The sequence below is a fragment of the Corynebacterium sp. SA-MJD20WY100 genome (assembly GCF_039822565.1).
In the GTDB taxonomy this organism is placed as follows: domain Bacteria; phylum Actinomycetota; class Actinomycetes; order Mycobacteriales; family Mycobacteriaceae; genus Corynebacterium; species Corynebacterium phoceense_A.
The window spans coordinates 1-55929 of record NZ_JBCJKS010000012.1 but is presented as its reverse complement, the minus strand read 5'-3'; the positions used below and the strand labels follow the sequence as shown (position 1 = coordinate 55929).

Annotated in this window: 56 protein-coding genes and 2 pseudogenes (1 of these 58 only partly in view); 15 read left to right on the top strand and 43 right to left on the bottom strand. The window is 62.9% G+C overall.

Features of this window, described 5'->3' with window-relative positions; translation table 11 throughout:
- On the bottom strand, window positions 1-985 hold the 5' portion of the coding sequence (alr, locus tag ABJ196_RS07955) for an alanine racemase (RefSeq protein ID WP_347306008.1). Its footprint begins 128 nt before the window's first position; 985 of the gene's 1113 nt are visible here — the first part of the coding sequence; its start codon is at window positions 983-985; the stop codon falls past the left edge of the window.
- 129 nt (window positions 986-1114) lie between these two features.
- Window positions 1115-2986 carry a glutamine--fructose-6-phosphate transaminase (isomerizing) gene (gene glmS / locus ABJ196_RS07950; RefSeq protein ID WP_347306006.1) on the bottom strand — a complete coding sequence of 624 codons (1872 nt, stop codon included), beginning with the start codon at window positions 2984-2986 and terminating at the stop codon, window positions 1115-1117.
- Between the two features lie 161 nt (window positions 2987-3147).
- Between glmS and ABJ196_RS07945 the strand changes: the two genes are divergently transcribed.
- Window positions 3148-3975, top strand: coding sequence for a dienelactone hydrolase family protein (locus ABJ196_RS07945; protein WP_347306004.1), 828 nt, complete (start codon window positions 3148-3150; stop codon window positions 3973-3975).
- Window positions 3976-4080: 105 nt separating this feature from the next.
- On the opposite strand, the gene ABJ196_RS07940 is transcribed toward ABJ196_RS07945, so the two are convergent.
- The 8 genes from ABJ196_RS07940 to ABJ196_RS07905 form a co-directional block, all read right to left on the bottom strand.
- Window positions 4081-4356 (bottom strand): hypothetical protein, encoded by a 276-nt coding sequence (locus ABJ196_RS07940; protein WP_347306002.1) that lies wholly within the window; start codon window positions 4354-4356, stop codon window positions 4081-4083.
- Window positions 4356-6029 (bottom strand): hypothetical protein, encoded by a 1674-nt coding sequence (locus ABJ196_RS07935; protein ID WP_347306000.1) that lies wholly within the window; start codon window positions 6027-6029, stop codon window positions 4356-4358. Before ABJ196_RS07935 ends, ABJ196_RS07940 begins: the two co-directional genes overlap by 1 nt.
- A complete protein-coding gene (locus ABJ196_RS07930) occupies window positions 6026-6334 on the bottom strand; it encodes a hypothetical protein (protein ID WP_347305998.1) in 309 nt (102 codons plus the stop codon). The genes ABJ196_RS07935 and ABJ196_RS07930 overlap by 4 nt, the downstream gene beginning before the upstream one ends.
- A gap of 203 nt (window positions 6335-6537) precedes the next feature.
- Window positions 6538-7881, bottom strand: coding sequence for a phosphoglucosamine mutase (glmM, locus tag ABJ196_RS07925; RefSeq protein WP_347305996.1), 1344 nt, complete (start codon window positions 7879-7881; stop codon window positions 6538-6540).
- 49 nt (window positions 7882-7930) lie between these two features.
- Window positions 7931-8440: a DUF4272 domain-containing protein gene (locus ABJ196_RS07920; protein WP_347305994.1), complete on the bottom strand. Its 510-nt coding sequence runs from the start codon at window positions 8438-8440 to the stop codon at window positions 7931-7933.
- Between the two features lie 131 nt (window positions 8441-8571).
- Complete coding sequence (gene rpsI, locus ABJ196_RS07915) at window positions 8572-9105, bottom strand: 30S ribosomal protein S9 (protein WP_347305992.1); 534 nt, start codon at window positions 9103-9105, stop codon at window positions 8572-8574.
- A complete protein-coding gene (gene rplM / locus ABJ196_RS07910) occupies window positions 9105-9548 on the bottom strand; it encodes a 50S ribosomal protein L13 (RefSeq protein WP_347305990.1) in 444 nt (147 codons plus the stop codon). The genes rpsI and rplM overlap by 1 nt, the downstream gene beginning before the upstream one ends.
- A 440-nt stretch (window positions 9549-9988) precedes the next feature.
- Window positions 9989-10201 (bottom strand): WXG100 family type VII secretion target, encoded by a 213-nt coding sequence (locus ABJ196_RS07905; RefSeq protein ID WP_347306054.1) that lies wholly within the window; start codon window positions 10199-10201, stop codon window positions 9989-9991.
- 49 nt (window positions 10202-10250) lie between these two features.
- Between ABJ196_RS07905 and ABJ196_RS07900 the strand changes: the two genes are divergently transcribed.
- Complete coding sequence (locus ABJ196_RS07900) at window positions 10251-11639, top strand: hypothetical protein (RefSeq protein ID WP_347305988.1); 1389 nt, start codon at window positions 10251-10253, stop codon at window positions 11637-11639.
- A 517-nt stretch (window positions 11640-12156) separates the two neighbouring features.
- On the opposite strand, the gene ABJ196_RS07895 is transcribed toward ABJ196_RS07900, so the two are convergent.
- The 5 genes from ABJ196_RS07895 to ABJ196_RS07875 form a co-directional block, all read right to left on the bottom strand.
- Window positions 12157-12612: a single-stranded DNA-binding protein gene (locus ABJ196_RS07895; RefSeq protein ID WP_347305986.1), complete on the bottom strand. Its 456-nt coding sequence runs from the start codon at window positions 12610-12612 to the stop codon at window positions 12157-12159.
- A 234-nt stretch (window positions 12613-12846) separates the two neighbouring features.
- On the bottom strand, window positions 12847-13839 hold the full coding sequence (locus ABJ196_RS07890; RefSeq protein ID WP_347305984.1) for a DUF4192 domain-containing protein: 993 nt from the start codon (window positions 13837-13839) through the stop codon (window positions 12847-12849).
- A 163-nt stretch (window positions 13840-14002) separates the two neighbouring features.
- Window positions 14003-17158: a type I restriction endonuclease gene (locus ABJ196_RS07885; RefSeq protein ID WP_347305982.1), complete on the bottom strand. Its 3156-nt coding sequence runs from the start codon at window positions 17156-17158 to the stop codon at window positions 14003-14005.
- Window positions 17151-18296 (bottom strand): restriction endonuclease subunit S, encoded by a 1146-nt coding sequence (locus tag ABJ196_RS07880; protein ID WP_347305980.1) that lies wholly within the window; start codon window positions 18294-18296, stop codon window positions 17151-17153. Before ABJ196_RS07880 ends, ABJ196_RS07885 begins: the two co-directional genes overlap by 8 nt.
- Entirely contained in the window at window positions 18296-20290 is a 1995-nt protein-coding gene (locus ABJ196_RS07875; RefSeq protein WP_347305978.1) for a class I SAM-dependent DNA methyltransferase, read from the bottom strand. Before ABJ196_RS07875 ends, ABJ196_RS07880 begins: the two co-directional genes overlap by 1 nt.
- Window positions 20291-20371: 81 nt before the next feature.
- Between ABJ196_RS07875 and ABJ196_RS07870 the strand changes: the two genes are divergently transcribed.
- Entirely contained in the window at window positions 20372-20764 is a 393-nt protein-coding gene (locus ABJ196_RS07870; protein WP_347305976.1) for a helix-turn-helix transcriptional regulator, read from the top strand.
- 5 nt (window positions 20765-20769) lie between these two features.
- On the opposite strand, the gene ABJ196_RS07865 is transcribed toward ABJ196_RS07870, so the two are convergent.
- The 3 genes from ABJ196_RS07865 to ABJ196_RS07855 form a co-directional block, all read right to left on the bottom strand.
- Complete coding sequence (locus ABJ196_RS07865; RefSeq protein WP_347305974.1) at window positions 20770-21351, bottom strand: recombinase family protein; 582 nt, start codon at window positions 21349-21351, stop codon at window positions 20770-20772.
- A 191-nt stretch (window positions 21352-21542) separates the two neighbouring features.
- Window positions 21543-23018 carry a recombinase family protein gene (locus ABJ196_RS07860; RefSeq protein ID WP_347305972.1) on the bottom strand — a complete coding sequence of 492 codons (1476 nt, stop codon included), beginning with the start codon at window positions 23016-23018 and terminating at the stop codon, window positions 21543-21545.
- 5 nt (window positions 23019-23023) lie between these two features.
- A complete protein-coding gene (locus ABJ196_RS07855) occupies window positions 23024-24403 on the bottom strand; it encodes a cell division protein FtsK (RefSeq protein WP_347305970.1) in 1380 nt (459 codons plus the stop codon).
- A 172-nt stretch (window positions 24404-24575) separates the two neighbouring features.
- On the opposite strand from ABJ196_RS07855, the gene eccD reads away from it, so the two are divergent.
- Genes eccD through ABJ196_RS07840 form a run of 3 tightly spaced genes read left to right on the top strand, consistent with a single transcriptional unit; the run spans window position 24576 to window position 27454 of the window.
- The gene (gene eccD, locus ABJ196_RS07850) at window positions 24576-25970 is read left to right on the top strand and encodes a type VII secretion integral membrane protein EccD (RefSeq protein ID WP_347305968.1); all 1395 of its coding nucleotides are present in this window, start codon (window positions 24576-24578) and stop codon (window positions 25968-25970) included.
- A gap of 2 nt (window positions 25971-25972) precedes the next feature.
- Window positions 25973-27139, top strand: a complete 1167-nt coding sequence (locus ABJ196_RS07845) for a S8 family serine peptidase (protein WP_347305966.1) — start codon at window positions 25973-25975, stop codon at window positions 27137-27139.
- A gap of 21 nt (window positions 27140-27160) precedes the next feature.
- The gene (locus ABJ196_RS07840) at window positions 27161-27454 is read left to right on the top strand and encodes a hypothetical protein (RefSeq protein ID WP_347305964.1); all 294 of its coding nucleotides are present in this window, start codon (window positions 27161-27163) and stop codon (window positions 27452-27454) included.
- Here the strand turns inward: ABJ196_RS07840 and eccB are convergent.
- Window positions 27451-28728 (bottom strand): type VII secretion protein EccB, encoded by a 1278-nt coding sequence (eccB, locus tag ABJ196_RS07835; RefSeq protein WP_347305962.1) that lies wholly within the window; start codon window positions 28726-28728, stop codon window positions 27451-27453. The two genes, ABJ196_RS07840 and eccB, sit on opposite strands and share 4 nt — an antisense overlap.
- Before the next feature lie 62 nt (window positions 28729-28790).
- The gene (gene truA / locus ABJ196_RS07830) at window positions 28791-29648 is read right to left on the bottom strand and encodes a tRNA pseudouridine(38-40) synthase TruA (protein WP_347305960.1); all 858 of its coding nucleotides are present in this window, start codon (window positions 29646-29648) and stop codon (window positions 28791-28793) included.
- Between the two features lie 125 nt (window positions 29649-29773).
- Between truA and ABJ196_RS07825 the strand changes: the two genes are divergently transcribed.
- Window positions 29774-30187: a hypothetical protein gene (locus ABJ196_RS07825; protein ID WP_347305958.1), complete on the top strand. Its 414-nt coding sequence runs from the start codon at window positions 29774-29776 to the stop codon at window positions 30185-30187.
- Window positions 30188-30298: 111 nt separating this feature from the next.
- On the opposite strand, the gene rplQ is transcribed toward ABJ196_RS07825, so the two are convergent.
- The 10 genes from rplQ to secY form a co-directional block, all read right to left on the bottom strand.
- Window positions 30299-30754: a 50S ribosomal protein L17 gene (rplQ, locus tag ABJ196_RS07820; RefSeq protein WP_257035889.1), complete on the bottom strand. Its 456-nt coding sequence runs from the start codon at window positions 30752-30754 to the stop codon at window positions 30299-30301.
- Window positions 30755-30803: 49 nt separating this feature from the next.
- Window positions 30804-31814: a DNA-directed RNA polymerase subunit alpha gene (locus tag ABJ196_RS07815; RefSeq protein ID WP_066486281.1), complete on the bottom strand. Its 1011-nt coding sequence runs from the start codon at window positions 31812-31814 to the stop codon at window positions 30804-30806.
- Window positions 31815-31883: 69 nt separating this feature from the next.
- The gene (gene rpsD / locus ABJ196_RS07810) at window positions 31884-32489 is read right to left on the bottom strand and encodes a 30S ribosomal protein S4 (RefSeq protein WP_066486284.1); all 606 of its coding nucleotides are present in this window, start codon (window positions 32487-32489) and stop codon (window positions 31884-31886) included.
- Between the two features lie 29 nt (window positions 32490-32518).
- Window positions 32519-32923, bottom strand: coding sequence for a 30S ribosomal protein S11 (gene rpsK, locus ABJ196_RS07805; RefSeq protein WP_066486287.1), 405 nt, complete (start codon window positions 32921-32923; stop codon window positions 32519-32521).
- A 3-nt stretch (window positions 32924-32926) separates the two neighbouring features.
- Window positions 32927-33295, bottom strand: coding sequence for a 30S ribosomal protein S13 (gene rpsM / locus ABJ196_RS07800; RefSeq protein WP_066486295.1), 369 nt, complete (start codon window positions 33293-33295; stop codon window positions 32927-32929).
- Between the two features lie 211 nt (window positions 33296-33506).
- Window positions 33507-33770, bottom strand: a complete 264-nt coding sequence (infA, locus tag ABJ196_RS07795) for a translation initiation factor IF-1 (RefSeq protein ID WP_181734625.1) — start codon at window positions 33768-33770, stop codon at window positions 33507-33509.
- Between the two features lie 153 nt (window positions 33771-33923).
- A complete protein-coding gene (locus ABJ196_RS07790; RefSeq protein WP_347305953.1) occupies window positions 33924-34715 on the bottom strand; it encodes a L,D-transpeptidase in 792 nt (263 codons plus the stop codon).
- 117 nt (window positions 34716-34832) lie between these two features.
- Window positions 34833-35621 (bottom strand): type I methionyl aminopeptidase, encoded by a 789-nt coding sequence (gene map, locus ABJ196_RS07785; protein ID WP_347305951.1) that lies wholly within the window; start codon window positions 35619-35621, stop codon window positions 34833-34835.
- A gap of 84 nt (window positions 35622-35705) precedes the next feature.
- A complete protein-coding gene (locus ABJ196_RS07780; protein WP_347305949.1) occupies window positions 35706-36251 on the bottom strand; it encodes an adenylate kinase in 546 nt (181 codons plus the stop codon).
- Window positions 36251-37576 carry a preprotein translocase subunit SecY gene (gene secY, locus ABJ196_RS07775; RefSeq protein WP_257053390.1) on the bottom strand — a complete coding sequence of 442 codons (1326 nt, stop codon included), beginning with the start codon at window positions 37574-37576 and terminating at the stop codon, window positions 36251-36253. Before secY ends, ABJ196_RS07780 begins: the two co-directional genes overlap by 1 nt.
- Window positions 37577-38114: 538 nt before the next feature.
- Between secY and ABJ196_RS07770 the strand changes: the two genes are divergently transcribed.
- Window positions 38115-39290, top strand: a complete 1176-nt coding sequence (locus ABJ196_RS07770) for an Nramp family divalent metal transporter (RefSeq protein ID WP_347305947.1) — start codon at window positions 38115-38117, stop codon at window positions 39288-39290.
- Window positions 39291-39460: 170 nt separating this feature from the next.
- A pseudogene (locus ABJ196_RS07765) lies at window positions 39461-40546 on the top strand (2,3-butanediol dehydrogenase).
- A 230-nt stretch (window positions 40547-40776) separates the two neighbouring features.
- On the opposite strand, the gene rplO reads toward ABJ196_RS07765, so the two are convergent.
- The 6 genes from rplO to rpsH are packed head-to-tail and all read right to left on the bottom strand — an operon-like array spanning window position 40777 to window position 43443.
- Window positions 40777-41229, bottom strand: a complete 453-nt coding sequence (rplO, locus tag ABJ196_RS07760; protein WP_066488981.1) for a 50S ribosomal protein L15 — start codon at window positions 41227-41229, stop codon at window positions 40777-40779.
- A 3-nt stretch (window positions 41230-41232) separates the two neighbouring features.
- Window positions 41233-41418: a 50S ribosomal protein L30 gene (gene rpmD, locus ABJ196_RS07755; RefSeq protein WP_066488994.1), complete on the bottom strand. Its 186-nt coding sequence runs from the start codon at window positions 41416-41418 to the stop codon at window positions 41233-41235.
- Between the two features lie 3 nt (window positions 41419-41421).
- Window positions 41422-42063, bottom strand: coding sequence for a 30S ribosomal protein S5 (gene rpsE, locus ABJ196_RS07750; protein ID WP_347305944.1), 642 nt, complete (start codon window positions 42061-42063; stop codon window positions 41422-41424).
- Between the two features lie 40 nt (window positions 42064-42103).
- The gene (gene rplR, locus ABJ196_RS07745; protein ID WP_347305942.1) at window positions 42104-42505 is read right to left on the bottom strand and encodes a 50S ribosomal protein L18; all 402 of its coding nucleotides are present in this window, start codon (window positions 42503-42505) and stop codon (window positions 42104-42106) included.
- Between the two features lie 3 nt (window positions 42506-42508).
- A complete protein-coding gene (gene rplF, locus ABJ196_RS07740) occupies window positions 42509-43045 on the bottom strand; it encodes a 50S ribosomal protein L6 (protein ID WP_257072119.1) in 537 nt (178 codons plus the stop codon).
- A 14-nt stretch (window positions 43046-43059) separates the two neighbouring features.
- The gene (gene rpsH / locus ABJ196_RS07735; protein ID WP_257035901.1) at window positions 43060-43443 is read right to left on the bottom strand and encodes a 30S ribosomal protein S8; all 384 of its coding nucleotides are present in this window, start codon (window positions 43441-43443) and stop codon (window positions 43060-43062) included.
- A gap of 352 nt (window positions 43444-43795) precedes the next feature.
- Here rpsH and ABJ196_RS07730 point away from each other — a divergent pair, with 352 nt between their 5' ends.
- The 4 genes from ABJ196_RS07730 (at window position 43796) to ABJ196_RS07715 (ending at window position 47779) form a co-directional block, all read left to right on the top strand.
- Entirely contained in the window at window positions 43796-46087 is a 2292-nt protein-coding gene (locus tag ABJ196_RS07730) for an FdhF/YdeP family oxidoreductase (RefSeq protein WP_347305939.1), read from the top strand.
- A 74-nt stretch (window positions 46088-46161) separates the two neighbouring features.
- Window positions 46162-46407, top strand: a complete 246-nt coding sequence (locus ABJ196_RS07725) for a DUF6457 domain-containing protein (protein WP_347305937.1) — start codon at window positions 46162-46164, stop codon at window positions 46405-46407.
- The gene (fdhD, locus tag ABJ196_RS07720) at window positions 46407-47240 is read left to right on the top strand and encodes a formate dehydrogenase accessory sulfurtransferase FdhD (protein ID WP_347305935.1); all 834 of its coding nucleotides are present in this window, start codon (window positions 46407-46409) and stop codon (window positions 47238-47240) included. The genes ABJ196_RS07725 and fdhD overlap by 1 nt, the downstream gene beginning before the upstream one ends.
- A complete protein-coding gene (locus tag ABJ196_RS07715) occupies window positions 47237-47779 on the top strand; it encodes a hypothetical protein (RefSeq protein ID WP_347305933.1) in 543 nt (180 codons plus the stop codon). The genes fdhD and ABJ196_RS07715 overlap by 4 nt, the downstream gene beginning before the upstream one ends.
- Window positions 47780-48015: 236 nt before the next feature.
- Here ABJ196_RS07715 and ABJ196_RS07710 read toward each other — a convergent pair.
- The 5 genes and pseudogenes from ABJ196_RS07710 to rplN form a co-directional block, all read right to left on the bottom strand.
- Window positions 48016-48225 (bottom strand): annotated as a pseudogene (locus ABJ196_RS07710) (hydroxylacyl-CoA dehydrogenase); the annotation flags it as partial.
- Between the two features lie 162 nt (window positions 48226-48387).
- Entirely contained in the window at window positions 48388-49173 is a 786-nt protein-coding gene (locus tag ABJ196_RS07705; protein WP_347305931.1) for a formate/nitrite transporter family protein, read from the bottom strand.
- A gap of 117 nt (window positions 49174-49290) precedes the next feature.
- Window positions 49291-49842 (bottom strand): 50S ribosomal protein L5, encoded by a 552-nt coding sequence (rplE, locus tag ABJ196_RS07700; protein ID WP_257035908.1) that lies wholly within the window; start codon window positions 49840-49842, stop codon window positions 49291-49293.
- A gap of 2 nt (window positions 49843-49844) precedes the next feature.
- Window positions 49845-50159 (bottom strand): 50S ribosomal protein L24, encoded by a 315-nt coding sequence (gene rplX / locus ABJ196_RS07695; protein ID WP_066489030.1) that lies wholly within the window; start codon window positions 50157-50159, stop codon window positions 49845-49847.
- A 3-nt stretch (window positions 50160-50162) separates the two neighbouring features.
- Window positions 50163-50531, bottom strand: coding sequence for a 50S ribosomal protein L14 (rplN, locus tag ABJ196_RS07690; RefSeq protein WP_257035909.1), 369 nt, complete (start codon window positions 50529-50531; stop codon window positions 50163-50165).
- Window positions 50532-51035: 504 nt separating this feature from the next.
- On the opposite strand from rplN, the gene ABJ196_RS07685 reads away from it, so the two are divergent.
- Window positions 51036-51350: a hypothetical protein gene (locus ABJ196_RS07685; RefSeq protein ID WP_347305928.1), complete on the top strand. Its 315-nt coding sequence runs from the start codon at window positions 51036-51038 to the stop codon at window positions 51348-51350.
- Window positions 51351-51490: 140 nt separating this feature from the next.
- On the opposite strand, the gene ABJ196_RS07680 is transcribed toward ABJ196_RS07685, so the two are convergent.
- A complete protein-coding gene (locus tag ABJ196_RS07680; protein ID WP_347305926.1) occupies window positions 51491-53476 on the bottom strand; it encodes a sucrose-specific PTS transporter subunit IIBC in 1986 nt (661 codons plus the stop codon).
- A 137-nt stretch (window positions 53477-53613) separates the two neighbouring features.
- Entirely contained in the window at window positions 53614-54930 is a 1317-nt protein-coding gene (locus ABJ196_RS07675; protein ID WP_347305924.1) for a glycoside hydrolase family 32 protein, read from the bottom strand.
- A 23-nt stretch (window positions 54931-54953) separates the two neighbouring features.
- Here ABJ196_RS07675 and ABJ196_RS07670 point away from each other — a divergent pair, with 23 nt between their 5' ends.
- Window positions 54954-55850 (top strand): carbohydrate kinase, encoded by an 897-nt coding sequence (locus ABJ196_RS07670; RefSeq protein ID WP_347305922.1) that lies wholly within the window; start codon window positions 54954-54956, stop codon window positions 55848-55850.
- Window positions 55851-55929 lie beyond the last annotated feature (79 nt).

Sequence of the window (55929 nt, the reverse complement as noted above, 5' to 3'; positions counted from 1 at the left end):
TGGCCTCGTCGCCGGGGCGCACGCCGTGCGGGTTGTCGCCGAGGTCAACGACAATCTGGTCCATGCACACGCGACCCACCTGCGGATAGAGGTGCCCGCCAATGCCCACCTGGAGCTTGCCCTGGAACGCGCGCGGCAGGCCGTCTGCGTAGCCCACCGGCACGTTGGCAAGGTAGCCATCGCGCTCCGCATGCCACGTCATGGAGTAGCAGGTGCCCTCCCCCGCCGCGATAGGCTTGACGGCCATCGTGGTCGCCGCCCACGTCATGGCGGGAATCAGGCCATGGTCCTGTCCGGGGATGGGCTCCAGGCCGTAGATGCCCAGCCCGACGCGCACCTGCTCGTAGCGCAGGTCAGGCCGCGTGAACGTGCCCGGCGTATTACACAGGTGGTTCACGGGGCACTCCAGGCCCGCCGCGCGCGCCTGCTCGAGGGCCCGGGCAAAATTCGCGGCCTGGAAGTCCGTGTAGTCATTCTCCGGCTCGTCCGCGCACGCCAGGTGCGACATAAGCCCGAGCACCTCGAGGTGCTCCGCGTCGCGGGCGAGCGCGAAGGCCTCCTCCCACTCAGCCGGATCCAGGCCCGCGCGGTGCAAGCCCGTCTCGACTTTGAGGTACACGCGCGCCGGCACCTGCGCCTCGATGAGCACCCCCAGGTGCCGCAGGCTCGGAATCGCTACATCGATACGCGCGGCCAGCGGGGTGGACACATCGTCCTCCGGGTCCCAGAGCCACGCGCAGATGGGCTTGCCGATGCCCCCTTCACGCAGCTCCAGCGCCTCCGCCACCGTCGCTACGCCAAAGGCGTCCGCACGCTCGGCGGCGCGCGCAACTTCCAAGGCGCCGTGGCCGTAGGCATCCGCCTTGACGACGGCCATAAGGTTGACGTCCGGCCCCACCATGTCCTTGATGGTGGAAACGTTGTGCGCAATCGCGTCCAAGTCGATGCGCGTGCGAAGTGGGGTCTGAACAGTGGGCTGTGACATGGCGTCTATTGTGCCACTGTTACCCGCGAGCACGGGCTGCTGGACCGCGAAAAGACAAAACTCGTATGAGTTGCGCGAAAATCGTGAATTTCCACGCGACTCATACGAGTTGCGAGAGCTCGTGCGCGATTACTCGACCGTCACGGACTTGGCCAGGTTACGCGGCTGGTCCACGTCGTAGCCCTTCGCGGTGGCGACGCCGCACGCAAAGATCTGGAGCGGCACGGTGGCGAGCAGCGGCTGCATGAGCGTGGGCGCCTCCGGGATGCGGATGATGTGGTTAGCGTAGGCCTCCACTGCCTCGTCGCCCTCTTCGGCGATGACGATGGTAATTGCGCCGCGGGCACGGATCTCCTGGATGTTGGAGACGACCTTGGAGTGCAGCGAGTCGCGGCCGCGCGGGGACGGCACGATAACGAAGACCGGCTGGCCTTCCTCGATAAGAGCGATCGGGCCGTGCTTGAGCTCGCCAGCGGCGAAGCCCTCAGCGTGCAGGTACGCGATCTCCTTGAGCTTGAGCGCGCCCTCGAGCGCGACCGGGAAGCCCACGTGGCGGCCAAGGAAGAGCACGGAGTCTGCATCCGACATGGACGTGGACAACGCGTAGACCTGGTCTTCCTGGTCGATGACCTTTTGAACCTTGTCCGGCATGGCGCGCAATTCGGAGATGACGCTCTGGACCTCATCAGCGAACATGTTGCCGCGCAGCTGCGCCAGGTAGAGGCCCAGCAGGTAGGTCGCGGTGATCTGCGCCAGGAACGCCTTCGTGGACGCAACGGCAATCTCCGGGCCAGCGTGAGTGTAGAGCGCAGCGTCTGCCTCGCGCGGGATGGAAGACCCCTGCGTATTACAGATGGCGATGACCTTCGCACCCTGCTGGCGTGCGTGGCGCACGGCCATGAGGGTATCCATGGTCTCACCCGACTGGGACAGCGCGACAACGAGGGTCTTCTCGTTGACGATCGGGTCGCGGTAACGGAACTCGTGAGCGAGCTCGACCTCGGTAGGAATACGACACCAGTGCTCGATGGCGTAGCGGGCCACGTGGCCAGCGTAGGCGGCGGTGCCGCAGGCGATGACGATGATCTTGTCGATGGACTTAAGGATCGACTCGTCGATGTGCACCTCGTCGAGAGTGAGCTTGCCCTGCTCGTCAAAGCGGCCGAGCAGCGTGTCGCGCACGGCGGCCGGCTGATCGTGGATTTCCTTCTCCATGAAGGAGCTGAAGCCGTCTTTCTCGGCAGCGGCGGCATCCCACTTGATTTCAAACGGCTTGCCCTCGGCCGGGTTGCCGTTGTAGTCGGTGATAGTGACCTCGTCTGCCGTGATGGTCACAACCTGGTCGTTGGCCATCTCGACGGCAGACTTGGTGTAGTCGATGAAGCCGGAGACGTCCGAGCCCAGGAAGTTCTCGCCCTCGCCCAGGCCGATAACCAGCGGCGAGTCGCGGCGGGCAGCGACGATGCGGTCTGCCTGCTCGGTATGAATGGCCAGGAGGGTAAACGCACCCTCGAGGCGCTGGCCGGTGAGCTGCATAGCGCGGGTGAGGTCACCGTTGGCCTCGTTGTGGAAGATGTCTCCCAGTAGCGCTGCAGCGACCTCGGTGTCAGTCTCCGACACGAAGTTGTGGCCCTTCGCCGTGAGCTCGGACTTGAGCTCGGCGAAGTTCTCGATGATGCCGTTGTGGACGACGGCCAGCTTGCCGCCATCAACAACGTGCGGGTGCGCGTTAAGATCCGTCGGGCCACCGTGGGTTGCCCAGCGGGTGTGACCGATACCCAGGACGGAGTTCTTGAGCGGGCGTGCCGCGATCTCCTGCTCGAGAGCGGCGACCTTACCGGCCTTCTTGCGCCAACCGATTTCTCCCTCCGCGAAGACGGCGATACCAGCAGAGTCATAGCCGCGGTATTCGAGTCGACGCAATCCCTCGAGAATAACGTCAAGGGCAAAGTATTCGCGGTCATCAGCGTAGTGACCGACGTATCCAACAATTCCACACATAGTTGCAGATGTTACCTGATAGTCCCCTATATAGAGGAGTAAGCACTTGGGGAACGACAATCACCCCTCTACGCGCCCGCCCTTGTGCTGACTCACTGCAAAAATCGCTTCTATCGCTCTTTGCGCCCAATGCCTACGCTTCTTCCTCTATCCTGGGTAGCGTGTCTGCGAATTTGAATAAGCATCTAGCGACCCTGTCCAAGCGTGGCCCGTACCGCGTTCTTACTGGCGATCTTTCCTACGCCGGCCTTGAAGGCAAGGTGTACACCCCTGCTGAGGGGAAAGCGCTGCCTGCCGTGGCTTTTGGCCACGACTGGCGCACGAATATCAAGCATTACCACTCCACGCTGCGCCACCTGGCCAGTTGGGGCATCGTGGTCGTTGCACCGGACACCGAAAATGGCTTGGTTCCCAACGTCCGCGGCCTCGTCGCCGACATGGAATCCGCACTGCAGATCGCCGCGGGCGTGAAGCTGGGCCAGGGTAATATCACCGTCTCCCCGGGCCGCTTGGGCATGGTGGGCCACGGCATGGGCGGCGGTGCCGCGGTGCTCGCAGCAGCCAATAACGAAAAGGTGCGTGCCGTGGGCGCCCTCTACCCCGCCATGGTCTCGCCTTCCGCGACGACCGCTGCCCGCTCGGTGCAGGCACCGGGGCTTATCATCGGCTCAAAGTTGGATGACTTCCTCTCCGCGGGCAACCCGGCCAAGCTCGCACAGAGCTGGGGCGGCACGGCCGTCTACCGCGAGCTCGACAAGGGCACGCAACCGGGCTTCGCAGAAAACACCATGCAGAAGCTGGCGCTCGGTACCGGCATCTTCCAGTCCGGTCCGCGTGAGACCGCCCGCGCGCTGCTCGTCGGCTTCCTCCTCGCCACGCTGGGCAATGAGAAGAAGTACTCCGACTTCGCCGAGGCAGACGCTACGGCCAAGGGCGTGCACTCCCTGCTGGGTGAGGAACTCGCAGAGAAGGCCAACCAGTACCACTAGGCCCTTGTGCTTCGCGGCACTTCCGCGACGACGCCGAACCCCGCGTTCCTGGCATCACAACGATGCGAGGGCCGCGGGGTTTGACCTATTTCTACGGACGTAACACTACTGCCGGCGCAGCACCGATTTCACGCGACCTTGGGTGCCACGGGTCTGATGCGCCGCATACGGACGTGCACCGGCTGCATGCCGAGTCTCTGTGGGTGCGTCCGCAGGACCGTTCGCGTGGCTGGGCGGGCGCTGGCGCATTTCATCGCGGGCGTCGTGCACGGCCTTCTCAATATCGTCTTGTGCCTTCGCCAGCGTCTTTTCAAATTCCAGAAGCCGGCGAGCAGTCCGCTCGCGGAAGGCGCGTGCGAATTCATCAAAGTTCGTAGTCATTACCACTGACCTGCCTTTCGAGCACGAGAGGACGAACCCCCAGGAGGAGGCACCGGCGCAGCGGGCGCTGGTGCGGAGGGCGGAGCTGCGGGTGAAGCATCGGACTGCGCGGGCGCCGCAGGGGCGGGCGTGTCTGCGACCGGCACCCCTGCCTGCGCAGCACCGGTATTGCCTGCCATATGCGCCAGCTTCTTGGGCGGCGGCGCAGGCTCTTTTACCTCGTCTAGCTCAGCTGGCGGCGTATAAACACCGTCATCGTTCTTCACCGGGGCAGGAGCGGGCGGCTCTGGTGCGCGCTCAGGCTGCGGCGCGGGCTCAGGGGCCGGCTCGGGTGCGGGTTCCGGAGCGACGTCAGGCAACTCGAGGTGAGAGACAAAGTCCACGGCTGCGGCGATGAGCAAGCCAGTTCCGATGATGGCCACGCCTACGCCGAAGCCACCAAGGAATCCAGAGCACAGGGTGCCGATGTCGACGCCGGTCTCCTCGCAGTCGTTCTGCATTTCGACGTCGCACTCGACGGCAGGCTCGGGCGCGACTGCTTCGTCCGTACGACACTCTTCGACAACCACGGGCTCCTGCGCCAGCACCGTGTCACAGGCGGCAGGAGGCTTCGTTTCTCCTGGCAGTGGCGTTGCGGGGCGGTCGACGCAGTCATCACGGGACTCCGCAGGCTCCGGGCACTCGCACTCATGAGGCGCTGGCGGAGTGCGTTGGGGTTCCACGGCAGGACGTGGCGTGGGCGGCGTCGAGCTCGGCGTCGTGCGTGGTTGATTCGGCGCAGGCGGTGCGCACTCCGCGGATGGGACGCTGTTCGAGGACGGGGTCGCAACGGCAGGCGCAGGCTGGGAAGGCGCAGGAGCCGGCGCAGATGCGGGTACCGAAGCCGGTGCCGTGCCGGAAACGGAATCCTGCGTGGGGCAGGCCGGCGGCGCGGATACGGGCGCGGGGGTCGGGCATGCGGGCGGCGGAGCGCAGGTTGCAGCGTCGGGAACACGGGTGGGCAGCTCGGTGGAGCAGGCCTGCTCACAGCAGTGCTCGAGGGCGTCGTAGCAGCGCTCGATGGTGCCATCGCGGTCGCGGCAGGTCTGCGCGATCAGCCCGTTGGTGTGCTCGATAATCTCATCGCCCGCGGAGGCGATGATGGGCACGAGAGCGCGAGCTAGCGGATGAATCTTGGAGACGAGCGAGGTGAGCGTGCCGAGCAGAGGGATGGCGGCGCCCAGGATTTCCTCGATGGAGGTTTCTGACACGTGGACGACATCGTCGATGGCGGAGGCACACTCCCCTGCCTGGTCCACGAGCTCCTCTCGCTGTTGCGCGTCGGCGGAGCCGAGGCCTTCGATGTTGCCGAGGAAGTCGAAGATGGAGCCCGCGGCGAGTTCGACGCCGAGTTTCTGAATGACGTCACGCAGCAAGCTCCACGCGCCGGAGCCGGAAGACGATCCCGAGGAGCCCGCACCGCTCTTGCCGCCCTTGCCGGCGCGTTGGACGCCGACGGCGGCCTCGACTGACGAGACCAGCGCGCGGGTATCGATGCCATCGGCAGAGCCCACGAGTTCCTGGAGCAGCCCCAACGGCATGGACGGGCCGCTGTAGGCGCCGCCGGTCGCGGCTTGGAACAAGGCGATGGCGCGTCCGTAGTCGCCCAGGCGCGAGGCGACGGCGGTGCTCATAACGCTCCTCCCACGCCACGTAGTTGCGCAGCGTTAGCGTCGTCCGCCGCACCAACGGCGGCGAACTGGGCTACGGCCGCCTGCGCGACGGACTCGGCGTGAGCGAAGCGCAGGGCGCCGCGTTCGTGCACCGTCATGAAGGCAGCCTGAAGGCGCGCGGCATGCCCGGCGAAGGCCTTGCCGGCCGCGTGGGGTGGAAAGTGTGGGGTGAGCGCGGCGTGCTGCGTGTGGCTTGCGCGAGCACCCTCAGCCACGGACTGGAGTGCGCGCGAGGCCTCACCCACATCAAGGAAGACATCAGTCATTGGGAACCTCCTGCGGTAGCGGTATGTCTTTCTGCTCCACCCCTATTGGACTGTGACCGCGCCCGAAAGGTTCCCAGCCCGCCGTGATTGATGGTCAGCGCCGCACAGAGCAATCCGACGCGGCCGAACGCGCGTGCCGCAATGGACCGAAAACGCCGAAGGCCGCCTCGCGCGGACGCGAGGCGGCATCGGAAAGCTGGGGCTTAAGCCGCGGCGACAACGGCGGCGAGACGGCCGGCGACCTTGCGGGCCTGCTCAGCATCGGCAGCCTCGACCATGACGCGGAAGAGCTCCTCGGTGCCCGAGGGGCGCAGGAGGACGCGGCCGGTGCCGTCGAGCTCAGACTCGGCCTCGACGATGGCGGACTGGACCTCAGAGCTGCTCATGATGGTCGTCTTATCGGCGACCGGAACGTTGATGAGGACCTGCGGCAGGACAGTCATGACGGATGCGAGTTCCGCGAGGGACTTGCCGGTCTTCGCCATGCGGGCCATGATGTTCAGACCCGTGAGCGTGCCGTCGCCGGTGGTGGCGTTGGCCGGGATCACGACGTGGCCGGACTGCTCGCCGCCGAGCGAGAAGTTACCCTTGCCCAGTTCCTCGAGGACGTAGCGGTCGCCCACATTGGCCTCGATGACGGTGATGTTCTGTTCCTTCATGGCCAGCTTGAGGCCCAGGTTGGACATGACCGTAGCGACGAGCGTGCTATCGCGCAGGCGGCCTTCTTCCTTCATTCCTACGGCGAGCAGCGCCATAATCTGGTCGCCGTCCACGACGTTGCCCTCAGCATCGACGGCGAGGCAACGGTCAGCGTCACCGTCGTGGGCCAGGCCCAAGTCGGCACCGTGCTCGCGGACAGCTTCCTGCGTCTTTTCAATGTGGGTGGAGCCGCAGCCCTCATTGATATTGAGGGCATTCGGCTTGTTATGGATGGCGATGACCTCGGCACCGGCGGCCTCGTAGGCGCGCGGGGCAACCTTGGAGGCGGCACCATTGGCGGTGTCAACGACGACCTTGATGCCGGTGAGGTCCACCGTGACGGACTCCGCGAGGTGCTTCAAGTAGCGCTCGCGGGCGTCCGGGGCCTCCGTGATGACGCGGCCGAGCTTCGTGCCCGTGGGGCCTTCCTCGGTGAGCGTGTCCATCTGAGCCTGAATCTGATCCTCGATAGAATCCGGCAGCTTGCGGCCGCCCGCAGAGAAGAACTTGATGCCGTTGTCCGGCATAGGGTTGTGCGAGGCGGAAATCATGACGCCGAAATCCGCGCCGTAATCATCGGTGAGGAAGGCGACGGCCGGGGTGGGCAACACGCCCACGCGCAGCACGTCAACGCCGCGGGAGGCGAGGCCCGAGGCGATGGCGGCGTCAAGCATCTCGCCGGAGACGCGGGGGTCGCGTCCGATGATGGCGAGCGGGCGGCGCTCGAAGGATTCGCGGTCGGCCGTGAACACCTCGGCGGCCGCCTGCCCCAGCTTCAAGGCCAGGATCGGTGTCAGCTTCTGGTTCGCGAGGCCGCGAACTCCGTCGGTTCCAAAGAGTCGAGTCATGTATTCAATTATGCACCGTAGGCGCAGCCTGCTCCACGTTAGGGCGGAGTCACCCCCTGCTCATGCCTCCTCGCACGCCGAGCGAGCCGGGTCCTGGATGAGCTGCGGCTAGGTCGACAGGTCTTACGCGGTCGTAGCTGGGTACGCGGGGTTCCATGAACCACGCAAAGGCGTGGTGGCGCTCAAGCAGGATGCTTTCTTCCTGCCCAATAAGCTCACGCGCCGTATCCGGGATCGGCGCACCCGGGGAGCGCCGCACCCGCATATCCACGCCGTACCACCGCAGCGAGAAAGTGCGCTCCCACGCCTCGTAAATCTCCTGCAACGAGGGCGGCTTCACCTCGATGACGTCATAGAGTTCCTGCGGATCCGCCAGGTCCTGGCGCGTGGGGTCAAGGTCCACGAATCCCACGATCCACGCGAGCACTCGCGCGGCCTCGATGCTCCAGGCCGCCTGCAGCAGGGCGTCGGGATCTTTCGAGTCGCGCGCATGCAGCTGTGCCTCCGTGAGGCTCATCGTGCGAGATGCCGGGCTTCTCCGGGGACTCTCCTCGCGCACGGTGGACTAGGCGTTGAGAATGAGCTCCATGCCTGTCCTGCTGCCCAGCGGCCCGTGGGGCGAGCCGGAAAACGGCGAAAGCCGCCGCTTCCACGCGGGAAGCAGCGGCTTTGGCGCAGTAAGAGCGAAGATTAACGCTTGGAGTACTGCGGGGCACGACGTGCCTTGTGCAGACCAGCCTTCTTGCGCTCCACGGCACGAGCGTCACGAGTGAGCAGGCCGGCCTTCTTCAGGGCAGCGCGGTCACCCGGGTTGTAGACGTTGAGTGCGCGGGCGATGGCCAGACGCAGTGCGCCAGCCTGGCCGGTCGGGCCGCCACCGTTGACGGTGACCTTGATGTCGAACTGACCCTCACGCTCAAGCAGCGTCAGCGGCAGGAGGATGTCCTGCTGGTGCAGCTTGTTCGGGAAGTAGTCGTCGAAGGAACGGCCGTTGACGACGATCTCGCCAGCGCCAGCGACCATGCGGACGCGGGCGACGGCGCGCTTACGGCGACCGACGGTCTGGATCGGACCCTCGTAGTACGCCGGGGCAGCAGCCTCGGTCTCCTCAGCGGCCGGTGCGAGCTGGTCACCGATGGTGTTGGTGAACTCCTCGGTTGCGGCGGTAGCTGCAGCGATGTCAGCAGCGTCGGCTACGTTGTTGTCGATGTTCTGCTCGGTCATTACTGTGCCACCTGCTTAAACTCGAAGGTCTCCGGCTTCTGACCGGCGTACGGGTGCTCCTCGCCTGCGAAGACGTGGAGCTTCTTGACGGCGGCGTCATTGAGCTTGTTGTGCGGCATCATGCCACGCACAGCTTCTTCGATGACGCGGACCGGGTTGGTGTCCAGGGACTGGCCCAGGGTCATGGTCTTCAGACCACCCGGGTAGCCAGAGTGGCGGTAACGCATCTCGCGCTCACGCTTGTTGGAGGACACGTGGACCTTGTCGGCGTTGATGATGACGATGTGGTCGCCGCAATCAACGTTGGGTGCGTACTGCGGCTTGTGCTTGCCACGCAGCATGTCTGCCACGGTGGAAGCAAGCTTGCCCAGCACCACATCGGTAGCGTCGATGACGTACCACTGGCGGGTGATGTCACCGCTCTTCGGGTGGAAAGTAGACAAGATGACTCCTTTAAAAGTCTCTTAAGTAGGCTGCCGGCCATCGCTGTGAACCTTGGCTTCCCCACTGCAGCGGCCGGTGGAGACCTGTAGGAGGAAGCTCGCGCAGCGCTCCACGGCGCGCGCGATGAACACACAGGGTGAAAATTCTAACCCGACCAGCGGCTAAAACCCAAAACGCCGTATTCTCCGCTTCCCAGCCACGGCACGGCGGGCCCCTCCCCAGGTAAGCCCGCCGCCCGTGCGCGGCCGCCCCAGCGGCCGCAGGAAAGCGAAAGAATACAGCGTTATTTCAGGTTTGTGCAGCTAGTAGCCGATTGTCTCAGCCCGGTCCGTGCGAATGCGCGTCTCGTATCCAAGGCAGCGTCCCCATCACGCATGCCCTCGTCTGTCCATTCCCTCTAACGGTGCACCGAGAACGCTTCGCCCGCACGGGCCGCGACCTATCCCCAGCTCGCCGCTGCTCGACGGTTGACGTCGGACATACGGTCGTTGCTGTCGGCCACCGTGGCGGAGATGGTGGCGAGCACGGTGTTGAGTTCTGCGGCGGCGCGGTCCCACTTGTCCTGGGCGGCCGCATACGCCGCAGCGGAGTCACCCTCCCACGTGGACGTCTTTGAAACGTCCACCTTTGTGGTGCATCTCCCCAAGAGCATGTGCACAGAGATACCCGACTTCTACAGCTCCACAGTGGACGGGAAGGTAGTGAAACGTCCACGCTTGGTTGCACGTGACTACGACGAGGCGCAGCGGTATCTGCGCGAGGCGATGGAGTGGATCGCCGATAATTTCATTCCCGGTGGTCGCGATGCCGTCAGCGGTGGTGATTTCAATTTCGATGAAAGCACCCCGCATGTGCAATTTATGGCGGACACGCTCTCTCCCGACCCGAAACATCCTGGCAAGCTCAGGTGTGCACCGGGCTTGTCCTACTCGACGCACCCGGAGTCTGTGTACACGTCCGGCCCTAAGCGTGGTCAGCAGATCAGCGGCCAGCAGAAGATTCTCGATGCCCAGCGCGGCCTGCGTGAGTACATGTACGCCAAGTGCTATCCAATTGAGCTGGAGGTCTCGGAGCGTCACGATGAATCCCTCACCCTGGAACGCTTTCAGAGGATCGAAGACCAGAAGCGTCTCCTGGCTCAGCGCGAGCAGGTCGTGGCTGAGGCTGAACAATTTTTGAAGGAAGACCGCGAGGCGGCTCATCGACTCGGCTACGGTGATGGGCTGCTTGCTGGACGCAAGGAAGGGTTCGACCGGGGTCTTGATGAGGCACAGGCGGAGACGCAGGCAGACCGTGACGCTGCAGCTGCTGATCGCCAGGCCGCCGCGCAGGAACTGCAACGGGCACGTGAAACGGTACAGCGACAAGTCGAGCAGGCTCGCCGTAGGGCGCGTCAGGAGGCCGAGGACGAGGCTAAGCAGATCAAGGCCACTGCTGAGGCTGAGCGTGCACAAGCCGCAGACAAGCTCACTGAAGCGAACAATCTGTTTGGCGAAGCTGCTCAGGAGCGGGAAGAAGCTGAGCTAGAGAAATCAGCCGCAGCATCCGACCGTGCCGCCGCTGCAACGGAGCTGGATAAGGCCAAGACTGTTCACGAAAAGGCCAAGCGTGAGACACAGAGTTTCCTCAAAACCTCACGTGAGCAAACCATGATCCAAGCACGCCGCGACATCGAAGCGGCCAAGGCTGATCGCGAAGCAGCGGCAGCTGACCGTGCACAAGCGGCACAGGAACGTGCCGCCGTGCAAGCCGACGCTGACGGAATCCTGGCCGCCGCACAGGCCAAAGCAGCGGAGATCGTCGAGCAGGCGAAGAAGAAGGCCCTGGCCACGGCAAAGGCTGTACGTGATCACATGTTGGTTGTGGACTCGGAGTTCTTGGATTACATGCTCAAACAGCCGGGTGTGCAGGACATGTACGACAAATTCGTTGAGCGAGCGTTCAGCAACCCGCTTCTCGGTGGTAATCCGGTCAGGTACGGTCGGACCGTCGCCGAGGAGCGCGCCTTCATCGAGCGGCAAAAGCGCCGCAGCGCTGAGGCTCAAGAACGCCGAGCACGCCAGCGTGGTGATGGCGACCGTCAGCTGTAGCGGCAAGGGTACTGCTGAGCGTCTTCCAGAGAGTACGCTCAGCAGTACTGTTAGGCGTGCTGCCGGGTGTACTGCTTAGAGTCGCCGGGGCTGTACGCCCTGCCCTACTGCTGAGGGTTCTGGTCAGTGTTCACTACAAAAGCGTCGTCTCAGATCGACGCTCAGGCGTACGTCCCAGCGTTCCTGTCGCAAGCGTTCGTCGTAGCGTACGCCCCAGCGTTCCTACGGGAGCACGCTGCTGGAATGTACGCTCAGGCGTTCCCTGGAGCGTACAGATGGCATTTGTTCGCTGCACCGTACGCTCCACAGTTTCCTGCACCGTACCGCCCGCAGTCGATTGTGGCGTTCGCTCCACAGTATCCTACACCATACCGCTGAGCGTACGCTCCAACGTCGTCTCCAGCGTTCGTCTCGACATCACCAGTCTTTTCCGCCAGCCAGCACAGGGAAAGCTCGACGGCCAAAAAATAACGGCCCTGCTCACCCCTAGGGGCTTGCAGAACCGTTAAAAGTTAAGTTAAAATGGAGGGTTATCCGTTGCGGCATTTGCACCGGCAAAAGCTGGTTGCTTGGCCTGAGCTTTGGTCTTGACCTGAGTCTTGGCGCCGCGCTTCGCGGCACGAGCTGCGGATTCACTCTTGGAATCGATCAACTGCACGGTGTCGATGCGAGCTATGAGCTTAAACTGTTCGACGCCCTGGGTGTCAACAAAGCGATCAGTACGCAAGCTGTAGGAAATCGCAACGCGGTCGCCGGTGCGGATATGGGCAAACACGCCTGGCACCTCGACATCTGCAATGTAGCCTGCCAATTCGACAATCTCCGACTCGACCTCGCCTGTGTTCTTGTTAACAAAGCTGTTGCGAGCAAACACAGACAGCTTCACCGTCGCACCGCCAGCACGATTAGGGAAAATCTTCGGCTCAGATGCAGCGTGGCCGACGACAGTACCGTTGTTGAATGGATTGGACATGGGAACCTCCCTGGTCAGATACGAATCTTCTTTCAGTCCCCGCTCCGAGGCAGCTCTGCTGCCAAAGAAGGAATCCACACACCCTGCACCGCACCCACCGATGCGCTGGTGGCGCCTCGGGACAGTTCAACCCAAGGTGAGCGCCGCCAGCGCAGCCACGTTCAATAACAGTGAGTGCCGGCGCATAGAAAAAATAGCCCTGACCTGCACAAAGGCAAATCAGGGCTAGATGAATTAGGCAACCGGTTCGGGAATTCCCGCCTTAACTCGACCGATATGAACACCCTCTTCGAGGGCAGGGACCAGGACCTCAAGCGCCCCGACCATAGAGGCTTCCACAAGCAGCTGCGTGAGTCTGTGATCGCTGGATGCTTCGCCAGCAGCCTTGATCACGATACTTGCACGGGTATTGTGTCCACCGGCCAGCAATAGACACGCAAGCATGCTGAGTGCGCCCGCGCGTAACTCTGGGTTAGGTAGTTGCTGAGCAAGGTCTGTGAGCAGCTCGTCGGCTATCTCAGGGTGTTGTAGCAGCTCGCCAAGAGTGAGATCGCGGACGTCAGCACTAGCCACCATGGCGGCAACGAGGCGGGCCTGCGCTTCGTCGCGGCGCCCTGCGGCCAGGTCTTGACGCAGTGGCAGGATGAGGTCACGGATAGGGCCAACCTCGTCCAACAGCTCAGTGGCGTGACGCATGAGAGCCTCGCCCTCTTCTGAACGAGCCGGATCGCACCGCAGTGGGTCTAGAGCCTCATCGCGGTCAGGAGCGATGAGATCCCCCTTAGAGAGCAACTCCTTGGTGCTAACGGCCGCGTGAACAGGGGCAATCAGACCAGCTAGGAAGCTCGGGTCGTACGTGGATGCAGGCCGGTCGGTCCACAATGCGGTGTAGCACTCGTCTTCACTGATGCCGCGACAGTGCCACACAACGTCGAGGTTGTCGATGCTAGCCGTGACGACCTCGCTGATGAACGGGTAGTTCGACGACTCAGCAACAACCACGGCGAAGACGGCGTCGGCACCGAAGCTGTTGATGCAAGCTGTGATGTCAGGCAGGGAATTGGAGTCACCGACATCCATGCGCAAGACAGGCCCGAGGCTACAGGTGCTGTCATCGATGCGCTTGAGCAGCATGAACACGACGGAGTTGGCAGGGTGAAACCCGAGGATGCCGGGGATTTCAGCAATGAGGGCGGCCGGGGATGGGAGCGGAGACGGTACAGACATGACCAGGACCTTTCGTACTGTGACGGATGTTCAGTCATCAGTCCAGAACGACGCTCTGCGTCGTTAGGTCAGTTCTGCCAACATCCGGGTCATCTCTTGCCAAGCCGGTGCGAAGAAAGTCCCGTACCCGCGATGAATCAGATACGGGACTTAGGGGCGTAATCTAATTACCGCCTTCACCCTCATGCTTGTCCCGGATGAGCTGCTCAAGGATTTGGTCGCGGAAGAACTTGATGCCCTCGTCATCGAACAACACCAGGTCATCAATTTCCTCACGCCCTTGACGCTGATGCCAGAGAATGCGCATGAGCATGTCACCGAAACTAGAGGAGTTCCGAATCTGTTCATCGGTGTTATCACGGACGAGGGCCATGATTGCTTCGTCGGCCTTGATGTTGCCCCAGGTGGTCGAAACGAAGCCCTGAGCAGCCTTGAGGTCTGTCTCCTTGCCACGTGCAGCCAGCATCTCATTGATGCGCTCCACGACCTCCTGCAGCGGCCCCAGCTCCGGCTCAGCGCCTGTACCGGTCTTAATCTCGGCCTCAAACTGTTCACCGGTCCACTCGCCGTTCTCGGCGTCGCTGTTGGAGGTCAGGCCAAGTGACTGGTTGATCATCGCAGGCTGCATGGACAAGCCTTCGAGTCGCACCATCTGGCCGTAGTCCTGCGGCGTACCACCAGCCTCGTCGATGAGCAGGCGGCGCAGATGGGACAGCAACAGCGCACGCTTATGGATGACTGGGTCACGGTAGTCGAGAATCTGAGTCAGGAACTCCCAGGCAGACACGTACTTACGGGTGAGCTTGCGGAAGCCCTTGACTATCTCGATGCCTTCCTCGTCACCCTTGAGACGGGCTTCGCGTAGGTCGTCCTTCCACTCAGCGGCAATACGCTGCAGCGGTGCCATGAAGTCGGTATGGGTAGCATCCTTACCATCAGCTACGGCACGGGCGATGGCGTTCATATCGTCCTCTGTGTAGTACTCCAAGGCATCAAGCTGTACTCCCATCTGCTCCAGCACCGCAGGATCAGTAGGCGTAGTGATCGCGGCATCCTGGTAGTAGCGCTGGAAGGCATCGAGGATGACGTTCTCGTCGTTGACGAAGTCCACAACCATCGGCGCCGTCTTGCCCTCGTGGGTGCGGTTAAGTCGGGACAGTGTCTGTACGGCCTCTAGGTCCTTGAGCTTCTTGTCCACGTACATTGCCAGCAGGCGCGGCTCGTTGAAGCCGGTCTGGAACTTCTCCGCGACGATGAGGACGCGGTAGTCCATGTCGCCATCCTTGAAGGCCTTCTCGACATCTCCCAGACCATTCATGTTGGCCTCGGTGTACTCGTGATCACCCGTCTCGTCGAGGGTCAACGACCCGGAGAAGGCCACCAGCGCCTTGAACAGGTGCTTGTAGTTATGGTCTTCGAGGTACTGATTGAACTCACGCGCCCATTTCACGGCCTGCTCACGTGATGACGTGACCACCATCGCACGAGCCTGTCCGTTTAGCTTGCCCAGGACGTTGGTCTTGAAGTGTTCAACGACGATTTGGACCTTCTGGGCTAGTGCCGTGTCGTGCAGCCGCACGAACTTATAGACGTCAGACACGCCCTTTATGAGTTCGACCTCGGAGTCTTCAGATTCGGCCTTCTCAGCGACACGGGCGAACATCTCGTAGGTGGAGTAGTTCTGGAGCACATCGAGGATGAAGCCCTCGTCGATGGCCTGGGCCATGGTGTAGGTATCGAAGGCCCGGTACTCGTAGCCGACATCGGTGGCAGCGTCATGCTTGGTGCCGAACAGCTGCAGAGTCTTCGGCTTCGGAGTAGCGGTCAACGCCACGTAGGTCATATTGACGGCCTCGGTCATCCGGCGCTGGTTGTAGAGCAGCAGGTCATCGCCGCTCATCTCCTCGTCCTCGGGGGCATCTTCACCAATGTCCGCCAGCAGCTGTCGCAGTGCTGTTGCAGTCTTGCCTGTCTGGGAGGCGTGGGCCTCGTCGGCGATGATGGCCCAGCGGCGTGAGCGCAGCTTGGCGTCGCTTTCAATCTTGTTGATGACCTCGGGGAAGGTCTGCAGCGTACAGGTGAGGATAGTGTTGCCGGTCTCCAGCACGTCGGCCAACTTCTCGGACTTCGATTTGTAGTCCTTGTCGCGGGTAATCGGCGTGACCAGGCCTTCAGAGGCACGGAGCATCTGCACACTGTCACGGAGGTTCTTGTCCAGCACGGTGCGGTCGGAAACCAGAATGACAGAGTCGAAGGTGGACGAGCCGTCTTGGCCAACATGGCGAATCATTCGGTGGGCCAGCCATGCAATCGTCTTGGTCTTGCCGGAGCCAGCGGAGTGCCAGATGAGGTAGGACTTGCCCGGACCGTTGACCTCAATGTCGCCCATGACGTTCTCGACGGCTCGCAGCTGGTGGAAGCGCGGGAAGATGAGGGTGCCATCTGCACCTATCTTCTTCTCCTTCGGCTCGAAGAAGGCATAGGAGTTGAGGATGCGCAGGAACATCTCGCGGGAGAGCACTTCCTGCCAGAGATACTGGGTAGCAATACCGTCCTCGATGGGGTCGTTACCGGCATGGCCGTCGGCCTTACCCCTGTTGAAGGGCAGGAAGAAGGTGTTGGCTCCTGACAGCTTCGTGGTCATGTAGACCTCGTCGTCGGAGACCGCGAAGTGGACCAGACAGCGCCCCGGCTGCAGGATGCGGGCATGGGCATTGGGTTTGCGGTCCTCACGGTACTGGGTGATGGCGTTGATAACGTTCTGCGTGGAGTCGGACTTCAGCTCCAGCGTGGCCACCGGGATGCCGTTGACCGTGAGCACCAGGTCGATGGTGTCTTGGGTCTTTTCGGTGGAGAAGTGCACCTGGCGCATGACGCGCAGGGTGTTGCCCTCGGCCTTCTTGACGGCTGTAAGCGTGAGCGGGTCTTCCGGCGGGAAGGCAACCATCGGCCCGAACTTCGCTGTTGGACGGCCCGGGCGAGAGTACGTAAAGCCGCTATGGAGGATGTGCAGCAGTCCTGCGTTTGGCTGTCCAGTCTTGCGGCCTACCACCGGCTTCTTGTCCAGTTGAGCGGCCAACTCAGCCAGCAGCGATAACTCAGCGCGCTCACGGTCTTTGCCGGTCAGCTTGTCGGGCACGGCCTTGTCATAGGCATCCGGGTACTGCGTCTGGAGCCAGTGCAGCACGTCAGCAGTGTGCAGCCCGAGGCTGGGGTTGAACCCGGCGTCGGAGCCGTTGTTCTCGTAGGTCCACCCACGCTGGCTGAGTGCGTCGCAGATGGTATCTTCCAGGCCTTTTTCCAAAAATGCGTTAGACATGAGGGACCTCTCTCTGGCCGGTGACTACAGCCGTGATGAGTGCCGCGCGGCGCTCTTTGAGCAGGTCGCGCAGCTCGTTGCACTTGTCAATCATGGTGTCGATGCGGGCGGTAGCGGCGTCGAGTCGCTCGGCAATGCGTCGCTGCTCGTCGAGGGGTGGGAGTGGGACTGGCATGGTTAGCAAAGTGTCTTTGCCTAACTCGATTTGGTTGGTACTGCCACGGGCTTCTCGCACTAGCCACTGCTCCTGCGCCCTGAGGAAGTATGCCAAAAATGCACCGAGCAAACTCGAACCATTAGGCCTTACTAGCGTGACGTGTCCGTCTAGGATTGTCGGTTCGGACAGTTCGGTAACCAAAGCGCTACGTCCAAGAGTTCCCGTACCGGTTGAATTGACGACCACGTCGCCTTCTTGGAGATAAAGCGACCTTTTGATCGATTTCTTTGCTAAGTCGTGTTGCCGTGCAAGGGAAAAGTCAATCAGGCCACCGGGACGAACACATTTCTGGTTGATAACTCGAAGCCCATTCTCATCAACATACGCAGGTGCAGCCCCTCGACTAACAACTTCGGAATGCGCGCCGAGATGAGACATAGGCCAGAGAGCTTGGGCACTTGAATCACCTGAAGTAAAGAAACTGCTTAGGAGTACTGCCTCTCGTCGCTCCCCCAGCAGCTCGACCAGCTCATCGAGTTTCGCCATCATCGTGTCAATTTGCGCAGTCTCGGTGTCGAGGTACTCAGCGATGCGGCGTTGGGTGTCGAGGTCATAGACAGGGACACTAAGTTGACTCAAAGTAAAGGAAGTCATACTGGGAATGGCTGTTTGTGTTGAGTACAACCAGTACGGCACCGTAGTTGCCCAGTAATAGAGGAAACGTGCATGAGTACGTTCCAACATCACGGTGCTGTATGCCGTATCCACATGCGCGAAAGGACCTTCGACGTAATTAGGCCTGTCAAGGGTGCCCTTGCGTCCAAACAAGACGCTGGGACCGACGCCCATGATCTCATCAGTAGATCCGAAAATGCCGCCAGATCCGTATAGCGGTACTAGACCACTCGTGGTTTGTTTTACGTCGTGACCATTACGGAAATTGACCAAATAGCCCAGCTTGATCGTCTTCAGGCGTTTCACTACTCCTTCACCTCCGCGAATAGCTCAGCCAGCTCCCCCATGACGCGCTGGACGTCTACGTCGATGGCATCCAGCGCACGGACAACCTCCGGCTTGTAGAAGATGCGAGTGAAGGGAATTTCGTAACCAACCTTGGCATTGTTCTCGTCCCACACCACGTCCGGAGCGTACGGCAGGACCTCGCGCTCCATGTGCTCAGTGACATTCTCAGAGAGTGCTACCCGCTCAGTCATCGAGAAGTCAGGCGAAAGTACCGGCTTGCCCTTGCTGTCGAAGGTCAGTTCTGCTTCCGGGTCTTCCACGGTGGCAGCGAACAGTAGGTCTCGCTTCTTCGCCGGGGTGACCTTGAGCTTGCGTTCCTTTGCACGCTGAGTGACGGTCTTCTCCAACTCAACGAAGCTCACACCGTCCAGTCCCTCAAGCAGCTGCGCGTGGGCGGCGGTCATACCCTTGATGGCAAGCACCTTCTGCGTGGTTTCTTCATCGACCTTCACCACCAGCCGAGCGTGCTTCTGCACGGGCACGTCCTTGTACCCCAAGTCATCAGCAGTGAGAATCTTGGAAATAGACGACTCCTTGAAGTCGGAGTAGGTTTCGACAATCGCCCGCTTCTGATCGTCGCTGATGTAGCGGCGCTTCTTACCCAAGGTCTTGGGCATCGGCTCCCAGAACTCAGAAGCATCGATGAGCTGAATGAAGCCTTTGCGGTGAGGCTCCTTGTTGGTGTCAAGAATCCATGCGTAGGTGGCAATGTCAGTACCAAAGAAGATGTTGTTGGGCAGCTGGATGATGGCGTCGATGAGGTCTTCCTCCAACAGCCACTTGCGGATATTGCCGGGGCCAGACTCCGCTGAGCCGTTGAACAGTGGCCCACCATTAGAGAAGACAACGCCTCGTCCGCCCGCACCGTCCTCGCTTGCCGGGCGCAGCTTGTGGGCTACATGGCACAAGAACAGCATCTGGCCGTCCTCCTTACTTGGCAGACCGTGGCTAAATCGGGAGCCTTCTTTCTTAGACTGTTCCGTAACGGAGGCGAGTTCATCCTCCCAATCGGTTCCGAATGGAGGGTTAGAGAGTACATAGTCAAAGGTTTGACCTTCGTAGAGGTCATCGGTCAGAGTATTGCCCTTCCGTAGCGAGTCTGTACGACCGCCTGCAATGAGCACGTCCGACTTGCCAGTAGCGTAACCAATCGCCATCCGTTCCTGACCGAAGATGTCTACAGTCGCGTTAGGGTTGACGGAACGGATACCTTTGGCGCCGTAGATGAGCATTCCTGCGGTACCTGCGGTGGGGTCATAGACAGAGCGAATTGGTCGCGCGTTGACGTTGTAGAGTTCCTTGTCATCGCTGGCGAGCAGCACGTCCACCACTAGCTGTACGGCGTCGCGTGGGGTGTAGAAAGCACCTGCGGCAGAACCCTTCTGCGAGAAGGAGCGGTACATGAGGTCCTCGAATAGGTTACCCATGGAGTACTCATCGAGGTTCTCCGGCGAGAGGTCGATTCTCGCATAGTGCTTGACCATCTGCACCAGCAAATCCTCTTGGGCGAGCAGCTCAACCTTCTTCATGAACTCGAAGTTCTCCCAGACATCGGCAATGTCGGTAGAGAAGGCTCCGATGTACTCTTCCATGGCCTCGTAGGTGATGGCGTTGGTCTCAGCCATGCGCGCTAGTGAGTGCACGGAGGTGTTGTAGAACGGCAACCGCAGCCCGTGGCGAGCAAAGCTGTCCAGCTTGGCGAGTGACTTCTCCGTTAGCGGCACCAGAGCACTAGCGTCTTTGTCGCGAAACCCCTGCTTCACTTCATCTGCGACAAGGCTGTTCATGTACTCCAGCAGCTGAGGCTTGGTCTTCTCCAGGACGCACTCAATGCGGCGCAGCACCGTGAACGACAGAATGAAGTCGCCGTAGAGGTGAGGCTCAACTATCTTGCGGAGATACTTGTCGGCAGTCTCCCAGATGGCGACGTTGGATAGTTTCTGATGATTCACGGATACCCCATTTGTTGTACTCGGATTGCGTTACATGTCGAGTTAAACACAAGGTCTGGACATGAACATGCAAGATGGATAATGTTAATTGTTATTAACACCATCATACAAAACAGTACTCACGAAAACAACCCCAAAGTGCAGATAAAAGGCGGTTTTATGGCGCGTCCAAAGACAGTGCGGCCAGTCGAGATATATCCCGACTGGCCGCTGCGTGGTGACACTGCTGCCCGGCGGGACCAATCGGAGACACTCCGCATCGCGATGGAGCGTCTCAGTGGGGTTGTATCGGCCCGCCAATGGTCGCTACGACAACTTGCTGATGCCACCGGGGTCAACCATGTTTCACTACACAACATACTGACGGGACACACCTGGCCCCGCGCCGAACACATCGCACAAATAGAGTTGGCACTGGGCATCTCCTTGTGGCCGCAGCCGGAGGAAGTGAAACACACCAGCAGTGAGGATTAGCAGAGCTATGGCTTCTTCGCGTCAGCCTCAACCTCGTGAATAGCACGGTAGATAGTTTGCCGAGACACGTTGAAGCCGCGCGCCACGGACATCACCGACTGGCCGTTCTCGACCAGCAGCGCAGCTTGTTGCTTCTGCTCCTTAGTGAGCTTTGGCTTCGGCCCTGCAACTCGACCTTGCGCCCGGGCATGGGCGACGCCCTCACGGGTGCGTTGAATAAGCAGGTCTCGTTCCCACTCAGCCAAGCTCGCCATCACGTTGATGACCACCTTGTCGGCAGGGCGAGAGGTATCGAGAGCAGGCTCCAGGACTCGCACGTTGATGCTGTTGTCGGCAAGGTCTGAGATAGTGGTCACCGTCTCCACAAGGTTGCGCCCCAGGCGGTCGAGACGGGTGACAACGAGAGTGTCGTCCGGGCGCATGCAAGCGAGAGCATCGTCAAGGCCGGGGCGAGACCACTTCGCGCCGGAAATAGTGTCGCTATAGATGTGTTCGGGGTCGCACCCCGCGTCCAGAAGTGCCTCACGCTGGGTATCGAGGGATTGCCCTTGACGCGCCGTCGAGACTCGGGCGTATCCGATAAGCATGTGCACCCCTTCGCTAGTTACAACATGGCTCGATTGTGGACACTTGGGTTTGGAGCAGGCCGTCCGGGGCCGGAACTCGGGCAAAAGACTGTCCAGAATGGTGGGCCATTATCACGATTGTATCACAATTAGTGAATTGACGATTATGGATTGTATCACAATTAGTGAATTGACGATTATGGACAGTAGGATTAGTTTTTCCACGTAATTTTCACTCGCGTGGGATCGAATTTCTTAGCGCCCTGCTTGCCGGGCTGAATGTGTATCTCCATGAGTAACTTTGTCAGGCGTCGCCTATCTTCAACACTGGCACTCTCCCACCATTCAGCAAAGACGACATCCTCCGTCAATTCAGCGGCCAACGGATCAGCGCCGAGCGCTTCAGTGATGGACTGAAGCTCTTCATCAACCTTGGCAAGCTGAGCGGCAATCTTCTTCTCAACACGAGCGAATGTTGACGCGTCAAGTTCGCCATCGATGACCGACTCTTCTAGCGCCTCGCGACGAGCTAACAGCGCCGTACGGTCTTGGAAGAGAGACTGCATCCGCTCACTGAGCGTGTCGTCCTCTGGCGTGAGAGCACTACGCAGCACTTCGAGTGCATCAGGCTTAGACATCCGAGCGATGATGACCTGTGAGACAAGATCATCAACCTCCTCGCCGATGGCCGTGTGACGCTCACCAACGCGGAGGCGCTTGCACGAATAATGGCGCTGCTTGCTTCCATCTTTGCGTGTGCGGACACGGGCGTGCATTGGATCACCACACGTACAGATAAGGACACTAGAGAGATATTTGGTGGGCGCAGCGCCGACGTGGTTGCGACGCCGCGAGGGGTCACGAAGCACTGCATCAAGTTTCTCGCCGAGTTCCTCGTCGATGATGGCAGGCCACTGACCAGGACCAACAACTTCACGATCTTTGTTGACGCGATAGCCGGTGTCAGGGTTGGTGGGAGTGAACGTCGACAACCCTCGCATACGCGGGTTGAGCAGGATGTCACGCAGAGTCGGTGGTGTCATAGGGTTGCCACGGGTCGTGAGAATGCCCCGCTTGTCGAAGACTTCGTGGACAGCCTCACGCAAGGTTTTTCCAGACACGATCATTTCAGCAGCGTCGAGAACAGCCTGAGCCTCCTCGGGAACAATGGTCTTGGCGTCAGCTTCGTAGCCCATCATGCGGTAACCGCCAGTCTTCGGTCTGCCAGTGCGTGCACGATCCACATAGGCCGCCTTAATTCTTGCAGCACGGTCGATAGATTCCTGTTCTGCAATAAGACCAAGAATGATGATCGTGAGCCTCGATGCCGGGTCAGAGGGGTCGATACCGTAACCTCGGTTAGCTTTGATCCTTACCCGGTGCTTTTCACAGAGTTCAAACAGCGCCAAGGTGTCTTTGGTGCGTCGGGTCAAACGGTCAAGCGCATAGACATAGATGACGTCTAACTCTCTGTTCTTAATGGACTGGAGCAATGCGTCGTATTGCGGCCGGAACTCACCACTGAAAGCCGAAACATTGTTGTCCACATATGTAGCGACAACAGTGGCTTCGTCGGCCTCGGCCTGCTTGGTCGCTAAGTGGACCTGACGCTTGACGCCCGCCTCCTCTTTCTTGTCGAGGGAAATGCGAGCATAAATTGCAGCTCGTAAAGGTTGCTTGTCTTCCATGCACTCTATGGTAGCCACAATCCACAGTGTGCATTTCCACTACCCGTCGCGCCGATGCACAGGCCGTGCGGGCCCGCGCCGCCATGCGCGGCCTCCTTGATGTCGAGGTATACCGGGACCCCGTCCGTGTCCACGCCCAAGGGCACATTGAGTCTCTCTCGTCCCGCACGCCCCGGCCACAAGCGCGCGGCAAGCTCGCCGATATCCCGGTGCCCCAGCAACCGCAGCAAGTCCCCGTCCGTCACGCGTGCGGTAGACACCGCACCCTCGGGGCGCCGGCACGGCGCCAACTGGCGGGCGAGGTGCAAGGCGGCGGCCTCCGGGGCGGCATCGGCAAGCCCGAGCTCCTCGTCGCCAGCCTCGGTGACGACGCGCAAGGCCCCGGTCTCATCCGTGACGAGGAAGAGTCCCTCCTGCTCCGCGCGCAAGCCCAACGCCGTGGACGGGCGGGCGCCCACGTCGATGATGGTCGTGAGCGTCTCATCGTGGAAGAAGTCCTCTAGGCCCGTCGTCGTCACCGAGTCGACGAGCAGCACGTGATAGCGCGCCGCCCGGGGCTCGCGCGTGTGGGGCAGCCACTTGAGCCATTCCCAGCCCTCCCCCAGCGCCGAGATGCCCACCGTCTCCGGGCCGTGCGCTGCGGCGAGTTCCATGACCATCGCTCGAGCAAGCTCCCGCGCCCGTGGACCGCCGATACCCAGGAAGCGAAACGCACGCAGCTGAATGACGATGGGCATCCCCGGCAGCTGCCCCGCGGAATGGACGAGCTGGCGCAGGCTTACCGTGCACACTGGATCGACGTCCTCGGGCGCGTCGATATCGGGGAAGGTAATCGGCGTGCACAGCGCCACCGCACCCTCGCCCACGCGCACCGCGAGCGCATCGTCATCCTGCGCGTCGCGCTCCCACAGGCGGTTGGAGCCCACCCACGCGACCAACTCGTCATGCCGCGGATAGTGGTGAACCGCATGCGCACGTTGGGCAGCGGCATGCTCCTCCGCCTTGCCGCGCAACGCCTTGAGGTGCCGCAGGTAGGTGCGGCGCCGCTCGTTCGGATCATCGGCGGAGCCCTGCGGCGCAAACATCGTCGCGACGGAGGCAAGCATCATGAGCGGGAACATGAGCATCATCGGGTTGAGCTCGCGCCCGCCACCGCCGAGCACCATGAGCGCGACCATGCCGAGCATGGCTACGATCATGACGACGGGTAACAACAGACGCACGAGCGGCACGGGCTTGGGCTTCGCGGCGTCCGGCACAGCCTCGGCCTGTAAAGAGCCGCTGGGCAGCGGCGGTGCCGGGTCGCGCGGCGCGCGCGGAATGGTGATCACGGGCATGGAGTACTCCCCCTCGTAGAACTGATCCAGGTACTGGGGCCACCCCACAACCGGCATCCCCCAGCCGTAAGCCCCCTGCTCACGGCCCGTCCGCCGCCGTAGCGGTGGACATGCGCCTACAAGTAAGCCACAATGTGAGCCATTGGGCAAGGGGGACGCCCAGCCGTCCCAGAACATTTCTGGGGCGCCACCACGAAAAATACCGGGGGAAAATTCCGCCATGATGACCGCTACGAGCGTGCGCGTCACCGTCCGCGCGCACGCCGGCCGCTTCCACAAACAAATCGACGTGTCACTGCCCGCCGAGGCCAGCCTCGACGAGGTCTTAGGCGAGGTCACCGATCTTCTCGGCGCGCCGCTGCTGTCCACGCCGTGGCGCGCCGTCACACCAGCCGGCCGCGCGCTCGACCACACCGTGCCGCTGCGCGAGACCCCGCTCTCCGATGGCGCGCTCATCCTCCTGCGCCCGCACACGCCCACCGCCGCTCCCGTCATCCGGGACGCGGCGGAGGCCCTCGCCGCGGTCGGCACCGGCGCCCCGGCCCGCGCACTCGCCGCGACGTGGTCCGCGCTCGGTCTTCTGCTCGCGGCCGCGCTCGGCACGAGCGCGCTGCGCCTCGTCTTCCCGCTTCACCTCGCCGGGGGCGCGGCCTGCGCAACGGCCGCAGCCTGTGCGCTCGTGCTCCACGCCTGGGCACCCGGGGCACGCGCGCTCGGCACCGCGAGCGTCGCCTTCGCAGCGGCCTCCGCGGGTCTCGCGGTGGGCACGCCCCGCTTGGGACTCCTCGCGGCCGCGCTCGCCGCGACGACGATGGTGGGTCTCCTCCACGTCCTGCGCCGGGGCACCGCGTTGCTCGCCGGCGCTACGCTCACGGGCGCGCTGCTCGCCTGCGTCGCCGGGCTCGGCGGCCTGCTGCCCGGTCTGTCCGGTCCCCGCGCCGCCCTCTCGCTTGCCGATGCCCCCGGGCACGCCAGCGCCGCAGCCGCCCTCACCCTCGCCACGTGCGTCGCCATCATCCTCGCCGGTCCCTCGCTCGCCACGCACGCGGCGGGGCTGCGCGTGCCCCAGCTCCCCACCGCCGGCGAGGAGCCCACAGAGGACGAGCTCGGGGATATCCTCGATCCTCTCGCTGACTCCCGTGCCCGGCGCGCCCGCGAGCTCTACGAGGGTGCTCTCCTCGCGTGTTCCCTCGCCTGCGTGCCCGCACTGGGATTCCTCGTGCGTGGCGTCGCAGCGGGTCTGCCCGGTGGCTGGGTCTCAGGACTCGCCGCGGCGATGAGCGGCGCCTTTCTTCTCCACGCCGCCCGCCATGCCTCGGCACGCGGAACGTGGCTGCTCATGGTGGGCGCCGCCGGCGGAGCCATCGCCCTCTGCGTGCTTGCCGTTATCGCCGTGAGTGCAGGGTTCGCCACTGGCACGTGGGTCCTGCTCATCGCCGCCGCCCTCGTTGCCGCAACAGCTGCGACGGCCTGTCTCTGGGCACCGCGCGTCGCGCGTCTCGAACCGACCACGCTCGTGTGGTGTGAGCGCGCCGAGGCCCTGGCGCTCACCGCCATCGTGCCGCTCGCGATCCATATCACCGGCGTCTTCGTCCTGATTCGCGGACTGGGCTAACCATGCGCCGCATTCTCCTCGTCGTGGCCATCGCTGCCACGTGTGCTCTCGCCCCTCCCGTCCTCGCCCAAGAACCCGCAACGGCCTGCATGGTCCCGGCTCCCGGGGCAGGATCGCCCGCGCCCACCGCGCAACAAGCCGACTACCGTGCGCGGCTCCACGCCTTGGCGACGGGTCGCGGCGTGCGCGTCGCCGTCATCGACACCGGAGTCGCACGCCATGATCAGCTCGCCCGCTTGGAGTCCGGGCCGGACCTCGTCGCGCCGGATTCCCCGGACCCGCATCTCGACTGCGACATCCACGGCACCGTCGTCGCCGGCGTCATCGCCGCCCGCGACACTGGAATCGCACCGTCGGCCACTATCCTCTCCATTCGCCAGTCGAGCGCCCACTATCGTTCGGACGCGCGCGACGCCGAGGCCCGCGGCGCCGGTGATCTCGAGTCGTTGGCGCGCGCCATCACCGCCGCCGTCGAGGCCGACGCCGACGTCATCAACGTCTCCGTCGTCTCCTGCGTCGCCCCCGCCGTCGCGGCCAAGCTCACCACGCGCCCGCTCGATGACGCCCTACGCCGGGCCGAGGAATCCGGTGCTCTCGTCATCGCCGCCGCGGGCAACACCGGTGGCACGGACACAGGGTGTTCCCCCGGCGACGTCGTCTACCCTGCCCACGGCCCCACGGTTGTCTCCGTCGCCGCCGTAGAGGAACCCCGTGACCATGCGGATTACTCTCTTCCCGGACGCCTCGCGGCGCCGGGGACCGTGCCGCTGGGGCTGTCGCCCACTGGCGGATGGGCGCGCGGCGACGCAGCCTCTCCCCTGGCGCTTGCGGCCGACGAAGTGCAACCGCTCACCGGCACATCCTTCGCCGCGCCCGTCATCGCAGGCACCGCGGCCCTCCTGCGCGAGCGCTTCCCCGACGCCACCCCGGCGCAGCTGCGCGAACGCCTGCACGCAACAGCTCATCCGGGCTCTGGGTTCGTCGAGCCACTCGCTGCCGTGAGCGCCTCCGCACAACCACATGCTTCTGTACCGCGACCGGTGAGCGTGGCGACCCCACGGCGCACCGACACTGTCTCTCACCAACGTCTAGCATGGCTTGCGGCATTGTGCGCAGTCCTCGCCCTCGCTGCAGCGCTGGCCACTGCACTACGCCGTCCAGCTCCCTGAACTGCAAGTATGCACCCACGGATGGCATCGCACTCGACGTCCCCCAACCCTTCCGCGCTCGGCCAGCGTCTGACTTGGCCGCGCACGCCGACGACATCCTCAACGAAGCCGAAGCTCGTCCTGTTGTCTTGCCCCAGCCCGACGGACCACGAAGCCTGCGTGACCGAGCTGTGTGCCGCCGCAGCGAAAGACGACTGGTTGCTCCTTGTCTCCGACTACAACGCGTGGAGCGAGAATGCACTCGCACGTGCAGCAGGGCTCGATGGCTCCGTGGACGATATCCTCGATGACTGTCCACTTGTCCCGCGCCCTTAGTCTTTGTTCCCCTCATAGTTCAGAGCTGCCGCACGAGATAGCTCCGAGCCTTCAGGCAACAGGCGCACGATGGCCCAGGGCGCGCTGGCCGCGGCGTGCAAGCCGAGTGCTTCCCATTCGGCTTGCGAGGGGACGGCGTGGCGGGTGCCAGTGGCGGAGACGACGAGACGGCCGTGCCCCGTGTCCACGGCGACGCCGCCCGCGTCGAGACCGCCGAAGTGCGTGGCGACGGACTCACCGGCCAGCGGCACGAGGCCACCGGTCGGCCACGCGAAGCCGACGCCATTGCTCGTCGCGCACAGCCAGCGGTCGTCGGCGGGCGCGATGCGCAGCGGACGCATGGGCAGGTTCAGTGAAAGCCCCGCATCGGGCTGCGCGGCGACGTCATCCGCGGGGACGTCGCGCAGGCGCGCGCCGGAGGCGACGAGGACTTCGGCTTGCGCGGCGGTGAGCGGTGCGACGCCGTCATCCATGTGCGCCCACAAGCCTTGGCCGGAATCCCAGACCTCCGGGAGTTCATCGGGCAGCGCGAAGGCTGGCAGCTCCGGAACGGCATTGAGGAACTCCGGCGGCACCGCACGGCGCGGGGCGTCCGGCTCGATGCCCACGACGCGGGCGATGGTTGTCGCAAGCTCGTCCTCACCCAGCGGGCGCCGGCCATCCTCGGTGATGAGCCACGTGCGTCGTTCCGCCACGACGAGGGCGGCATCCTCGGGGCCAAGGAGACGCACGGGGTGCTGGGCGTGGACGATGGTGCGGCCGGTCGGCTCGCCGGCGGCGTCAATGGAGGTCACGAAAGCGACGGTGTCCTCGGGCGTGGGTTCCTGGCACAGCGCCCAGGGGGTGCTGGAGGGTGCGGGGTTGAGGAAGCCGGGGGCATCGGCAAGCCCGGCGGGCACACCGAGCGTTGCTGCTGCGAGGATATCGGGGCCGATGGGGGCGGCATCGGCAGGCGCACCGGTGAGCAGACGCGCCGAGGCGAGGTTGGGCACGGGGTGGAAGGTGCCGTCGATATTAGCGAGGACCTGGCCCTGCGCGGTGCGGACGATGGGTTGCGCGCCCGGATCCGGATTGGGCTGGAGCCAGGCAATGAGGCCGGCCCCCGCGGCGATAAGGACTGAGAGGCCCACGGAGATCCAGGCAGCACGGCTGCGGCGCGCGAGGGGATCGTGAATCATGCGAATATCGCCGAGGACGAGACCATGCTCAAGCCGTCGTTGCAGGAAACGGTGACCGGAAATTTGGGCTTTGGTGGTCGGTCGCAGACGCGCCATGGTGAACTCCCCCGAGTAACAATGCGATGTGCGCTCATCCTAACCCGGGGCGCGCTGGCCCGCTACTCGAGCGAGCGGCGGTTGCGGGCCGCCTCGGCGCGGGCGGCAAGATCCTCCGGCGCCGGGTAATCGACGCCGGTGAGCGACAGGCCTTTGGCGGGCGCCACCGGGCATGTATCCGAGCGTTGCGTCTCCCCGAGGAGCGCCGCAGCGAAATCGACGTCGCGGCGGCCCTCCCCCACCGCCAGGCAGCAGCCGACGAGGGAACGGACCATATTCCAGCAAAAAGCGTCTGCGGTGAGGTGGGCCTCGTAGAGCTCCGGCTCGTGCGGCGTTGAGACATCGTGCCAGGTGAAGGACTGCAGATCGCGGATCGTCGTCGCGTGCGGCTTGGGCCGGCAGAAGGCCGCGAAGTCGTGGAGGCCAACGAGCACAGTGGCGGCTTCCTGCATAGCGTCGATGTCCACGGCGTGGGGCCACATGGCCGTGTCGCGCGCGCGGGTGGGCAGCGGGCCCGCGGGGAACGTGGTGACGCGGTAGACGTAGTGACGGGTGAGAGCGGAAAAGCGCGCGTCGAAACCCTCAGGTGCGAACGTCACGTCGTGGACGCGGATATCGTCGGGCAGGAGTTTGGTCAGGCGCCGCACAAGGGTGGACGGATCGCCGTGGATGCTGCGGGACTCGAGCAGCGCGCGGGGCACGTCCGCGTGGGCGACCTGATGCGCGGAATGCACGCCGGCGTCGGTGCGGCCGGCGACGGTGAGATCGATCTCGGTCTGCGCGATGAGCGAGAGTTTCTCAGCGAGGACGCCTTCGACGGTGCGCAGCCCGCCTTTCTGCTTGGCCCAACCGTGGAAGTCCGTGCCGTCGTAGGCGAGGTCGAAACGCAAACGGACGGTATCAGGCGAGGGGGCAGTCATACTCCGGGATACTACCAATTCGGTGCGGCTGTACCGCGGCTGAGTAGGCATTCTGTGTTGCGGCTGAAAATTGTGGTGAAATTCCAATACTATTGCCAGCCAAAATGAATGCCATACTATGTGCCATGCCTCACGTGAGCACGCTCACGTGGCGTACGACCGACAATATTTCCCAATCGAAAGGAAACACGATGACGAAGTTCAAGAAGTTTGGCGCCTCTGTATCCGCCATCGCGCTTGCCGGCGCACTCACTGTTGCTGCACCGAACGCTGTGGCCGCAGACAACGGCAACCAGACCGGATCCTCCAACGCCGACAGCGACAAGGGCTCCTCCACTGGCGGCACCAAGGACGGCAACGGCTCCAGCGACGAGGAGCTGGCCAAGAAGTTCCCGACCCTGAGCTCCAAGGAGGGTGAGAAGCCGGATTCCTCCTCCGCTGAGGAGCAGGCACTGCTCGGTGTGGGCATCACCGCCGGCATCCTGGCTCTGGGCGCCGCTCTGTGGCCGCAGATCCAGCAGTTCCTGCCGAAGATGTAATTCTCCCGGGAATCCAGACTGCGCGCGACGACATCTCCGCAGACGACAAAGACCGCAACCCTTATTCAGGGTTGCGGTCTTTGCGTATGCGGGCTTTAGGCCCCGGGGAGATTAGTTCTCCTCGGTAGCCTCGGCCTCGGTGGCCTCCTCGGCCTCAGCGGCCTTGGAAGCAGCAGCGCGGGTTGCGCGGGTGGCCTCGGAGGAAACGGTCTCCTCCAGCACCAGGGCAATCTGGGACATCGGGGCGTTGTCGCCACGACGGTTGTCCAGCTTGATGGTGCGGGTGTAGCCGCCGTCGCGGTTTGCGAACTGCGGTGCGAGATCATCGAAGAGGTGAGCAACAACATCCTTGCGCGGGATGAGCTTGAGAACCTCGCGACGGTCGGCAATGGAGCCGCCCTTCGCCTTGGTGATGATCTTCTCGACGTACGGGCGAAGCATCTTCGCCTTAGCATCGGTGGTCTTAATCGCGCCGTGCTCGATGAGGCTGGCTGCCAGGTTGCTCAACAGGTGAGCCTGCTGCGCAGCGGAGCCGCCGAGACGGGCGCCCTTCTTCGGGGTAGGCATTGTGTACTCCTCGTGTGCTTTTTAAGTGTTAAGCGCGTTTAGTGATTATTTACTCGGATTCGCCCGCGGACGGATCCTTGAAGTCACCGGTTTCTGCGTCATAACCCTCAAGCTGGGTCGGGTCGAAGTCCTCAGGGGTGTCCTTGAGGGCTAGGCCCAAGCTGTTCAGCTTGATCTTCACCTCGTTGATCGACTTCTGACCGAAGTTGCGGATATCCAGCAGATCCGACTCGGTGCACTCAGCGAGCTCACCGACGGTGTGGATTTCCTGGCGCTTCAGGCAGTTGTAGGAGCGAACAGAGAAGTTCAGGTCCTCAATCGGCATGGAGTAAGCAGCGATGTACTCGGTCTCCTGCGGGGAGGGGCCGATCTCGATGCCCTCGGCAGCCGTGTTCAGCTCGCGCGCCAGGCCGAAGAGCTCGACCAGGGTGCCGCCGGCCGAAGCCAGAGCGTCACGTGCGGTGATCGAGTTCTTGGTCTCGACGTCGATGATGAGCTTGTCAAAGTCGGTGCGCTGCTCGACACGAGTAGCTTCGACCTTGTACGAGACCTTGAGGACCGGCGAGTAAATCTGGTCGACCGGAATGCGGCCGATCTCACCGGACGTCGGGGCGGCCGGGACGTAGCCGCGACCGCGCTCGACAACGAGCTCCATCTCCAGACGAGCAGTGTCGTTGAGGGTGGCGATGTGCAGATCCGGGTTGTGGATCTCAACGCCTGCCGGCGGCTGAATGTCGCCTGCAGTGACCTCGCCGGCGCCTTCCTTGCTCAAGTACATCACGACCGGCTCGTCAGAGTCGGAGGAGAGCACGAGGCCCTTGATGTTGAGGATGATCTCGGCCACGTCTTCCTTGACACCGGAGATCGTGGTGAACTCGTGGAGCACACCGTCAATCTTGATGGAGGTCACTGCTGCGCCCGGGATGGACGACAGCAGCGTGCGACGCAGCGAGTTGCCGAGGGTGTAACCGAAACCCGGCTCGAGCGGTTCGATGGTGAACTTGGAACGAGCCGAGTCGATAACTTCCTCGGTGAGCTGAGGACGCTGGGAAATGAGCATGGAACTTCTCCTTGTCGACGCCCGCTATTTGACGTCGGTAGAGGGTGAATATGTGGGTTAGACGAAGGGTTACTTCGAGTAAAGCTCGACGATGAGCTGCTCCTGCAGCGGGATGTCGATCTGAGCGCGCTCGGGCAGCTGGTGCACGAGGATGCGCAGGGTGTCGGGAACGACCTGCAGCCATGCCGGAACGACGGCATCAACAAGGCGATCCTGAGCGTCTTCGAACCATTCCATCTTCTTGGAGCGGTCACGGACATCGATGATGTCGTACTGGGTGACCTGGAAGGACGGAACGTTGATCTTCTTGCCGTTCACGGTGAAGTGACCGTGGGAGACAAGCTGGCGAGCCTGGCGACGGGTGTTGGCCAGACCTGCACGGTAGACCACGTTGTCGAGACGAGACTCGAGCAGGATGACCAGGTTGTCACCGGTCTTGCCCGGACGACGGTTGGCCTCTGCGTAGTAGCGACGGAACTGACGCTCCAGCACACCGTAGGTGTACTTTGCCTTCTGCTTCTCCTGGAGCTGCAGCAGGTACTCAGATTCCTTGATGCGGTTGCGGCCTGCCTGTCCCGGGGGGTACGGGCGGCGCTCAAACGCCATATCTCCGCCGACGAGGTCGACGCGCAGACGGCGGGACTTACGAGTTGCTGGGCCGGTATAACGAGCCATGAGTTTTTACCTCTATCCTTTCTGTCTGCTTAGACCTTGCGGCGCTTGGTCGGACGGCAGCCGTTGTGCGGCTGGGGGGTGGCATCCGTGATCGAGGAAACCTCGAGGCCTGCAGCCTGCAGGGAACGGATGGCGGTCTCGCGGCCGGAGCCCGGACCCTTGACGAAAACGTCAACCTTCTTCATGCCGTGGTCCATGGCCTTGCGGGCAGCGGACTCAGCAGCCATCTGAGCTGCGAACGGCGTGGACTTACGGGAGCCCTTGAAGCCGACGTGACCGGAGGACGCCCAGGAGATGACAGCACCGGACGGGTCCGTGATGGACACGATGGTGTTGTTGAAGGTGGACTTGATGTATGCGTGGCCCTGGGCCACATTCTTCTTTACGACGCGACGGCCAGTACGACGCGCGCCGGAACGAGTCTTCGGAGGCATGTATTACTTCTTCTTTCCTGCGATCGTCTTCTTCGGGCCCTTGCGGGTACGAGCGTTGGTCTTGGTGCGCTGACCGCGGACCGGGAGGCCACGACGGTGGCGAATGCCCTGGTAGCAACCAATTTCAATCTTGCGACGGATGTCAGCCTGAACCTGGCGGCGGAGGTCACCCTCGACCTTCCAGGTAGCTTCGATGACGTCACGCAGAGCGGCAACCTGATCATCGGTCAGGTTGTCGGTACGCAGGTCCGGAGAGATACCAGTCTTCTCCAGCAGCTCGGCGGCGCGAGCCGGACCGATGCCGTAAATGTAGGTCAGTGCGATCTCCATACGCTTGTTACGCGGGAGGTCAACACCAGCGAGACGTGCCATGTGGCGTGTCCTTTCGGGTTGTTACGGTGGTTTTCTCCCTATCCGTCCCACACACCGTTCACGCTTCGCCCGGTCCGTGCCGGGAACTGTGGGTAAACGCTACTGTGCGGGCTCTGGCCACCGCGGCCTGAGGTGCACGGACGACCAAAGCGCGAGCTCACGCTCGCGCACAGTGATGGTCGCCTTGGGTAAGGAGGCTTAATTTCTGTGTTTACTTGTAGCGGTAGACAATGCGTCCGCGGGTCAGGTCATAAGGGGACAGCTCCACGACCACGCGATCCTCAGGAAGGATGCGGATGTAGTGCTGACGCATCTTGCCCGAGATGTGAGCAAGAACCTTGTGTCCGTTGTCGAGCTCGACACGGAACATTGCATTCGGCAGGGGTTCGATGATTCGACCCTCGACCTCGATTGCGCCTTCCTTAGCCATAACCTCTACTTTTCTAGGCCCGGACAAGTACGCCGTGGCCTGCATGTTTGTATCTACTGCGGTGGTGCGTCAACCCGCGTGCAAGCACGCGCGCATACACCAACGTTCAATAATACGCATGAACGACACGAAAACCAAATAAACGCCGAGCGCACGAGGCGCTAGGCGTTCGCAGCTCACGCCGCGCAGTGACAAAGACTAGTAGATGAAGACCTTGTCGCCTACCTGCAGGTCGTTCCAGTAAGCCAGGGCGTCCTGGTGCTGCAGGTGGATGCAGCCGTGGGAATCATACGCCGGGGAGCCCTCGTGGAAGGCGTGGCCGGTGTTGGTGAAGTAGATCGAGTACGGCATCGGCGCGTTGCCAAACTCGCGGGAAACTTCGTCCTTGACCTTGTACTGCACAGAGAAGGTGCCACGCGGGGTGGCCAGCTCCGGGGTGCGAGCGCCGGAGGAGATCCACTCGGCGACATGGGTGACGTTGCCGTTGTCGTCCTGCAGCCAGGAACGGTTGCGATCGATATCGACGCATGCGTCAGCGTCACGCGGGCAGGGGCCGCGGTCGAACTCGTTGCGCTTGCGCTGCTCCTCGGCAATGCGAGCGGCTTCCTGAGCGGCGGCCTGCTCGCGAGCAACCTGTGCGGCGTGCTCGCGCTCGAGGCGCTCCTGCTCTGCGCGAATCTCAGCGTTCTTGCGGGCGACGAGACCCGGGAAGACGGCGTTGACCGTGTTATCGACGGCCTGCTCGAGGACCGGAATAACCTGCGGGTTGTTGATGGTCTTGATCTGCTTGATGAGATCGTTGCGCTGCGCCCATGCCTGCTCTTCGCTCAGGCCCAGGAACTTGCCAATCTGAATCTGCGAGGACATCTGCTCCACGGACGGAGCGGCAGGAAGAGTCTGAGCGCCGGCAGCGGGGGTCGCCAAGAGGGATAGGGAGACGGCCGCGGCCGCGAGCGGCGCGGCGACCTTCGTCAGCTTGATTTTCGACATGCTGGCAGTATAGACCGAAACCTAGCAGTGACATAGCCAGGGAATTAGTTTTCGCTGGGATTTTTTAAGACCAACTGCCTGAAGCCCAGTTCATAGCTGAAGTCGGCGTGGTTGAACTTAATAGCGCGGGGTGAGGATACGGGGGCCCTCCGCCGTCGCGGCAACGGTGTGCTCCCAGTGCGACGCCCACGAGCCGTCGGTGGTGACCACGGTCCAGTCGTCGTCCAGCACTTCGTTGTCCTCCGTGCCCAGCGTGAGCATGGGCTCGATGGCAAGGACGGAGCCCTCCATGATGAACGGACCGCGACCGCCACGCCCCTCGTTCGCGAGATACGGGTCCTCGTGCATTTCACGGCCAATGCCGTGTCCGCCATAGCCATCCACGATAAAAAGCTCGGTCTCGAACTTCAGCTCAGCATCATACGTCGCCTGCTCCAGCGCGTGCGAGACGTCCGTGAGCCGGTTGCCCGGCACCATGGCCTTGAGTCCTTCCATGAGCACCCATTCCGTCGCCCTATTCAGGGCGTCGGCGCGGGGGCCTAGCTTTCCGATGCCGAATGTCCAGGCGCTGTCTCCTACCCACCCGTCCAGCGTGGCCCCGCAATCAATCGAGATGAGATCGCCGTCTTCGAGAACCACGTCGGCCGAGGGGATGCCGTGGACGACGACATCGTTGACGGAGGCACAGATGGACCCAGGGAATCCGCCGTAGCCCTTGAACGTCGGGATAGCTCCGGCGTCGCGAATGGTGGCTTCGGCAAGCTCATCGAGCTCCAGCGTCGACATGCCAGCCTTCGCAGCGGCCTTGACGGCCTGGAGAGTGCGGCCGACGATCTCTCCGGCTGCCTGCATGGCATCCAGCTCGCCCGGGGTGCGGGCGACCATCTTTTTGTGGCGACGTGCCATGATGTGGGGTCCTTTCTGGGAGGGGTGAAAACTGCGCAAGCGCCAGGGTATATCTCCCTGGCGCTTGACTGCTGCGTCTTCGGCTTACTTGCCGATGGCAGCGAGGGTCCGAGCGTTGATGTCTTCAACGGTGCCCTCTGCCTTGACGGTGATGATCTGGTCACCGTAGTGCTCGATGAGCGGGAAGGTCTCGTCGCGGTAGACGCCGAGACGGGTGCGGATGGTCTCCTCGTTGTCATCGGCGCGGCCGCGGGCCAGCATGCGCTCAACGACGACGTCCTCAGACACCTCGTAGTTGATAACGCCGTCGAGCTCGAGGCCCTTGTCGGCGAGCAGCTTGGTGAGGATCTCGGCCTGCTCTACGGTGCGCGGGAAGCCATCGAGGAGAAAGCCGTTGGCGGCGTCGTCCTGGTTAAGGCGATCCTCAACCATGCGGGCGGTGACGTCCGTGGGGACCAGCTTGCCGGCATCAATGTAGGACTTCGCCTCGACGCCCAGCGGGGTGCCCTCGCCAATGTTGGCACGGAACAGGTCGCCGGTCGAGATGTGCGGGATATTCAGCTTCTCGCTGAGGATAGCTGCCTGGGTGCCCTTGCCAGCGCCGGGAGGGCCGAGGAGTACGTAACGCATTACTTGAGAAGTCCTTCGTAGTTAGATTGCAGAAGCTGGGACTCGATCTGCTTGACGGTGGTCAGTGCAACCGAGACCATAATCAGGATAGCCGTACCACCGAACGCGGACATGCCGTTTGCGGAATTGTTGCCAACACCAAGGTCGAGCAGGATGTTCGGCAGGATGGCGATGGTGGCCAGGTACAGCGAGCCGACGAACAGCAGGCGGTTCATGACGAAGCCGAGGTATTCCGCAGTGGGGCGGCCCGGGCGAATGCCCGGAATGAAGCCACCGTAGCGCTTCATGTTGTCTGCCTGCTCGTTTGGGTCGTACTGCACAGAAACGTAGAAGTACGAGAAGAAGATGGTGAGCACGAAGTACGCCACGATGTACTGCCAGGAGCTCGGCGCCTGCAGGTGCGCGATAACATTGCGCTGCCACCAGTTATCCGGCACCGTTGCAGAACCGGAGTTGACGATCTGCGTGATGAGCACCGGCATATAAATGAGCGAGGACGCGAAGATGACCGGGATAACGCCGGCCTGGTTGACCTTGAGCGGCAAGTAGGTGGAGGAACCACCGTACTGGCGACGGCCGACCATGCGCTTGGCGTACTGCACAGGAATGCGGCGCTGGCCCTGCTCGATGAAGGTGATGCCCACAACGAGGACGATGAGGCCGACGGCAATCATCGCGAAGACGAGACCACCGTTGTTCTGGAGGATGTTAACGCCATCGGTAGGCAGGCGGGTCGCGATACCCGCGAAGATGAGCAGCGACATACCGTTGCCAATGCCCTTCTCCGTGATGAGCTCGCCCATCCACATGACGAGCACGGCGCCCGAGGTCATGGTGATAACGAGCAAGATGAGCGTAAAGATGTTGCGGTCCGCGGTAAGGACCTCAACGCCCTGGCCCAGCAGCTGCTGGCGGTCAGCGAGCGCCACGATGCCTGAGGACTGCAGCAGCGCCAGAGCGAGCGTGAGGTAACGCGTGTACTGCGTCATCTTCGCCTGTCCGGACTGGCCTTCCTTCTTGAGCTGTTCGAAGCGCGGAATAACCACGGTAAGCAACTGCACGATAATCGACGCCGTAATGTACGGCATAATGCCGATGGCGAAGATGGACAGCTGCAATAGCGCACCACCCGAGAAGAGGTTGATGACCGAGTACAGGTTGCCCTGCTCCTCAGTTAAGGTACGCAGTCGACCGGCGATCGACGCGTAGTCGACGCCCGGGGACGGAATCTGCGCGCCGACACGGTAGAGGATGATCATCACGAGAGTGAAGATGATCTTCTTACGCAGGTCGGCGTCCTTGAAGGCCTGGAAAATGGCGGACACTACTTTTATCCTCCTGCCCACTCGGCAGCGCGCCGCATCTGCACAAGGCGATGCGGAGATCCGAGAGGGGGAACTCATCTGCCCCGGCAGGTTCTCTTATAGGAGCTCGCCGCGCGAAGGCGACGGGCGGCCGATAAGAGGGCCTCTAGGGACGGTTGAAACTTATGACCCCACTACCCTACCAGCCGTGTCGGGCGGTGCCACAATATGTCGGCACAAAATCTCACCCTATGATCCGCCAGGATTCCGCCGCCGGATACATCGGCGGTGCCACATTCACCAACGAAGCTTTCGATACCCCGCTCGTAGGGATTTTTGGCAGAACGCCTGCGCATCCCAACCTTCGATGACAGTCGACGGCTTACCTGGTGCACCCTCACACTTACACCGTGACGCGAAACCGCCCGTTCCAACTCCTCCTGCTACCGGTATGGGCACGTGCCGGTAATGGAAGGATTCCCACTTCTAACGTTGAGCCCGCAGCGGGCTACAGTAGTTACGACGGCTGCGGACGCTGTCGCGAATGTGAGGAGCATATATGTCATTGTGGGCAACGCTCGGCCCAGCACTAGTCGCATCCATCGCGTACGTTGATCCCGGCAATGTCGCCGCCAACATCTCGGCTGGCGCGCAGTTCGGCTACCAACTCACGTGGGTGCTCGTCGTGGCCAACCTCATGGCCATGTTTATCCAATATCAATCGGCCAAGCTGGGTATCGTCACTGGCGCTTCGCTCACCGAGGTTCTCGGTGATCGTCTGCCCCGCGTTGGGCGCTACGCTTTCTGGGCGCAGGCTGAGTTCGTCGCCGCCGCCACCGACCTCGCCGAAATCATCGGCGGCGCCATCGCTTTGCAGCTCCTCTTCGATCTTCCGCTGCTGCTTGGGGCGGTTATCACTGGCGCCATCTCCCTCGGGCTACTTGTCTTCCAGCGCGGCCGTTCACTCTTCGAAAAGACCGTCGTGGGTCTCCTCATCCTCATCTCCGCCGGTTTCCTCGCGGGGCTCTTCGTTAATCCACCCGATGCTTCCGATACCGCCGCCGGCCTCATCCCGCAGCTCCACGGCCGCGAATCCATTGTGCTCGCCGCCTCGATGCTCGGTGCCACCGTGATGCCGCACGCGATTTATCTCCACTCCGCCCTAGTCAAAGGCCATGGCTCCGACAATATCGATCACCTGCTCGCGCACACCCGCCACAGCATCATCATCGCCCTCAGCGTCGCAGGCGCGGTCAACGTCGGGCTCCTGCTCCTCGCTGCGGAGAGCCTGCCCGATGTGCCCGGCACTGACACCATCGCCGGCGCCCACGGCGCCATCGCTGCTCACCTTGGCAACGTCGTCGGCGTACTCTTCGCGCTCGGGCTCTTCGCCAGTGGTTTGGCCTCGACTTCCGTGGGAACGCTCGCAGGTTCTGAGATTATGTCTGGTCTGCTCGGTGCCCACATCCCCGTAGTTGTGCGGCGCACTGCGACTCTCGTTCCGGCGTTTATCATCATCGCCGTTGGTGTCGAGCCTTCCACCGCGCTCATCATCAGCCAGGCTGTGCTCTCACTCGGTATCCCGTTTGCGCTCGTTCCGCTCATGCGCTTCGTGAGTGCCCCGGCCATCATGGGTCGCTGGGCTGCCGGGCGATGCTCGCGCGCCGTCGCCGTTGTACTTTCCGCCGCAGTCATCACGCTCAACCTCGCCCTCGTGGCCACAGCTTTCAACTAGACCCTAGCCGATAGAGGTGGTGCAAGGGCGCAGCACGAATTGGACTCATCACCTCGCAGATCTGGGCTCGCTTCTGCACTGCCCTTGTATCGCGATCTTGATCACTGAATAGTCATGTTTGCGCGACTTATACTGCTATCAAAAAGACATCCATGCTAAGGGAGGACGTCATGAAAGCAGCTCGTTTCTATGACCGCGGGGACATCCGCATCGAAGACATCCCAGAACCCACCGCCGCGCCCGGTGAAGCACTGATCAAGGCTGCCTGGTGCGGCATTTGTGGAACTGACCCTCATGAGCGCCTCGATGGCCCAATCTTCTGCCCGCCGCGGGGACACCCCCAGCCCGCCTCTGGCGAGGAATCTCCCGTCCCTCTCGGCCACGAGTTCTTCGGTGTGGTGGAGGCACTCTGCGTGGGCGTCGACGCCCTGGCTGTGGGCGACCACGTGGTGCTCGAACCCTACATCATCTCCGAGGAGGTTGATACCACGCCGGGCAACAAGAGCTACCATCTAGCCAAGGACATGAACTTCATCGGCTTAGCTGGCCGCGGGCGGTGGACTGGCAGAATAGACCGCCGTCAAGCGGCGGTGGATCCACAACATCTCTCCGGACATGCCACTCGATGAAGCCGCACTCATCGAGCCACTATCGGTCGCCGTACATGCTGTCAAGCGCGCCGGCGAGATCAAGCCGCGCGACGTTGCCGTCGTGGGCGGTGCCGGCCCCATCGGCCTGCTCACTGGTGCGGTGTTGCACGCCACGGCAGCCACCGTCACCACCAGCGAGCTGTCCCAATTACGCCGCCAAAAGCTCTAGATGCCGGCTCCGCCGACTACGCCTTCGGCCCCAAGGAGGTCGACGTCGTCGAGGAGGTTCGCAAACTCACCGCTGGAAAGGGTGCTGACTACGACTTCGAGTGAACCGCCGTCCAGCCCGTGCTCGATATGTTGTTCGAGGCTCTTCGCCCGCAGGCTGCCCTGGTCATCGTGCCCATCTGGGGCAAGAAGGCTGAGGTCGACATGCAGAAGATCGTACTCAAGGAGCTCGACGTTCGCGGCACCATCAGCTACGTGAGTAACCACCCTGAGGCCATCGAACTTGTAGAGTCCGGCAAGCTCGACCTCACGCCGTTTATCACGGGCAAGATCCACGTCGACAACCTCATCAACGAGGGCTTCAACACCCTCATTCACCGCAATGAAGCCGCCGTAGAGATCCTCGTCACCACCGACGAGACCGCCCTGCACAAGTAGCGTTGGCCCTGCGAGGGTGCGCCACAAAGGCGGATACCTGGTGCCGTGGATTAAAGGCGGGGAACCAACGTGAATAGCAGGTTGATGTTGTGCGAATACCACAACAGGAAGAAACCCGTTCTCCTGGCAGAGAGAACGGGCAATCCAGCATGCCTGGATGCGGAAAAGGCATCGGCAAGCTGGGCATAAAGAAACGCCCCACCCGATGGTGAGGCGTTATCTTCCGCTAATTACTTCGCGGCAGCGGTGGTGGAACCACCGGCAGCCTCGATCTTCTCCACTGCGGACTTGGAGAACTTGTCAGCGGTGACGTTCAGCTTGACGCTGAGCTCACCGTTGCCCAGAACCTTGACCGGCTGGTTCTTGCGAACCAGGCCAGCTGCGACGATGTCAGCCTTCGTGACGTCGCCACCGTTCGGGAACGCCTTGGCCAGGTCGGCAACGTTGACAACCTGGTACTCGACGTGGTTCGGATTCTTGAAGCCCTTGAGCTTCGGCAGCCGCATGTGGATCGGCATCTGGCCACCCTCGAAAGCGGCCGAAACCTGCTTACGAGCCTTGGTGCCCTTGGTACCGCGACCAGCGGTCTTACCCTTGGATGCCTCACCGCGGCCAACGCGGGTCTTCGGCTTGTTAGCGCCCTTGGTCGGGCGCAGGTCGTGGAGCTTGATGATGTCAGCCATGGTTTACTCCCCTGCCACTTCTTCGACGGTGACCAGGTGGCGAACCTTCTGAACCATGCCGCGGATGATCGGGGTGTCCTGCTTAACAACGGACTGACCGATGCGCTTGAGGCCGAGAGCCTCCATGTTCGCGCGGTGGTTCGGCTTGGTGCCCACCAGGCCCTTTACCTGAGTAATCTTCAGAGCCATTGTTTATGCCTCCTGACCTGCGCGCTTGCGCAGCATACGGGCCGGGGTGACCTCTTCGACGGTCTTGCCACGACGGGCAGCGACCTCTTCGGGGCGGACCAGCTGCTTGAGGCCGTCCACGGTAGCGCGGACGACGTTGAGGGCGTTGTCGGAACCCAGGGACTTCGCGAGGATGTCCTGGACACCGGCGCACTCGAGCACCGGGCGGGCAGCGCCGCCAGCGATGACACCAGTACCGGGGGCAGCCGGCTTCATCATGACGATGCCGGCGGCGTCGCGACCCTCAACCGGGTGGGTGATGGTGCCGGCGATCATCGGGACGCGGAAGAAGTTCTTGCGAGCCTCTTCGGCACCCTTCTGGATGGCGGCCGGAACTTCCTTGGCCTTGCCGTAGCCGACGCCGACCATGCCCTGGCCGTCGCCCACGACCACGAGGGCGGTGAACGACATGTTGCGGCCACCCTTGACGGTCTTGGAGACGCGGTTGATGGTCACAACGCGCTCGATGTACTTGTCGCGCTCAGCATCCTGCTGGTTGCGACGGTCGTTGCGGCGGTCGTTACGACGTCCGCCGTTCTTGCGGTCGTTGTTACGACCGTTGTTCTCGGCGGAGCGTCCGCCGTCACGCTGTTCACGGTCCGACATTAGGCGTTCCTTCCGTTGATGTTTCCGTTTGCGTTGATCATTAGAACTTCAGACCACCTTCACGTGCGGCGTCTGCCAGAGCGGCAACGCGACCGTGGTACTGGTAGCCCGAGCGGTCGAAGACGACCTTCTCGATGCCAGCAGCCTTGGCGCGCTCAGCAACGAGCTCGCCAACCTTAGCGGCCTTGGCCTTCTTGTCACCATCGATGGCGCGCACGTCGGCTTCCATGGTGGAAGCAGCGACGAGCGTGTGGCCAGCGAGGTCGTCGATGACCTGCACGTGCATGTGGCGCGACGTGCGGTGCACGACCAGGCGCGGAGCCTCAGCGGTGCCGCGCAGGGTCTTACGGATGCGGAAGTGGCGGCGAGCACGGGCTTCACGACGACGCGTGGAGATGTCCTTGCCGACCGGGGTGCGCTTGGAATTCTCAGTGTTTGCCATTGCTTACTTACCCGTCTTTCCGACCTTGCGGCGGATCTGCTCGCCGTCGTAACGAATACCCTTGCCCTTGTAAGGATCGTCCTTACGCAGACGGCGGATGTTCGCGGCGATCTGTCCGACCAGCTGCTTGTCAATACCAGAAACCGACAGCTTGGTAGCGCCGTCGACTGCGAAGGTGATTCCCTCCGGTGCCTTGATGAGGATCGGGTGGGAGTAACCCAGCGAGAACTCGAGGTCCTTGCCCTTGAGTGCAACACGGTAACCAACACCGAAGATTTCCATCTTGATGGTGTAGCCCTCAGTAACGCCAACGACGGCGTTGTTGAGCAGGGAGCGAGTCAGGCCGTGCAGAGCGCGGTGCTTGCGCTCGTCGTCCGGACGAACGGCCTTGAGCTCGCCGTCTTCGACGACAGCAGTGATCGGCTCCGGCATGGCGACGTGCAGCGTGCCCTTGGAACCTTTGATCTCTACATCCTGGCCGTTGATGTTGATGTCAACGCCGGACGGGACGGTGATTGGTGCGAGACCGATACGAGACATGTGTCAATCCTCCCTTACCAGACGTAGGCGAGAACTTCTCCGCCTACGCCCTTCTCCTGAGCCTCACGGTCGGTGAGCAGACCCTGGGACGTGGAGATGATAGCCACGCCCAGGCCGCCCAGGACCTTCGGCAGATTGGTGGACTTTGCGTACACACGCAGGCCCGGCTTCGACACGCGACGCAGGCCCGACAGGGAGCGCTCACGGTTGTTGTACTTCAGCTCGAGCGAGAGCTCGCGGCCCTCGACGGTGTAATCAGCGATGTAGCCTTCCTTCTTCAGGATCTCGGCGATGTTGGCCTTAATCTTGGAGGTCGGCATCGACACGGTGTCGTGGTGCGCGTGGTTTGCGTTGCGCACGCGCGACAGCATGTCGGCGATAGGATCAGTCATGGTCATGGTTAAGTGACCGTTACCTTTCTCGTTGCGGTTCCCGCGTAAGTGCGCATCGCGTTAACGCGACGCCACCCCGCGCCCTCAATAAAAAGGACGTGCGTTGTCCGTGTGATTTCGGGCCACTTATCGCCCCGGACGGTCAATACCGCCGGCGCTCGCTGCCCTTTGATGCATACACGGTCCGCCACGGCGGGGCGGTGGGCCTACAACAAAGTTGAAATGAAATTCTTGAATTTTGGTATCCCATAACGCCGTGAGCTGCACAAACAGCACCCGGGCATGAGTCCAAGGTTCTAGGTTACACGGCGACCTGGGTTTTTCCAAAATTTCCGCTGCTAGTCGCTAGACTGTGACCATGACCTCCATCGCAACTGTCTCCCGTGCCAATCCTGTGGCCAACCGCTTCGATAACCCGCGCATCGGCAACCGCGTCACCGCCGCAGCCGGCGTGGGCGGCGTGTACCACGCCATGGAGAAGGCCATCCCTAACCGCGCGCTCGTGCCGCTGCTCAAAATGAACCAGCACGGCGGCATCGACTGCCCCGGCTGCGCCTGGCCGGAACCGGCGCAGGGCGATATCAACTTCGTCGAGTTCTGTGAGAACGGCGCGAAGGCCATCGCTCAGGAGACCACGCCCAAGCGCGTTACCCGCGAATTCTTCGCGAACACCACCGTGCAGCAGATGCGCGAGATGACGGACTACGAACTCGACCAGCTCGGCCGCCTCACTGAGCCCATGCTCTACGACCGCTCGCGCGGCGACGAGAAGTACCATCCGGTGAGCTGGGACGAGGCCTACGACCTCATCGCGGAGCAGCTCAAGGCGACGGATCCGGACCGCGCCATCTTCTACACCTCCGGCACGGCTGTCAACGAGTCCGCGTTTATCTTTGGCGTGCTGGGCCGCCGCCACGGCTCCAATAACCTGCCAGATTGCGCGAACCTCTGCCACGACTCCACGGGTGTGGCGCTCGCCAAGACCGTGGGCGTGGGCAAGGGCTCCATCGTCATGCAGGACATGTACAACACGGACCTCATCATCTCCGTGGGCCAGAACCCCGGCACGAACCACCCGCGTTCGCTTACTGCGTTTAAGAAGCAGAAGGAAAACGGCGGCAAGTTCATCACCATCAACCCGATGCCGGAAACGGGCCTCATGAAGTTCAAGGAGCCCCAGTCTGTCAAGGGTGCCCTGGGCATCGCGGACAAGATCAGCGACGAATACGTGCAGGTCCGCCTCGACGGCGACCGCGCGCTGTTCCAGCAGATCAACCGCGAGGTGATCCGCCGCGACCTGCTTGACCGCAAGTTCCTCAATGAGTTCTGCTCCAACGTCGACGAGACCATCGCGCACCTTAACTCGCTTGACGATGCCGCCCTCGAGCGCGGCTCCGGAGTCTCCCAGCGCGAGGTGAAGAAGATCGTCGACTACGTTGAGGAGGCAGAGACCGTCGTCCTCGCGTGGACGCTGGGTGTTACGCAGCACCGCAATGCCGTGGCCACCATCCAGGAGATGATGAACTTCCTGCTGCTCACGGGTAACTACGGCAAGCCGGGCGCCGGCTCGGCCCCGTTCCGCGGCCACTCCAACGTCCAGGGCGACCGCACCATGGGTATCTCGGAGAAGATGCCGGAGTGGTTCCTCGCCAACATGGAAGAAGAATTCGGCTTCGACGTCCCGCGCAAGCACGGCGTCTCCTCCACCGGCGCGGGTATCCAGCTGCGCGATAAGAACGTGGACTTCTTCATGTCGCTGGGCGGCAACTACATCCGTGCGATGTCGGACACCACGGCGCTTGAGGACGGCATGACCGCCACCAAGCTCTCGGCTCATATGCTCACGAAGCTCAACGGCACGTGCGCGTGGCCGGGCGAGAAGTCGCTCATCCTGCCGGTCCGCTCCCGCACAGACGTGGACATCCAGGCCTCCGGCCCGCAGAAGGTCTCTGTCGAGGCATCGGACTCCAAGGTTTCCGCGTCCTTCCCCAAGCGCCGCGCCAACCGCGACCTGGACCTCCACTCCGAGGTGCAGATCATCTGCAACATCGGCGAGCGCGCCTTCGGCGACGCCTTCTGGCGCCCGATGATGGACAACTATGACGTCATCCGCGACCACATCGCGAACGTCATCCCTGGCTTCGAGAACTACAACGAGCGCTTGAAGCGCCCCGGCGGCTTTATGCTCCCGCACGCGGCCCGCGAGCGTATCTTCAATACCTCGGACGGCAAGGCGCAGCTCACCATCAACGAGACGGACACTATCGAGCTTGAAGGCGACCAGTTGCTACTTACCACCGTGCGCAGCCACGACCAGTACAACACCATCTCCTACGGTCTCGATGACCGCTACCGCGGTGTCCGCGGCGGCCGTCGCGTGATCTTCATCCGCAAGGAAGATCTCATCCAGCGCGGCCTCAAGGACGGCGACATCGTCGACGTCGTCTCCGAGTACGAGTCCGGCCGACGCGTCGCGCCGAACTTCCGTCTGGTCGAATACAACATCGCCAAGGATTGCGTGGGCGGCTACTTCCCGGAGCTCAATATCCTGGTGCCAGTCGAGCACATGGCCAAGGGCTCGGAGACCCCGGTCTCCAAGTCGCTCGTGGTCCACCTCGAGCCCACGGGCAAGAACGCCAACGATCTCTAAGCCCGCCGCCTGAAAGTCCCGCCCCGTGCGGGACTTTCGCGGTCTTGGGCAGGTCCACGACTACAGTTGAGTTCATGACTGAAGACAAGGATCCCATCCAGACCGCCCACGAATGGCTTGAGGAAGCCGCCACCACGCTCGGTCTCGACCCCAAGGACGCCACCGCGCTCATCCGCGAGCTCCTCGACCTTACAAAGAACGTCGCCCACAACCGTTCGCGTCCGGCCGCGCCGCTCACCGCCTTCGTCGTGGGCCTGGCCAGCAAGGACGTCGAGGAAGCCCGCGCCAATATCGCCAAACTCAACGAGGCCGTGCAGTAGTGGCGGGCCGCGTAACTTCCAACTTCGCGGTGACCAAAGTGCGGCTCAACGAGGACCGCACCGAGGTCATCCAAGTCGACACCCGCGCTGATTCCGTCGCCGGGGAGGAGCCGCTGGAAATTCGCGTCGACGGCCAGACACTCACCACCACCATGCGCACCCCGGGCCACGATATCGAGCTCGCCCACGGCTTCCTTTACTCCGAGGGACACATTCAGGCCGCCCGCGACATCGAGACCGCCAAGTACTGCGAGGGCGCCACGCGCGACGGCGTCAACACGTACAACCTGCTCGACGTCGAGATGCGCGACGACAACGTCATCTCGCTCAAAGACCTGCGTCTCACGCTCACCAACTCTGCGTGCGGCGTGTGCGGCACCTCGTCCATCGAGGAGCTCACCAAGAAGACCCGGTATCCCATCCCCCACATCCCGGTCGACCCGCTCGTTATCGCGCAGCTACCCGGTAAGCTACGCGAGGGCCAGAAGCAGTTCCGCAAGACCGGCGGCATCCACGCCGCGGGTGCCTTCACCCTAGACGGCGAACCCGTGGTCATTCGCGAGGACGTCGGCCGCCACAATGCTGCGGACAAGGTCATCGGCCACCTGCTTATGGAAGGCCGCCTGCCCGCGGACGATCTCATCCTCGTCATGAGCTCCCGCGCCAGCTTCGAGCTCGTCCAGAAGGCCGCCATGGCCGGCTTCGGCATGCTCGTCGCCGTCTCCGCCGCGTCCTCGCTCGCCGTGGAGACCGCGCGCGAGACCGGCATGGCCCTCGTCGGCTTCGCGCGCGGCGACCGCTTCAACCTCTACTCCGGGAAGCTGAAAAAATGAGTCTCATCGATTTCCTCGTCGACGTCGAGCTCGACACGCCGCGCCCGGACTACCGCGCCCTGCTCATCGCGGTCCGCGGCGCCCAGGCGCCCACCACCGACGCTGCCGCAGAGCCCTCGGCCTTCCAGCCCCACGTCGCCGCGTGGCGCACAGCCTGGCAGAGCTTCGGCCTCGACCCCGCGCTCTTTGAGCTCGGCGCCCAGCCTTCCGATGCCCCCTTGGTCACCCTCGGCACCACCGTCGCCCGCCGCTTCGAGCTGCCAGTCACGGTGTTCGCTCTCGACGGCTTCGAGGGGGCCGTGCGCGTCGACGTCGCCGCCGCGACCGTCCGCGACGCAGCCGGGACCGCCGCGCGTCGCTTCCGCCCCGAGCACCGCGTCGCACCGACGGCGGAGACGACGGACGCGCTCTTCCTCCTCGAGGCCCTCGACCCGCTCACGGACGACGATCTGCGGCTCGCGGGCGACGACATCCTCGACGCTCTGCGCGCCGCGAACCCCGACGTCGAGGTCGCGCAGCGTATCCTGCGCCCCGAGTAGCCCCTAGTCAGCCCTAGTGTGTCTCACGCACGTCAAGGAAGCCGCACACCAACGCATTGCGGCGGCGGGTGCCGGCCTCGAAGGTCGCCTCGTCGAAGTCTGACATGTCCGGGACACCCGCGACGAGCTCGATGATCGACCTGGGTGCTGTCTGGGGCGCCGCCGTGGCGGTTGGATTCGAAAGGGCCGGTCGCGTTGCGCACGGTGGTGTCGAGGTCCTTGGCGTCGATCACGCCCTAGTACACGAGCGAGATGGCCTCCCACATGACCACCTTCTGGATGCGGCCCGGGATTTCCTTCTTCAGCGCGCTGGGCTCAAAGCAAGGCTGCGTATAGACCTCGAGCACTGGCATGAGCGCCGGCGGCGTGAACGGGTGGCCGATAACGATCCGGCCCACGGCCGGGTTTGCCTCCGCCAACGTCGACGGCAGGATCGCCGTGTCTGTGAGCGATGCGAGCCGCGCAAAGTTGTCAGGTTTGAACTCGAGCTTCGCCGGGCCTGCCTCCTAGACGACGTCCACGCCGTCCGCGAGCTCCGCGCGCGCATCAGTCATGCGCACTTCCCATCCCGCGTCAACGAAGCGCCGCGCGAAAGGTCACAGTGGAGGCTAGTCCCGGTACGCCTCCGGCCCCTTATTGAGCCAGGCGTAGACGCCGCCGATGAGGAAGCCGCCGCCGATGACGTTGCCCACCCAGACGATGCCCCAGTTGGTGAGCACCGACGCGAGGCTGAAGTGCTCCGGCATGGACACCGCGTCGAAGAAGGTAAGGCAGACCAGGCAGAAGTTCGCGATGACGTGCTCGAGGCCCATGCCCACGAAGGCCGCGATGAGCGGGACGATGACGATGAACTTCGAGATAATCTCTTTGGCGAAGATGCCGCCCACAATGGACATGTTGACCACGAAGTTGGCGAGGATACCCTCGACGAGCAGGCCCATCGGGTCCTTGGCCAGTTTGCCTTCGGTGAGCGTCACGATGAGGTGGTCCACCGGCAGGTCGCCGAACTTCGCTGAGACGCCGAGCGCCGCCGCAAACAGTGCTGTGCCCACGAGGTTGAACACGGTGGTAACAAGGATGAGCCAGAAGGCCTTGCCCCACGAGACCTGTTTGTTCACGGCACCGTAGATCATGAACATCATGTTGCCGGTCGCGAGATCCGCGCCCAGGATGATGATGGCGAACAGGCCCAAGCCGAAGAGGAAGGCGAAGGTCACGCTGCCCAGGCCCGGGAAATGGCCCTCCACTGCCTGCCCCACAACACCCGCAAACGCGGTACCGATGAGCAGGTACACACCCGCGAGGATGGAACGCACAATGAACCGGAACGGCGATTCATCGAGCAGGATGGTCTTTTTATTTACCGCAGCGGCGACGGAGTCGTTAAGCGACATTTCAGTCCTTGAGATCTAGAAGATAAGACCCATCTATTTTACCCCCTAGACATGCCAAAACCCCAGCCTACGGTGCCGGAAAGGGGGCATCGGAAAGCTGGGGTGGGTAAGCGAAGCTTACTTGAACGGGAAGCCGAGCTCCTTGAGCAGGCGGCGGCCTTCCTCGTCCGTGGTGGCGGTGGTGACAACGGTGATGTCCATGCCGCGCGGGCGGTCAATGGAGTCGATGTCGATCTCGTAGAACATGGACTGCTCGGAGAGACCGAAGGTGTAGTTGCCACGGCCGTCGAACTGACGGTCAGACAGACCACGGAAGTCGCGAATACGCGGCAGCGCGATGGTCAGCAGGCGGTCCAGGAACTCCCACATGCGGTCGCCACGAAGGGTGACGCGGGCGCCGATGGGCATGCCCTCACGCAGCTTGAAGTTTGCGATGGACTTGCGTGCGCGGCGAACCTGCGGCTTCTGACCGGTGATCTTGGTCAGGTCCTCGAGAGCGCCGTTGATCAGCTTGGAGTCGCGAGCAGCGTCGCCGACACCCATGTTGACGACGACCTTGACGACGCCCGGGATCTGCATGACGTTGTCGTACTTGAACTCCTCGTTGAGGGTGTTCTTGATTTCCTCGCGGTAGCGAGTCTTCAGACGCGGGGTGTAGTTCTCGCTCATGATTAGATGTCCTTCCCGTTGCTACGCGCGATACGGACCTTCTTGCCGTTCTCGTCGAAGCGGTAACCGACACGGGTCGGGTTACCCTCCGAGTCAACGATGGCAACGTTGGACACGTGGATCGGAGCTTCCTGCGTGACGACGCCGCCGGACTGTGCGCCGCGCTCGTCGGCAGAGTTGGCAACGTGCTTCTTGATGCGGTTGACGCCCTCAACAAGGACGCGCTCGCGGGCCGGGTAGGCCTCGATGACCTTGCCCTGGGCGCCCTTATCCGGACCGGAAATAACGACAACCATGTCGCCCTTATGGATCTTCATAAGTTAGATCACCTCCGGTGCGAGAGAAACAATCTTCATGAACTTCTTGTCACGCAGCTCACGAGCAACCGGGCCGAAGATGCGGGTACCGCGGGGCTCGGAGTCGTTCTTGAGCAGAACGGCAGCATTCTCGTCGAAGCGGATGTAGGAGCCGTCCGGACGACGGGTCTCCTTCTTTGCACGGACGATGACGGCCTTGACGACCTCACCCTCCTTGACGTTGCCACCGGGGGCAGCGTCCTTGACAGTCGCGACAACAACGTCGCCAATGCCAGCGAAGCGTCGCACGGAGCCGCCGAGAACGCGGATGACGAGAATCTCTCGTGCACCGGAGTTGTCGGCGACGCGCAGACGCGATTCTTGCTGAATCACTATGGGTCTCCTTGACCTGGATTAATGTGCGCCAAGATTTCCGTCCTTGACACACGCGGTCTATGTACATGCGGCTTGCGACTCTACAACGAACCTGCGCGGCGGAGCCGTGCTGTCGAGGGGTCTCGGGGCTGGCAGTTCGGAAATCAACCGCCGGTACCGACCGGCCACAAGCAACCTGAATATTCAACCATATCCACCCCACCTGGGCCAAATCTCCCGTTTATGTGTGCGAGCTGCAACAATGGAGCGCGTGACTGACACATCTCTTTCCGGTCTAGACCGGCTGCGCGCCGACCCGCTGCGCCGCCTCGGCCTGCGCGAAGCCTTGGACGACACGGGCGTGCACCGCACCTCCCTGCCGCCGCTCGACGCGGCAGGCCGCGCCCAGGCCAACAAGGGCCTGCGCTCCTACGCCGCGGCCGCCTGCCTGCACAGCCCTCGAAGCCTTGGGGCATCCTCACCTTCATCCAGTGGCTCGCACTCCTCGCTGCCCTTGTGGGCGTGCTGTGGTACCTCGCCGCGGCCTTCATCCCCGGCGCACTCACGCCGCTTTTCGGCGCAGACCTCACCCCGGAAATCGAGGGCTGGCCGTACCCCACGCTGCTCATTCTGGGCGGCCTCCTCCTTGGCATCGTGCTGGGACTCATCTCGGCAGCCTTCGGCGGCGTCATCGGCGCCGGCGTCAAGGCCCGCACCCGGCGCGCCCTGCGCAAGGAAATCGCCGCAACCTCGCAGGAGCTCATCGTCGGACCGCTCACTGCACTGCGCTCGAGCTACGGCGTATTCCTCGACGACATCCACGCCGCCGCGCGCTAAACCCCCACACGCAAACCGGTTGCCTTGAAGGATTTCACGACAACGAAGGGCCTCAAACTACCGGATTTCGGTTCCTTGATTGTCGCGAAAAGCAGCAACGCCGCCCAGCGCATGCTGGACGGCGAGGAAGCTAGCCTGGGTTAGGCGGGGGCATCGGCAGGCTCGGGTTTCGGGTCAACCGTAGCGAGCGGGTCACCGAAGTCGATGGTCTCGCCCGCCCTGTAGGCAGGGAGCACCGGGCCGGTCTTCTTCGAGTTGGACACGACGACCGGAGTGGTCACCGGGTAGCCGGCGGCCTTGATGGCCTCGATGTCGAACTCGCACAGGACGTCGCCGGCCTTGACCTCGTCGCCCTTCTCCACGTGCGGGGTGAAGTGCTCGCCCTTGAGGTTCACAGTGTCGAAACCGATGTGCATGAGGATGTCCACGTTCTTGCCCGCGGCGTCCTTGCCGCGCACAGCGTAGGCGTGACCAGAGGGGAACGTGACGGTCACCTTGCCGTCGATGGGCGCGACGAGCTTGCCCACGGTCGGCTCCACGGCGGCACCGGCGCCGAGCTTGCCCGCGGCAAACATCGGGTCAGACACGGAAGACAGCGCGATGGCTGTGCCGGACAGCGGCGAGGCGATGCGGAAAGCGTTCGGATCGGCGACAGCCGACGGGGCAGCACCGTCGGCGGCAGCGGCCGGGACGTCGGTCGCGTCAGGATCAATGGTGCCATTGCGGGAGATAAGCACGCGGCCATACGCAAAGGTTGCGCCAAAGGACACCACGAGGGAAAGCACGCAGCACAGCAGGAACTGGCCGTAGTCCTCCGGACGGATGGACACGACGCCGATGAAGCCTGCGGCACCGAGCGCGGTGGCCTTGACGTCGAGGATGGCGATCATCATGGAGGCAATAGCGGAAGCCCCCATGCCGATGTAGAACGGCCAGCGCAGGCGCAGGTTCACACCGAAGATAGCGGGCTCAGTAATACCGAAGAGGGCGGAGATACCGGAGGCACCGGCCAGGCCCTTCATCTTGTCAGACTTGGTCAGGAAGTAGATGGCCAGAGCTGCGCCACCCATGGCGATATTGGCCATGGACGCCGTCGGGAAGACGAAGGAACCGCCCTCGTTCCACAGCATCGTCTCGATCGGCGGGAAGGACTGGTGCAGACCCGTGATCACGATCGGCGAGTAGACGAGACCGAAGAGGAAGCCGGCCACAGGACCCGCGAACTCGTAGAGGTTCGCCAAGCCCAGGCCCAGCCAGTCGCCCGCGGTACGCAGGAACGGGCCGATGAGCACAAACGTAATGAAGCCCGTGACCAACAGCGTGAGCAGCGGGGTGAGCATGAAGTCCACGGTGCCCTTGAGGCGCTTGTGGAGCCACTTCTCGATGGTCGCGAGGATCCAGGAAATAACGAGCGTCGGGAGAATGGAACCCTGGTAGCCGGCCTGCGCGACGTCGAGGCCGAAGATGTGCCAGTACGGCATCTCACCGGCCTCGATGGTCGCAGCCACGTTGTACCCGTTGACGAGGTCCGGCATCACCATGGCCATCGCCATACCCGCGCCGAGGAACTCGTTGCCGCCAAAGCGCTTCGTTGCGGTAAAGCCCACGAGGACGGGCAGGAACGCAAACGGCGCAGATGCCAGCAGATTAATAAGGCCAGCGACGTCTGCGAGCGCCGGGTACATCTCGATGACGGACTGATCACCGAACAAACCGGCCTGGGACAGGACGTTGTTCAGGGCCATCAACAGACCGCCACCCAGCAGGATCGGGATGAGCGGCACGAAGATATCGGCCAGCACCTTCACGGCACGCGAGAAGCGGTTGCCCGAGCCCGCCGCGATGTCCTTGAGGTTATCCGTCGACACGGCGATGTCCTTGGACGTCGCCTTGTTGATTTCGTCGAACACGACGTTGACGTCGCCCGGGCCGACGATGACCTGGAGCATGCCGCCAGCCTCGAAGATGCCCTTGAGGTCAGGGTCGTTGTCGAGGGCTTGCTTGTCGATTTTCTTCTCGTCTTTGATGACGGTGCGCAGGCGGGTGGCGCAGTGCGCCATCGCCACGATATTGTCCTCGCCGCCCAGCGCGGTGAGGATGCGCGCGGCTACTTCTTTATGGTCCATGGAGCTTCCTTACTTCTTGACCATGTCTAATGTGAGACAAAGCAAAAGCTTTCTTATCTATTAGACCTGACACTCCGGACATAAATCCAACTACTCGGGCGTGAGATTGACCTCTTTCACCTTGGAAATATCGTGCTTTATACGCGGCGCCAGCCGTCCCAGCCCGCACCGCCCGGCGCGAAGACGGGCACGGCGAAAGCCGCCTGACCGTCGCCGCCGAAGATTTCCACGGCGCAGCCGTCAGCGCTGAGGACGAGCTCGCCCGCGCCGCACTCGGCCGTGCGCGTGTCCCACTCCCCCGGCACGACCGCCGCGCTTGCCGATGCCGCCGCCTCCGGCGTCACCGACAGCGCCGCCGTCCCAGGCTCCGCGGCATCGCCCGCGAAGCGCGGGCGGGCGACGGTGAGCTGCGCGCCGTCCCAGTCGACGCGCAGGCACACCTCGCCCGCGGCGGTGAGCTCGTACGTGCCGAGCTCGCGGGTTGTCAACGAGCCCGGAATCTCCCACACAGGCTCCTGGTAAAGCGCGCCGTCGCGCAGCGTCACCTGGCGCGGGACGGTGAGCGTGTGGACCCAGCCCTCGGACTCGACGGTCGGCGTGGCGTCGCGGGCTGGCATTCCCATCCACCCGACGAGCACCGCGCCCTCGTCATACGCGATGAGCTGCGGCGCATAGAAATTGTGGCCGTGGTCAAGGATGCGGTAGCCCTCAGTCACCGTGAACGTCGTGCCCTCGAGGTGGCCCACGATGTAGCCGCACTCGTCGCGGCCTGGGAACTGCGGACACACCACAAGAACATGCGACGTGGCACCGGTGGCGGCATCGGAAAGCTCGAGGAGATTGGGACATTCCCACATGTAGGCATCTGGGACGTCGCCCACGAAGGTGACCTCGCCCTCGAAGTCCCAGTGCGCGAGGTCGGTGGAGCGGTACATGACGAGTGCACCGGTCTCATCCTCGCGCTGCGCGCCGAGGACCATGCGCCAGCGGCCGTCGGCCTCGCGGACAATCTGGGGGTCACGGAAGTGGCCGGTGAAGCCGGGTTCGGTATCGGGAATCACAGGGTTGTGGGGGTCGAGCTCGTAGAAGCCGCCCTCGGGGCCCAGGTCGGTAACGCGGACGCGGTTCTGGCTGGGAATGCGACGGCCGTCGACTTTGAGGTTGCCCGTGTAAAAGAGCCAGAGGTCGTCGCCGTCGCGCACGGCGCCGCCGGAGTAGCAGCCATGCGCGTCATAGGGATGATCGGGGTACAACACATTAGGAAAGTGGCGCGGGCGCTCCGGGCGCGTGAGGCTCACCACGGTGTGTGCCCAGCCTGTGCGCTTGGGTGCGAGGGGATAGCCGGGATCGTGCTGGTAGTAGAGGTGGAGGTCCTCGCCGTCGACGAACATGCCGTTCGGATCGTTGAGGCGGCCGGCGGGCGGGGATACATGAAAGTGGGGGCGGTAACTCATACGCCCCGATAGTATTGAATTTTATGAAGATTCACGTCTGCGGCGAGGGTCTCGTTGATCTCGTTCCCGTCGCGCCCGGTCCCCTGCACGACCTCACCCCGGCTCTGGGTGGCGGCCCGTTTAATGTTGCCATCGCGGCCGCGCGCCAAGGCGCCGACGTCGCGTTCCAGTCGCGCTTGTCCACGGACGGCTTTGGCAACGCGCTCGTGGCGCGCCTGCGCGACGAAGGCGTGGACACCACCTACGTCCAGCGCGGCGAGGAACCCACGACCCTTGCGGTGACGTCCCTGGCGGGCGATCGCTCCGCCTCCTACACCTTCTACCTTGAGGGCACCGCAGACCGCCTCGTCGAGCCGGTCTACGCCCCGGCGGATATCGCGTGCTTCGGCACGGTCTCCCTGGCGCTGGAGCCGGGCGCCTCGCGCTACGCGGAGCTGCTCAAGCAGTTCTCGCGCCGCGGCACCATGGTCGCGCTCGACCCGAATATCCGCCCATTCTACGCCACGGACGAACACCGTGCGTTCTTGAAGGACCTCTTCCCATTCGTCACGCTGCTCAAGCTCAGCGACGACGAGGTGAACTTCCTCGGCAAGGACGCGCTCAAGCACGTGCCCGTCGTCGTCACGACGCTGGGCAGCGACGGCCTTTCAGTGAAGACCTCGCGCGCCGAGGTCCAGGTCCCGCCGGTACGCACCAATGTTGCGGACACCATCGGCGCGGGCGATACCATCATGGGTACGCTCCTGGCCGAGATCACCCGTCGCGAGCTGCGCGCCCCGGACCTTCAGGAACTCACAGTCGCCGAGTGGCGCGACATCCTGACGTTTGCCGCAGGCGCAGCCTCCGTGACTGTCTCGCGCCGCGGTGCCAACCCGCCCACGCGCGCGGAGGTGCAGCAGAAGATCGCCGCCGCGCGTTAGACGGCTCTTCCGGTTTTAGAGTGCATTGATTAGTTCGCCGGGGGTTCGGGCGTGGCACAAGATATTGGGGTCCTTGGCT

Bases quoted from the DNA above. Each gene is read 5' to 3' on its own strand.
- ABJ196_RS07930 (WP_347305998.1), bottom strand. From the start codon at position 6,334: ATGACTGATGTCTTCCTTGATGTGGGTGAGGCCTCGCGCGCACTCCAG.
- ABJ196_RS07725 (WP_347305937.1), top strand. From the start codon at position 46,162: ATGACTGAAGACAAGGATCCCATCCAGACCGCCCACGAATGGCTTGAG.
- ABJ196_RS07715 (WP_347305933.1), top strand. From the start codon at position 47,237: ATGAGTCTCATCGATTTCCTCGTCGACGTCGAGCTCGACACGCCGCGC.
- ABJ196_RS07885 (WP_347305982.1), bottom strand. From the start codon at position 17,158: ATGTCTAACGCATTTTTGGAAAAAGGCCTGGAAGATACCATCTGCGAC.
- ABJ196_RS07705 (WP_347305931.1), bottom strand. From the start codon at position 49,173: ATGTCGCTTAACGACTCCGTCGCCGCTGCGGTAAATAAAAAGACCATC.
- ABJ196_RS07860 (WP_347305972.1), bottom strand. From the start codon at position 23,018: ATGGAAGACAAGCAACCTTTACGAGCTGCAATTTATGCTCGCATTTCC.
- ABJ196_RS07895 (WP_347305986.1), bottom strand. From the start codon at position 12,612: ATGTCCAATCCATTCAACAACGGTACTGTCGTCGGCCACGCTGCATCT.
- eccB (WP_347305962.1), bottom strand. From the start codon at position 28,728: ATGGCGCGTCTGCGACCGACCACCAAAGCCCAAATTTCCGGTCACCGT.
- eccD (WP_347305968.1), top strand. From the start codon at position 24,576: ATGATGACCGCTACGAGCGTGCGCGTCACCGTCCGCGCGCACGCCGGC.
- ABJ196_RS07780 (WP_347305949.1), bottom strand. From the start codon at position 36,251: ATGCGTTACGTACTCCTCGGCCCTCCCGGCGCTGGCAAGGGCACCCAG.
- rpsE (WP_347305944.1), bottom strand. From the start codon at position 42,063: ATGTCGGACCGTGAACAGCGTGACGGCGGACGCTCCGCCGAGAACAAC.
- glmS (WP_347306006.1), bottom strand. From the start codon at position 2,986: ATGTGTGGAATTGTTGGATACGTCGGTCACTACGCTGATGACCGCGAA.
- ABJ196_RS07770 (WP_347305947.1), top strand. From the start codon at position 38,115: ATGTCATTGTGGGCAACGCTCGGCCCAGCACTAGTCGCATCCATCGCG.
- rpsM (WP_066486295.1), bottom strand. From the start codon at position 33,295: ATGGCACGTCTCGCTGGTGTTGACCTCCCGCGTAACAAGCGTATGGAG.
- rpsK (WP_066486287.1), bottom strand. From the start codon at position 32,923: ATGCCTCCGAAGACTCGTTCCGGCGCGCGTCGTACTGGCCGTCGCGTC.
- ABJ196_RS07825 (WP_347305958.1), top strand. From the start codon at position 29,774: ATGCCTCACGTGAGCACGCTCACGTGGCGTACGACCGACAATATTTCC.
- rplX (WP_066489030.1), bottom strand. From the start codon at position 50,159: ATGAAGATCCATAAGGGCGACATGGTTGTCGTTATTTCCGGTCCGGAT.
- ABJ196_RS07840 (WP_347305964.1), top strand. From the start codon at position 27,161: ATGGCATCGCACTCGACGTCCCCCAACCCTTCCGCGCTCGGCCAGCGT.
- ABJ196_RS07845 (WP_347305966.1), top strand. From the start codon at position 25,973: ATGCGCCGCATTCTCCTCGTCGTGGCCATCGCTGCCACGTGTGCTCTC.
- ABJ196_RS07870 (WP_347305976.1), top strand. From the start codon at position 20,372: ATGTTAATTGTTATTAACACCATCATACAAAACAGTACTCACGAAAAC.
- rplO (WP_066488981.1), bottom strand. From the start codon at position 41,229: ATGGCTGACATCATCAAGCTCCACGACCTGCGCCCGACCAAGGGCGCT.
- rplQ (WP_257035889.1), bottom strand. From the start codon at position 30,754: ATGCCTACCCCGAAGAAGGGCGCCCGTCTCGGCGGCTCCGCTGCGCAG.
- rplR (WP_347305942.1), bottom strand. From the start codon at position 42,505: ATGGCAAACACTGAGAATTCCAAGCGCACCCCGGTCGGCAAGGACATC.
- ABJ196_RS07890 (WP_347305984.1), bottom strand. From the start codon at position 13,839: ATGTCTGTACCGTCTCCGCTCCCATCCCCGGCCGCCCTCATTGCTGAA.
- ABJ196_RS07905 (WP_347306054.1), bottom strand. From the start codon at position 10,201: ATGCTCTTGGGGAGATGCACCACAAAGGTGGACGTTTCAAAGACGTCC.
- glmM (WP_347305996.1), bottom strand. From the start codon at position 7,881: ATGACTCGACTCTTTGGAACCGACGGAGTTCGCGGCCTCGCGAACCAG.
- ABJ196_RS07935 (WP_347306000.1), bottom strand. From the start codon at position 6,029: ATGAGCACCGCCGTCGCCTCGCGCCTGGGCGACTACGGACGCGCCATC.
- rplF (WP_257072119.1), bottom strand. From the start codon at position 43,045: ATGTCTCGTATCGGTCTCGCACCAATCACCGTCCCGTCCGGCGTTGAC.
- ABJ196_RS07680 (WP_347305926.1), bottom strand. From the start codon at position 53,476: ATGGACCATAAAGAAGTAGCCGCGCGCATCCTCACCGCGCTGGGCGGC.
- infA (WP_181734625.1), bottom strand. From the start codon at position 33,770: ATGCAGGCCACGGCGTACTTGTCCGGGCCTAGAAAAGTAGAGGTTATG.
- ABJ196_RS07940 (WP_347306002.1), bottom strand. From the start codon at position 4,356: ATGACTACGAACTTTGATGAATTCGCACGCGCCTTCCGCGAGCGGACT.
- rpsH (WP_257035901.1), bottom strand. From the start codon at position 43,443: ATGACCATGACTGATCCTATCGCCGACATGCTGTCGCGCGTGCGCAAC.
- ABJ196_RS07730 (WP_347305939.1), top strand. From the start codon at position 43,796: ATGACCTCCATCGCAACTGTCTCCCGTGCCAATCCTGTGGCCAACCGC.
- ABJ196_RS07675 (WP_347305924.1), bottom strand. From the start codon at position 54,930: ATGAGTTACCGCCCCCACTTTCATGTATCCCCGCCCGCCGGCCGCCTC.
- ABJ196_RS07790 (WP_347305953.1), bottom strand. From the start codon at position 34,715: ATGTCGAAAATCAAGCTGACGAAGGTCGCCGCGCCGCTCGCGGCCGCG.
- ABJ196_RS07670 (WP_347305922.1), top strand. From the start codon at position 54,954: ATGAAGATTCACGTCTGCGGCGAGGGTCTCGTTGATCTCGTTCCCGTC.
- truA (WP_347305960.1), bottom strand. From the start codon at position 29,648: ATGACTGCCCCCTCGCCTGATACCGTCCGTTTGCGTTTCGACCTCGCC.
- rpsD (WP_066486284.1), bottom strand. From the start codon at position 32,489: ATGGCTCGTTATACCGGCCCAGCAACTCGTAAGTCCCGCCGTCTGCGC.
- rplE (WP_257035908.1), bottom strand. From the start codon at position 49,842: ATGAGCGAGAACTACACCCCGCGTCTGAAGACTCGCTACCGCGAGGAA.
- ABJ196_RS07865 (WP_347305974.1), bottom strand. From the start codon at position 21,351: ATGCTTATCGGATACGCCCGAGTCTCGACGGCGCGTCAAGGGCAATCC.
- rpmD (WP_066488994.1), bottom strand. From the start codon at position 41,418: ATGGCTCTGAAGATTACTCAGGTAAAGGGCCTGGTGGGCACCAAGCCG.
- ABJ196_RS07815 (WP_066486281.1), bottom strand. From the start codon at position 31,814: ATGCTCATTTCCCAGCGTCCTCAGCTCACCGAGGAAGTTATCGACTCG.
- map (WP_347305951.1), bottom strand. From the start codon at position 35,621: ATGGCACGTCGCCACAAAAAGATGGTCGCCCGCACCCCGGGCGAGCTG.
- rpsI (WP_347305992.1), bottom strand. From the start codon at position 9,105: ATGACCGAGCAGAACATCGACAACAACGTAGCCGACGCTGCTGACATC.